Here is a 57671-nt window from a genome sequence, read left to right as displayed (position 1 = left end):
TGCGCGAGGGCTAGTCGCCCGCCGAGCGGCTGAGCGGGTGCGGCGCCATCCGTCACGCACGGAGGGGGCCGATGCCGGGCCGGGGAGCCGCGCAATCGCCTGCCCGCTTCCGGGACGCAGCAGTGCGGCACCGGCCTGGGGCCGCGCCCATGCACATTGACAGGCACGGCTATACTTGCGGGTTATGCATCAACGAGGGTCGGCTGACAGGCCGGCATCTGTTTGGATCGAGGAATGAGCAGGCTGTTTAGAGACGTCGAGGGCGGGACCCTGTTCCCGCACGGAAGCGTAGTCTGCATCGGCGCCTTCGATGGCCTGCACCTGGGGCATCGGACGTTGGTGCAGCACGCGGTCGCGCGCGCGCGCGCGCTGGGCGTGCCGGCGGTGGCGGTGAGTTTCGAGCCGCTGCCGCGCGAGTTTTTTGCCCCGGCCGCGCCGCCGCCGCGCCTGACCCTGGCCCGCGCCAAGGTCGAAGGGTTGCACCGTTTCGGTGCCGACAGCGTGGGCATGATCCGTTTCGATGGCCGCTTGTCGGCAATGAGCGCCGAAGACTTCGTACGGCTGGCGCTGGTCGGTCGGCTGTGCGCCAAAGAGGTGTGGATCGGCCCCGAGTTCCGTTTCGGCCATCGGCGTGGTGGCGATATCGCCTTGCTGCGTGCGTTGGGTGAGCAGCATGGATTTGTGGCTGGCGAAATCACCCCAGTGCACCTGCATGGCGAACGGATTTCTGCCACGCGCATCCGCGAGCTGCTGGGCATCGGCGAGTTCGTGCATGCCGGCGAACTGCTCGGCCGCCCGTATGCGATCGGCGGGCGGGTGGTGCGCGGCAAACAACTGGGGCGCACGCTGGGTTATCCGACTGCGAATCTGCGTTTTCCGCGCACGCCTGCGCTATCGGGCATCTACGCGACCTGGGTGCATGGCGTGGCCGAGCGGCCATGGCCGTCGGTGTCGAGCTTTGGCACCCGACCCACCGTGGCCGGCGTGGAGCCGTTGCTGGAAGCGCACCTGTTCGATTTCCAGGGCGATCTGTATGGCCGGCATATCGAAGTCGAATTCGTCGCCAAGCTGCGCGACGAAGAAAAGTTCGACGGGCTCGATGCGTTGACCGTGCAGATGCACCGCGACGCCGAGCAGGCGCGCGCCGTGCTCAAGGCGAGTCCCTCGCGATTGCCTGCCGATGCGGACGTTGCTCGCTCCGTCGGTGTTTCCAGCGAGGGACAACACGGCAGTGCTTCGCGCCGCTCGGCAGACCCGGACGCCGTCGATGCCACTCCCTCGCAACATCCCCGTACATCACCTCACGCAGCGCAACGGTAGAGACCTGTGACCCAAGACTACAAAGCCACGCTCCATCTGCCCGCGACGGAATTCCCGATGCGCGGCGACCTGCCCAAGCGCGAGCCGGCGATGCTGGACCGCTGGGAGCGCGAGGGGCTGTACGCGCAGCTGCGCGCCAACGCGGCAGGGCGCCCGCTGTTCGTGCTGCACGACGGCCCGCCGTATGCAAACGGCCAGATCCACCTGGGTCATGCGGTCAACAAGATCCTCAAGGACATCATCGTCAAGTCGAAGTATCTGGCTGGCTTCGATGCGCCGTACATCCCGGGCTGGGACTGCCACGGCCTGCCGATCGAGATTGCGATCGAAAAGAAGTACGGCAAGGTCGGGGTCAAGCTCGATGCCGCCGAGTTCCGCCAGAAGTGCCGCGAATACGCGACCGAGCAGATCGATCTGCAACGGCGCGACTTCAAGCGCCTGGGCGTGATCGGCGATTGGGACAATCCGTACAAGACGCTGGACTTCCGCTTCGAAGCCAACGAAATCCGCGCGCTGGCCAAGGTGGTGGACAACGGCCACCTGACCCGCGGCGTCAAGCCGGTGCATTGGTGCTTCGATTGCGGCTCGGCGCTGGCCGAGGCCGAGATCGAATACGCCGACAAGGTCTCGCCGACCGTGGATGTGGCCTATCCGGCGCGCGATCCGGGGGCCGTGGCTGCCGCGTTCGGCGCCAGTCTGCCGGCCGGCACCAGCGTGGCGGTGCCGATCTGGACCACCACGCCGTGGACGCTGCCGGCATCGCTGGCGGTGAGCCTGGGTGCGGAGCTCGATTACGTGCTGGTCGAAGGGCCGGCCGACCGTGGCCAGCCACGCTGGCTGGTGGTGGCCGAAGCCTTGGCGGCCAGGGTGCTGGCGCGCTACGGCGTGGATGGAGTGGTAGTGCATGGCCATGCCAAGGGCGCCGTGCTGGACCAGATGCTGCTCGATCACCCGTTCTATGCCGAGCGCGAGATCCCGCTGCTGCTGGGCGAACATGTCTCGGCCGAAGAAGGCACCGGTGCCGTGCATACCGCGCCCGGTCATGGCCAGGAGGACTACCAGGTCTCCAAGCAGTACGGCCTGTTGGAGCGCTACACCGCAGCGCAGATCAATCCGGTGGACGGGCGTGGCGTGTATCTGCCCTCCACGCCGCCGCTGGGCGACACCGTGCTGGCCGGGCTGCATATCTGGAAAGCCAACGACGTCATCATCGACGCGCTGCGCGATACCGGCGTGTTGCTGGCTGCCAGCAAGATGGAGCACAGCTACCCGCATTGCTGGCGCCACAAGACGCCGATCGCGTTCCGCGCCACGCCGCAGTGGTTCATCTCGATGGAGCAGGCCAACCTGCGCGCCGATGCGCTCAAGGCCATCGAGCAGGTGACCTGGTACCCGGCCTGGGGCCAGGCGCGCATCGCCGGCATGGTCGAGGGTCGCCCGGACTGGACCATCTCGCGCCAGCGCACCTGGGGCGTGCCGATCGCCTTGTTCGTGCATCGTGAAACCGGCGAGCCGCATCCGCGCAGCACCGAGTTGCTGCGCCAGGTGGCCGACCGGGTGGAACTGGGCGGTGTGGACGTGTGGTACACGCTGGATGCGGCCGAACTGCTGGGCGATGAGGCGGCCGATTACGACAAGATCACCGACATCCTGGATGTGTGGTTCGACTCCGGCGTGACGCACGAAACAGTGTTGGTGGACCGCGGCCTGCCCAAGCCGGCCGACCTGTACCTGGAAGGCTCCGACCAGCATCGCGGCTGGTTCCAGTCCTCGCTGCTGAGCGGCGTGGCGATGGACAAGGCGGCGCCGTACAAACAGTGCCTGACCCACGGCTTCACCGTGGACGAGCATGGCCGCAAGATGTCCAAGTCGTCCGGCAACGGCATCGAGCCGCAGGAGATCATGAAGACCCTCGGCGCGGACATCCTGCGCCTGTGGATCGCGTCGGCCGACTACAGCAACGAAATGTCGTTGTCGCAGGAGATTCTCAAGCGCAATGCCGATGCGTATCGCCGCCTGCGCAACACCGCGCGCTTCCTGCTCGGCAACCTGCATGGCTTCGACCCGCTGCAGCATCTGGTAGCGCTCGACGACATGGTGCTGCTGGACCGCTGGATCGTGCATCGCGCGCATGAGTTGCAGGAAAAGATCGTCGCCGCGTATGCGCGCTACGACTTCGCCGAGATCGTGCAGGCGCTGCTGAATTTCTGCAGCGTGGACCTGGGGTCGCTGTATCTGGACGTGACCAAGGACCGCCTGTACACGATGGCCGAGGATGCGCGCGGCCGCCGTTCGGCGCAGAGCGCGATGTATCACGTGGCCGAGGCGTTCGTACGCTGGATCGCGCCGGTGTTGAGCTTCACCGCCGAAGAACTTTGGGGGTATCTGCCGGGCAAGCACACCGACAACGTGCTGTTCGCCACTTGGTACGACTGCCTGGCGCCGTTGCCGGCCGATGCCGCGCTGACCAGCGCCGACTTCGACAAGCTGCTGGCCTTGCGCGAGCAGGTGGCCAAGGTGCTGGAGCCGATGCGTGCCAATGGCGCGATCGGCGCGGCGCTGGAAGCGGAAATCACCATCGCCGTCGATGCGCAGACCGCTGCGCGCTGGCAGCCGCTGGGAGAGGAATTGCGCTTCCTGTTCATCAGCGGCGATGTCACCGTGACCGCGGCCAGCACCGACGACATCTTCGTCAGCGCGCAGCCGACCACCAAGGCCAAGTGCGTGCGTTGCTGGCACCACCAGGCCAGCGTGGGCAGCGATCCGCGCCATCCGGAACTGTGCAGCCGCTGCGTCAGCAATCTCGAAGGCCCGGGCGAGCAGCGTCGCTGGTTCTGATGTGGGGTTATTGACCGCGCGTGGCGGGAAATGTCCGCCACGCGTTGCCGCTCCAGCGGTGTGAACCAGCTGCATGGCGTGGCGGGTTTTGCTGCCGCCGCCAGCAGCGCGCTGTCACGTTGCTGCGCTCGATGCTCAGCTGCGGACGCTCGCTTGCTGAAGCGTCCGCACGCGGCAGCAGCAGGGCCGCGGATGGATTCGTCGCCCATGCCATGCTTGTACGTCTCATCGCCACGTCTGCTCTGCCATCCAGGCATCTTCTCCTTCGCAGGAGAAGCCACCCCAACTGCGATCTTTCGACATGAGTCAACGCCCCAAACCCTCCGCCTTGATCTGGCTCGTGCTATCGGCCGTCGTGGTCGGGCTGGACCAGTGGAGCAAGGCCTGGGTGCTGTCCAGCCTGCCCGAATACACGCCGGTGCCGGTGATCGACGGCTTCTGGAACTGGTACCGCACCTACAACACCGGCGCAGCCTTCAGCTTCCTGAGCGATGCCGGCGGCTGGCAGCTGTGGTTCTTCACCGCACTGGCGGTGGGTATCAGCGGCCTGCTGGCGTTCTGGCTGTCGCGCACTGCGCGCGGCGAATGGCGCAGCGCGGTGCCATATGCGCTGGTGATCGGCGGGGCGATCGGCAACGTGATCGACCGCCTGATGCACGGCCACGTGGTCGATTTCATCCAGTGGTACATCGGCAGCCACACCTGGCCGTCGTTCAACATCGCCGACTCGGCGATCGTGGGCGGCGCCATCGGGATTGCCCTGTTCGGGTTGTTCGACAAGGGCGGCAAGCGGGAATCGGGCACTCGTCACTAGGAATCGACGCTGAAGCCTGGGTGCCGATACCCGCCGCCTGATCCGACCCCTCTTTCCCCATTCCCGTAGAATGCCTGTCATGGATGTCCTGCTCGCCAATCCCCGTGGTTTCTGTGCCGGTGTCGACCGCGCGATCGAGATCGTCAAGCGCGCGATCGAAACGCTGGGCGCGCCGATCTACGTGCGCCATGAAGTCGTGCACAACCGCTTCGTGGTCGATGACCTCAAGCAGCGCGGCGCGATCTTCGTCGAAGAACTGGACGAGGTGCCCGACAACGCTACGGTGATCTTCAGCGCACATGGCGTCTCGCAGGCGGTGCGTCAGGAAGCCGAGCGCCGTGGGCTCAAGGTGTTCGACGCCACCTGCCCGCTGGTGACCAAGGTGCATTTCGAGGTGGCGCGGCATTGCCGGGCCGGCCGCGACGTGGTGCTGATCGGCCATGCCGGACACCCGGAAGTGGAAGGCACGATGGGGCAGTGGAGCCGCGAGCGCGGCCCGGGCACGATCTATCTGGTCGAAGACATCGAGCAGGTCGCCACGCTGCAGATCCGTCAGCCCGACAACCTTGCCTACACCACCCAGACCACGCTGTCGGTGGACGACACCATGGGCATCATCGAGGCATTGCGGACGCGTTTCCCGGCGATGCAGGGGCCGCGCCACGACGATATCTGCTACGCCACCCAGAACCGCCAGGACGCGGTGCGCGATCTGGCGCGCCAGTGCGACCTGGTGTTGGTGGTCGGTTCGCCCAACAGCTCCAACTCCAACCGCCTCAGCGAGCTGGCCCGGCGCGACGGGGTGGAGTCCTATCTGATCGACAATGCCGGCGAGATCGATCCGGCCTGGATCGTCGGCAAGCAGCATATCGGCCTGACCGCCGGCGCCTCGGCGCCGCAGGTGCTGGTCGATGGCGTGCTGGCCCGGTTGCGCGAGTTGGGCGCACAGGGCGTGTCCGAACTGGAGGGCGAGCCGGAATCGATGGTGTTCGCACTGCCCAAGGAACTGCGGCTGCGGCTGGTTAGCTGAAGGCGCGCGCCGCTGGTTGAGGGGCATCGAGTCGGTGGGTACTTGGTGGTGGTGCATGGCTGCAGCTGACCAGGTTGGGTCGGTCGCAACCCAGCGCCTTGGCTTTCAATGCCCGCTCGTCGCTGCCGGCGATTGACCGGAAGCCGGCTGCGCTCCTACAATTCACGGCTCGCCGGAATAGCTCAGTTGGTAGAGCGGCGCATTCGTAATGCGTAGGTCGTAGGTTCGATTCCTATTTCCGGCACCATCGCTTCAACACTGGGTCGGCCATTGGTCGGCCCAGTTGCGTTTTGGGCGGATGCCCGCGCAGGCGGGGGATGCGCGCCCAATGCACTGCGTATTGCGCTGGTCGCAATCGACGCCTGCAGCGACGTATTTCCGGCGCCACGCTGCGCTGCGACAACATGTCGCATACTTTTGCGCGCATTAATTGCGGCAGATCAGTGTCGATGGGTTTCGTGCAGGTGCAGCAAAGTCTAAAATTAGGGAGCTAACCCGTGTCTTCGGTCTGCACGGCGCCTTCCCTCACGAAGCGCACCGGCGGACACGTCCCCCAACGGATACGACGAACGAGGCTGGCGTTCCTCCGCACTTGGATCGACCGATGATTCCGTTGAAACATCTCGGGCGTGTACTTCGTCCAGGCCTGATGCTGCCGTTCCTGCTGTTGGCAGGCTGCAACTCGGCCATCCTCAATCCGAAAGGCCAGATCGGCCACGACGAGAAGCAACTGCTGATCACCTCGGTGGTGCTGATGCTGATCGTGGTCATCCCGGTGATCGTGATGACGATTGCGTTCGCGTGGAAATACCGCGCGTCCAACACGAAAGCGCGCTACGAGCCGGATTGGTCGCACTCCACCGCCATCGAAGTGGTGGTGTGGTCGATCCCGTGCGTGATCATCCTGGTGCTGGCCGTGCTGACCTGGCGCTCCTCGCACGCGCTGGACCCGTACCGGCCGCTGGATTCGGACGTCAAGCCGATCACCATCGAAGCGGTGTCGCTCGACTGGAAGTGGATGTTCATCTACCCGGACCAGAACATTGCCACGGTCAACGAAATCGCCTTTCCGGTGCACACGCCGCTGAACTTCAAGATCACCTCCGACACGGTGATGAACTCGTTCTTCATTCCGCATCTGGGAACGATGATCTACGCGATGGCCGGCATGGAAACCAAGCTGCATCTGGTCGCCGACGAGCCCGGCGAATACTTCGGCCTGTCGACCAACTACAGCGGTCATGGGTTTTCGAAGATGAGCTTCAAGGCGCACGCCGTCGATCAGGCCGGCTTCGATGCATGGGTGGCCAAGGTCAAGGCATCGCCGACCGCGTTGAATGCCGCCGAGTACCAGGTGCTGGCCGCCAATCGCAACGACAAGGAACAGTATCCGGTCACCTACTACTCGTCGGTGCAGGACGGCATGTTCCGCTCGCTCGTCGACAAATACATGAATGGTCCGGGCCATAGCAAAGGCCATGGCGACCATCAGGCATCGGCTGCAGAGCCGGTCGCCATGTGCACTTCTGGAGACAAGTGATGCTAGGCAAACTTACGATCGAGGCGGTTCCGTACCACGAGCCGATCATCATGGTCGCTCTCGGTGGCGCCGGCCTGCTCGGCCTGCTCATCGCGGGCGCCATCACCAAGTACAAGCTGTGGGGCTACCTGTGGAACGAGTGGTTCACCTCGGTGGATCACAAGCGCATCGGTGTGATGTACATCATCGTGGCGCTGGTCATGCTGCTGCGCGGCTTTGCCGATGCGGCGATGATGCGCACCCAGCAGGCGCTGGCGGGTAACGGCGGCGAAGGTGTGCTGCCACCGCATCACTACGACCAGATCTTTACCGCGCACGGCGTGATCATGATCTTCTTCATGGCCATGCCGTTCATGACCGGGTTGTTGAACCTGATCGTGCCGCTGCAGATCGGCGCGCGCGACGTGGCGTTCCCGTTCCTGAACTCGCTGAGCTTCTGGCTGTTCGTGGCCGGTGCGGCGCTGATCAACATCTCGCTGGGTGTCGGTGAATTCGCGCAGACCGGCTGGCTGGCGTATCCGCCGTTGTCGGGGCTGGAATACAGTCCGGGGGTCGGCGTCGATTACTACATCTGGGCGTTGCAGGTCTCAGGCTTGGGTACGTTGCTGACCGGCATCAACTTCTTCGTGACGATCATGCGGATGCGCGCGCCGGGCATGACCCTGATGCGCATGCCGATCTTCACCTGGACCGCGTTGATCACCAACATCCTGATCATTGCCGCGTTCCCGATCCTGACCGTGGCGTTGGCGCTGCTGGGTGCCGACCGTTACCTGGGCACGCACTTCTTCACCAATGACGGTGGCGGCAACGCCATGATGTACGTCAACCTGATCTGGATCTGGGGCCACCCGGAAGTCTATATCCTGATCCTGCCGGCGTTCGGCATCTTCTCCGAGTTGATCGCCACCTACAGCCGCAAGCGGTTGTTCGGCTACACCTCGATGGTCTACGCCACTTCGTGCATCGGCGTGCTGTCGTTCGTGGTGTGGTTGCACCACTTCTTCACCATGGGCTCGGGTGCCAACGTCAATGCCTTCTTCGGCATCACGACGATGATCATCTCGATCCCGACCGGCGTGAAGATCTTCAACTGGCTGTTCACCATGTTCCGCGGTCGTGTGCACATGACCTCGCCGGTGCTGTGGACGATCGGCTTCATCATCACCTTCACCATCGGCGGCATGACCGGCGTGATGCTGGCGATCCCGGCCGTGGACTTCGTGCTGCACAACAGCCTGTTCCTGATCGCGCACTTCCATAACGTCATCATCGGCGGCGTGGTGTTCGGGTACCTGGCAGGTCTGACCTACTGGTTCCCGAAGGCGTTCGGCTTCAAGCTCAACGAGAAGATCGGCAAGGCCTCGTTCTGGTGCTGGATCATCGGCTTCTTCGTGGCCTTCATGCCGCTGTACGTGCTCGGCTTCATGGGCATGACCCGTCGCATGAACACCTACAACCACCCCGAGTGGGCGCCGTGGCTGTATGTCGCTGCGGTGGGTGCTGCGATCATCGGCATGGGCATCTTCCTGAATCTGGTGCAGATCGGTTACAGCGTGTGGAAGCGCAAGGAGCACATGGACTACACGGGCGATCCGTGGGATGGCCGTACGCTGGAGTGGGCAACCTCTTCGCCGCCGCCGTTCTACAACTTCGCCGTGCTGCCGCACATCGATGACCGCGATCAGTTCTGGGGCGACAAGCAGAACGGCAAGGGCTGGGTGCGTCCGTCCAAGTACGAAGCCATCCACATGCCGCGCAATACCGGCGCAGGTGTCTATATCGGTGCCTTCAGCGTGCTGTTGGGCTTCGGTCTGATCTGGCACATCTGGTGGCTGGCCATCATTGGCCTGGTCGGCATGATCGGCAGCTTCATCGCCCGCACCTTCGATGACGACATCGATTACTGGGTGCCGGCCGACGAAGTGGAGCGCATCGAAAACGCGCGCTTTGCCCTGCTCGAACAGCAACAGGCGGCGCAGGCCGCGAAGGTGGTATGACCATGTCTTCTTCGACCACGCTTGACCACGCCGCCCACGCGGGCGGCCACGACGACCACGAGCATCACGACGCCGGTGGCAACACCGTCTTCGGGTTCTGGGTCTACCTGATGAGCGACTGCCTGCTGTTCGCCGGTCTGTTCGCCACCTATGCGGTGCTCTCCGGCGCCACGGTGGACGGACCGACCGCCAAGGAGTTGTTCGACCTGAAGTTCGTGCTGGTGGAAACCTTCCTGCTGTTGTTCAGCAGCCTGAGCTTCGGCTTTGCGATGATCGCCGCGCACAAGCGCAAGATGGGTGGCCTGTACGGCTGGCTGGCGGTCACTGCACTGTTGGGTATCGGCTTCCTGTGCATGGAAGTCTACGAGTTCAACCACTTGATCCATGAAGGTGCCGGCCCGGGGCGCAGCGCGTTCCTGTCGGCCTTCTTCACCCTGGTGGGCACGCACGGCCTGCACGTCGCCTCCGGTCTGTTGTGGATGGCGGTGCTGGTGATCCAGATCTCCAAGAACGGCCTGACTGCGCGCAACAGCACGCGTCTGGCCTGCCTGAGCCTGTTCTGGCACTTCCTGGACATCATCTGGATCGGTGTGTTCACCGTCGTCTATCTGCTGGGAGCGCTGTAATGGCCAATCACCACGCGCATGAAACCGCCACCGACGCACATGCCGGCGGCTTGAAGTCCTATCTGATCGGCTTTGTGATGGCCGTGGTCCTCACCGTCATCCCGTTTGCGATGGTAATGAGCGGGGCGTTCTCCAAGGGCGTCACCGTCATCGTGATCTCGGTGATGGCCGCCGTGCAGATGCTGGTGCACATGGTGTACTTCCTGCACATGGATCGCTCGCCCGAGCAGCGCTCCAACGTACAGGTGGGCCTGTTCTCGCTGCTGATCATCGGCATCGTGATCGTCGGTTCGCTGTGGGTGCTGCACAACATGAACGTCAACATGATGCATTGACACCGCGCAGTGCCGGATCGCGGCACGTCGGATCGACGCATGCTGGGTTAAACAAGGCCGCCAAGTCATTGGCGGCTTTTTTTTGCGCATGAATTCGCCTGTGGCATGACCAATGGCATACGGGGAAGTGCTGGCGGGCGCTTAGCATCGGGGACTTGCCTGTTTCCAGGTCACCGCGGAGTTGCAATGAAGATCCCCACCGTCCTGTCCTTGTCGCTGCTGGCGGCGCTGTCGTTGCCTGCCGCCGCACAAACCGCACCACCGCAGGATGTGCCGTTCGACGGCACCGTGAAGATCGACGTCGACGCCACCGACCTGGCGCACCGCATCTTCAAGGTCAAGACCACCATGCCGGCCAAGCCGGGCCCGATGACGCTGCTGTATCCGCAGTGGATTCCCGGCAACCATTCGCCGACCGGGCCGATCGACAAGCTCGCCGGGCTGGTGATCAAGGTCGATGGCAAGGTGGTGCCGTGGAAGCGCGACCAGTTCGATGTGTACGCCTTCACCGTGGACGTGCCGCAGGGCGCCACCGAGCTGGTGGCCGAGTTCAAGTTTCTCTCGCCGCAGGCCCCCAACCAGGGCCGGGTGATGATGACCCCGGAGATGCTCAACCTGCAGTGGAACACCACCGCGCTGTATCCGGCCGGCGTGTTCGTACGCAACATCAAGGCGCAGGCCAGCGTCACGCTGCCGGCCGGCTGGAGCTATGCCACCGCGCTGGAAACCGACCGTCGCGTCGGCGACACGGTGACCTTCAAGCCGATCGATTTCGACGACCTGGTCGACTCGCCGATGTTCGCCGGCAAGTACTACAAGCGCGTGGAGTTGAGCGGCGGCAAGCAGCCGGTCTACCTCAACGTGTTCGCCGACGAGGCCAAGTCGCTGGAGGCCAAGCCCGAACAGATCAAGGCACATGCGTCGCTGGTGCAGCAGATGGACAAACTGTATGGCGCGCGCCATTTCGATCATTACGAATTCCTGCTGGCGCTGACCAAGAAGCTGGGCGGCATCGGCCTGGAGCATCACCGTTCCAGCGAGAATAGCGGCCCGCCGAACTACTTCACCGAGTGGGACAAGAGCTGGACCGGCCGCGACCTGCTCGCACACGAGTTCAACCATTCCTGGAACGGCAAGTACCGCCGCGGCGCGGATCTGGCGACGCCCAATTTCAATGTGCCGATGGGCGACAGCCTGCTGTGGTTGTACGAAGGCCAGACCCAGTTCTGGGGCGAAGTGATGGCCGCGCGTTCGGGCCTGTGGACGCAGGAGCAGGCGCGCGACATGCTGGCCGGCGTGGCGGCGACCTACGAGCGCGGGCGCCCCGGCATGGCCTGGCGCACCGTGCAGGACACCACCAACGACCCGACCATGTCGATGCGCCGGCCCAAGGCGTATCGCAGCTATCAGATGGCCGAAGACTATTACTCCGGCGGCCAGATGATGTGGCTGGAAGTGGACAGCAAGTTGCGCGCGCTGACCAACAACAAGCGCTCCATCGACGATTTCGGCAAGGCTTTCTTCGGCATGAAGAACGGCGATTGGGACGTCAATCCGTACACCTTCGACGACATCGTCGCCACGCTCAACGGCATCGCTGCCTACGACTGGGCGAGCCTGTTGCGCAGCCGGATGGACGGCCACGGCTCGTTGAACGGCGGTATCGAAGCCAATGGCTGGAAGCTGGTCTACAACGACGAGCCGAACCTGGCCACCAAGACCTACGAAAGCAACGAGAACGACGTCAGCCTCGGCCTGTCGCTGGGCGTGTCGCTGGAGAGCTCGGGTGAAATCAACGAAGTGCTGTGGGACAGCCCTGCATTCAACGCTGGCCTGATCGCCGGCAACACGATTGTGGCGGTCAACGGACGGGCCTTCAGTAGTGAGGTGATCAAGGACGCGGTCAAGGCGGCCAAGGGCACCACCGCACCGATCGAACTGCTGGTCAAGCGCCTGGATCGTTACGACACCGTGCGCATCGATTACCACGGCGGTCTGCTGTATCCACATCTTGAGCGCATTCCCGGCAAGCCGGATCGCTTGAGCGAGTTGTACAAGGCGCGTTGAGTCGCGGTTGCCCGCTTGCAGGTGTGCGAGCGGGCAGTGGCAACACCCGGAGCGGCATGACCGGTTGCGATCGATCATGCAGCTCCAGACGTTGGTTTTCGTCGGCACCGGTGCAGACGGATCGATCGAGATCCAATACGCGATCTAGGTGTTCGACGCCGGCGATATGTCCCACGCAGAACGCCGTGGTGGAATGTTGCAGTTGCATGCCATCCGTCAGTGCCGTCAGCCTGGCCGATTCCCGATTCCCGATTCCCGATTCCCAAGCCCGCGTCGCGCATCCTGAGACCGCCGGCGACTATGCTGTGGCTCCGGAAACAAGTGGCTAGATGACGATGGCGAAGGCGAAAACGGCCTATGTCTGCGGCGAGTGCGGCGCCGAGTACACCAAGTGGCAAGGGCAATGCACCGAATGCGGGGTGTGGAATACGCTCAGCGAAATCGTGCTGGAAAGCGCCACGCCCGGCGGCAAGGCTTCGCCGGCGGCATCGCGGCGTAGCGGCTGGGCCGGCAAGACCGAGGCACCCAAGATCACCGCGCTCAAGGACGTGCAGCAGTCCGAGCAGGCACGCGTGTCCACCGGCATCGGCGAGTTCGATCGGGTGCTGGGCGGTGGGCTGGTCGAAGGTGCGGTGGTGTTGATCGGCGGCGACCCCGGCATCGGCAAGTCGACGCTGTTGTTGCAGGCGCTGGCGAGCATGGCCAGCACGCTGCCGGTGTTGTACGTGACCGGCGAGGAATCGCTGGCGCAGGTGGCCGGGCGTGCGGTGCGGCTGGATCTGCCGTTGGACGGCTTGAATGCGCTGGCCGAAACCGGCATCGAAAACATCCTGCAGCACGCCAGCGTGGCGCGGCCGAAGCTGATCGTGGCCGACTCGGTACAGACGCTGTGGACCGAGTCGTTGACCGCAGCGCCGGGCTCGGTGAGCCAGGTGCGCGAGAGCGCCGCGCGGCTGGTGCGTTATGCCAAGGAAACCGGCACGGCGGTGTTTCTGGTCGGCCATGTGACCAAGGAAGGCGGCATCGCGGGGCCGCGCGTGCTGGAACACATGGTCGACGCGGTGCTGTATTTCGAAGGCGAGAGCGGTAGCCGGTTCCGGCTGTTGCGCGCGTTCAAGAACCGCTTCGGTGCGGTCAACGAGCTGGGCGTGTTCGCGATGGGCGAGAAGGGCCTCAAGGAGGTCTCCAACCCGTCGGCGATCTTCCTTTCTGGCGGGAGCACGCAGCAGCCCGGCAGTTGCGTGATGGTCACCCGCGAAGGCACCCGGCCGCTGATGGTGGAGGTGCAGGCGCTGGTGGATGCCTCGCCGCTGTCCAATCCGCGTCGTGTCGCGGTGGGCCTGGAACAGAACCGGTTGGCGATGTTGCTAGCGGTGCTGCATCGCCATGGCGGCATCGTGGTGGGCGATCAGGACGTGTTCGTCAACGTGGTCGGCGGCATCCGTGTGCAGGAAACCGCTGCCGATCTGCCGGTGCTGCTGGCGGTGCTGTCGTCGCTGCGCGACCGGCCATTGTCCGAGAAGACGATCGCGTTTGGCGAGGTCGGGTTGTCCGGCGAAATCCGTCCCGTTCCCAACGGCGAGGACCGATTGAAGGAAGCGGCCACGCATGGCTTCAAGCGTGCGATCGTGCCCAAGGCCAACGCACCCAAGACCACCAGCATCAAGGGCATGGAGATCGTCGCGGTGGAGCGTTTGAGCCAGGCCCTGGAGGCGGCGGCCGATTGAGCTTGGGATGGCGCGGGGTATGCGCGGGCAAGGGGCAGCCGGTCGTTGCCGTCGCGCCAGGTCTGGGTGCTGCGGGTGGGCCCGGCCCGCCCAGCTGCGGTGCTTGCTTGGGCTGACTGGTCGCAGGCCGTTTATCGGATAGCACCCGGCGATCTACGTTTTTCCCCGCAGAAAACGTTTTCACCGCGCTGCCGCTATGGCACCATGCGCGGCCCGTTGCGCTGTGCAGCGGATCACAGAGACCGCTCACGCCCCGTTTTCAGGAGAATCACAATGGAATGGATGTTGCTGCCGCTCAAGCGCTATGCCGACTTCACTGGTCGCTCGCGTCGCAAGGAATACTGGATGTTCGCGTTGTTGCAGGCGATCATTTTTCTGGTGCTGGGTGGCATTTTCGCCATCGCAGCGGCGTTGATGGGCGGCGACAATGGTCCGGGCGTGGTGGCGTGGCTGGTGCTTGCCGTCATGGTGATCGTTGGCCTGGCATTGATCGTGCCGGCCATTGCGGTGACCGTGCGTCGCTTCCATGACCAGGGTAAGTCTGGCTGGTTCTACCTGATCAACCTGGTGCCTTGCGTCGGCGCTTTGATCGTGCTGGTGTTCATGTGCATGGAAGGCACGCCAGGCCCGAACGAGTACGGCGAGAACCCCAAGCAGTAACGGTTCCGCACCAATCGATCGCACGACGGCGCAGGTCGATTCCTGCGCCGTTGTCGTTTATGCGGCATGGCTTTGCGAGCGAAGAGGTGGGCGACGGTCAGCGTTGAGGGATATCGCTCCTGATCGGAGCCGATTGCTGCCGTACCGCCAATTGACACCTCATCGATGTGCCGCAACGGGCACGCAGCCGTGCTGCGGTTCTCTCCAGGCGTTCTGCTCCGCGCTCGCTTGGTCAGCAGGCGGCGGCATGATGGACGATTGCCGGGTTTCCTGCCTTGCCAGGTGCCGATGTCTCCTTGTCCTGCAAGGCCAGCTCCAGTTTGTAGCCGTGCGAATAGATGGTTCGGATACGCACCGCACTGCTGTGACTGCTTAGCTGCAGTTTCTTGCGCAGCTTGTAGATGTGCTGTTCCATGGTGCGGTCGGTAAATTCGGTGTGGCTGCCCCATACCGCCTTGGCCAACTGGCAGCGACGAAAGCACACGCCAGGGCTGGAAAACAGCAGCCAGGCGATCGAAAATTCGCGCGCGGTCAAGGCAATCGGCTTGCCATGCAGGTAGACGGTGTTGTCCTCGCGGATCAATTGATAGGGGCCGACACTGAGTTGCCGGGATTCAGGGCATGCCTGGGCTGCAGGCGAAAGCGCCAGCGCTGCACGCACATGCAACTCGTGTGGATTGAACGGCAGGGCGAGCACATCGTGTGCGCCGGCGCGGTACCAGGCCAGGATGTCGTCGGCGCAATCGAAACGCCCCAGCACGATCAAGGGGGTGGGCTGGCCGCAGTGGCAGCGCTGCCAGGCCAGTAACGAGCTGTCATTGGAGGCGACACAGGTCGCATCGAACACCAGCAGCTCGCACGGCGAGTGCCGCAGCGAACGCAGAAGCTCCAGCTCGTCGGAAAACACCGCAAACATCGGCGCCAGCGATCCGAGGCTGGCATTGACCTGCGATGCCAGAAGCGCGTCCTGCGTCAACAGGAAAGCAGACCCTTGCTTGCCGGGAGGATTGCCGTGCATCAGCCGGCCTTCCCGCAGCAGCGCACGCCGCCCGTGGACGTTTGGTGTCTATCGCCGTCAGCGGTGGCCACAAGGAATTCTGCATATCTCGATGAGCGCATTGCCATACCGTTCTGCTACCAGGGGAATCCGACCCAGATCGGAGCAATGGTATGTACCATTGCAAAGCTGCAAAGTTTCACTGCTGCGGACTTTTCTTCGGGTTTGCGAGGGCTGGCTTTAGCGCGCGCTCATATAGTCCTAACAAAGTTCCGACATCGCCTGCACGCACCGGCTTCAAATAACGGGATTACGACATTTCGGGCTGCGTATGGCCTGGCTGAATTTGCGCACTTAATCGCGCAGATCGAGGTCGACCTATGACGATTGGTATATTGCAGGCGGTGCGGATGGAATATGTCGATCGTTTGTCGGTGCACTGCGGTGGCGTCGCAATCATTGCATCGCACCAACCGGAGCGACCACGCGGCCATCGCCGAGACATGCGATGGCACGCGCCAATGCCTTGGGCTGCCGGGCGTTCTGGGACATCGCACGGCTGCAAATAAGGCCGTGTTGCCTGCGGCGCTGTCTTGCGTGCGTCTTCGCCTGGCTTGCGATGTCCTGTCCACGACACCGTTGGCGGTATGCCAGAAGTGCTCTGCATATGCGGAATGCACCGCGCGGGCACTGCGGAACAGAGTGAGGTTTTTTGAATTTCTTGATGCCTGCGAGTAAGAAATTCCGTTGGATGCGCTGCATACAATCGTTTGCGCCAGCAGGTTCGGCGCATTTGTTGTTTTTTTAGCTCATCCCTACGAGAGAGCCCGGCATGATCCTTTCAACCTATTTTTCGGCGATCTCTGCGTTGTCGTACGCAGACCGTCTTCCTACCTACACAAGCAGGATGCTGGTTGGTGCCTGGCCGCAAGGTCTGCAACATCTTCAACAACGCCGGGACGGGCAGATAGCGCAGGATGCTGCCGAGGATGAAGTCAGCCTGCTCGGCGCCAGTGGCGATGCGCTGTTGATCCTCGAATATCAGGAAGATGCCGAAGATGCGTATCGCCAAGCCTTGAAGGCGATGCGGGGCCATCAGCGACAACTACGCCTGTTGTCGTGTCGCAACACCGCCTGGCTGATGCTGAGTCAGCGGCGCTTGAGTGCTGCGCTGAACTGCTTCGTGCAGCTGGCGATGGACCGGCAAACACCGGCCTGCCTGTGCGGCGAAAGCCTGCTCGGCATGGCGTTGACGCATTTCCATCTGGGCCAGAGCACGCTCGCGTTGCAAACCCTGGAGCGCGCGCATGAAGCGCTTGGCGAGCTGGATAGTGGTGCCACCGAATGGCTGCGCATCGCCACCGCACTGCGCCTGGACATGCTTGCGCAACTGCGTATCCGTCGCAGCGAGCGCATGAGCGATCACGTGTTCTGGCAGGCCACGCTGCGCCAGGAAGAGGCGGTGCATGCGTTCGAGCCCAACGAGCTGCGCGCCTGCATTGCCGATCTTGCCGAGAGCATGCCGGTGCTCGCGCAACGCATGCGGCATGTGCGCAACCTGCTGCGCATTGCCGGCGGCGACACCTTCGGTTTCGATGCGCAGATCGATGCGTTGCCGGCCGCAGCGACCGGTTGCCCGCCGTGCGCCCGGCAGGATGCGCAGGTGGAGTTGGCGCTGGCGGCGCTGGCGGTGGGGCGGGCCGATCTGGCCGAGCGTGCGCTGGCAGGCGCCGGCCGGCATCACGCGCCACGCTGGAATCTGGAGTTCGAATACTGCCAGGCCAAGATCAGCCAGGCGTTGGGCAAGACCGAGCAGGCGCTGTTGCTGTACAACCGCTACGCGTTGGGCGCAGTGCAATGCCTGCGTAGCGAGGTGCAGGCGCCGCGCTTGCTCGAAAGCGGCACGCCGTCGCATGTCAGCGACGATATCTCCGCGCGCCTGCCGGCCAAGTACCGGCGTGCCTACACCTACATGATCGCCAACGCGCATCGCTCGGATCTGTCGATCAACGAAGTGGCCGCACAGGTTGGCGTCACCGGACGCGCGTTGCAGCAGGCGTTCAAGTCCGCCACCGGTCTGTCGCCGACTCAGGTGCTGCGGCGGTACCGGATGCAGAGTATCCGCGACGAGCTGCTGGCCGAGGGTGGATGCGGCAGTGTGCTGCAGGCGGCGAGTCGCTGGGGCGTGGGTAGCCGTTCGGCGTTGGCCAAGGGCTATCGCCAGCATTTCAACGAAGCACCGATGCAAACCTTGCAGCGCTGAGCGCTGCGCTGCACGTCACGGCCCGGGGGGGACGGGGGCCGTGACGGGTTGTTTCCGATGCGCTGACATAGCAGTTTTGGGCTGTACGCAGTGCAAGCGCAGCGGTGGTGCAAGCGTGCGTGTGAGAGGCCTTGCGGCTATGCTCTCCGGCTCGCATTGCCACCCAGGAAGGCACGTCCGAGGACGGGCGTGGCCGCCAAGGAAACGACAAGATCATGCAAGATCACACCTTCGAGGCGACGGACGCCTCCCAGATCCGCCGCGCTGGCGTCGATCTCAACGGGCTGATGTCCGTGCTCAGCAAACACCTGTATTCCACCCCGGTGGTCGCGCTGCGCGAACTGGTGCAAAACGCACACGATTCGATCCTGCGTCGCCGGCTGGAACAGCCTGACTGGCAGGACCAGGCACGCATCGACGTGCATGCCGACCCCGCCCAGGGCACCGTGCGGATCGTCGATACCGGCGCCGGGCTGACCCAGCAGGAAATCCACGACTACCTGGCCACCGTGGGCGTGGGCTATACGCGCGGGCTGCGTCAGGGCGGGCATGAGGACAGCGGCCTGATCGGGATGTTCGGCCTGGGCTTTCTGTCGGCCTTCGTGCTGGCCCGCCGCGTCACCGTGCGCACTACTTCCTACCAGACGCCAACGCTGGGTCATTGCTACGTCTCCAGCAATGCCGAACAGTACACGGTGACCCCGATCGCCGCGCGCGCGCAGGTCGGCACCGAGGTGGTGCTGGAACTGCACAACGACTATCTGTCGCTGGCCCAGGAAGGGCGGCTGCGCGAGATCCTGTCGCGTTATTGCGCGTTGCTGCGCGAGCCGATCTGGATCGGCGCCGATACACAGCCCATCAATCCCGAGCCGCCGCCGTGGCGCGTCAACGATGCGGTGCCGTTGCATCCGGTGCAGGCCTGGCGCCGTCAACGCGAGTTCGCTGCGCGCTTCGAGCGCAACTTCGAACCGCTGTGCTGCATGCCGGTGCATGCGGGAGAGGACAGCGACGCGGTCGGCTTGCTCTGGGTACAGGATGGGGCGACCTACGGCACCAGCGACAACCGCAACCTGTCGGTGTTCCTGCGCGGCATGTTGCTGGACGACAACGCGCGCGAACTGCTGCCGCCGTGGGCAGGTTTCATCGGTGGCGTGATCGAATCCAATCGTTTGACGCCGACCGCAAGCCGCGAGGATCTGCAGCGCGATACGACCTACAGCTCGGTGCAGCACACGCTGTCCGAGGCCTTGGTGCAGGGTCTGGCCGATGTGGCGCGTCAGCAGCCCGAGGCGTGGCGCCGTATCCTGCTTCGCCACAACGAGGCATTGCTGGGCGCGGCGCTGTGCGACGAGCGCTTGTTCGCGTTGCTGATGGAGCATGTACGCGTACCGACCTCGCAGGGCGACCTGCCTGCGCAGCAGTTGCCGGCACGCGGCGCGGTCCACGTGATCCTGGATAGCGACGGTGGCTTCGAAGAGATGCTGTTCCGCGCGATGGGCGTGCCGGTGGCCTACGGAAACCGCTATGCGGTGGTGCCGTTCCTGCGTCGTTGGGCGCAGGCCAAGGGCGTGCGCCTGGTCGAACTGGGCACCGAGCAAGGCAACCGGCAGCTGTTCCAGCTGGACACGTTGCCGGCCGACGAGCTGGCCTGGCTGGAACAGCACCTGGGCGACGGCGAAGCGCTGGTGCCGGCGCGTTTCAGCCCGGAGGCGTTGCCGCTGGTGGTGGTGCCCGACCGCGAGGCCGAACTCAAACGGCGCCTGGAGCAGGACGAGAACGACAAGCGCGTGTCCACCGCTGCGTTGCGTCTGGCGCGGCAGTTCACCGCACGCATCGAGGCGCGCCAGACCCAGCAGCTGTATCTCAATCTGGATAACCCGGCGCTGCAGGCGTTGCTGGCCGCACAGCGCGCCGGCAATGCGCAGGCGGCGGTGGCGGCGCGCTTGCTGCGCTCGCTCAAGGTGATCGTGTCGGCGCAGGGGCGTACGCAACCGCAGCCCGGCGGCAGCGAATCCGGTGGCGGCGATCTCAACAAGGCCTTCGGCGATCTCGCCGAGGCCGTGACCCAACTGCTGGCGCGCTGAGCGCTGCATCGAAGGAACAACCGCATGGAAATCTGGAACTGGGTAGAAAAGCTGCAGGACGATCTCGGCCAGGCCGGCCAGCCGCAGAATGCGCAATTGCTGACGCGCCTGACCGACCATATCTGCGATCTGCAGATCGAACGCGCCGAAGCGTTGCTGCCGGAAGCGCGTGCGCTGGGCAAGACGCTGGCCAATCCGTGGCTGGAGGTGTTCGTCGGGCATTGGGAAATGCGCAACCGGGTCGGCAACCTGTGCGAAGGCGAGCGTGCGCTGGGCGATGCGGTGGCGTTGTTCGAACGCGCACACCGGGCCGATGCGGTGGAGTGCCCGCAATCGGTATGCGTCACCCAGGATCTGGCCGCGTGCTACGCCAATATCGACGGTCCCGGCTGGGTGCAGGAACGCATCGAGGTTTGCGAAGAAACGTTGGGCCGCATCGACCCGAGTTGGTCGTGCTTCCAGTGCCTGAGTTGCGAGAAGGCCGACGCACTGCTCGATGACGGGCGCGGCGAGGCGGCGCTGAGTTATCTGGACCAGCAGGCGCAGACCATCGTTGCGCACGGCGGCCAGATCTATGACGGTGTGCCGGACATGCGCATCTCGATCCTGCTGGCGCTCGGCCGCGCAGAAGAAGCGCTGGCGCTGGTGGAAGAGCGCGAACGCGAGGCCGCGCGCGAGGGTGCCGAGTGGGCCAACTGCAGTCAGCCGCGTCGCCTGCAAAAGGCGCGCGCATTGGCGCTGCTCCATCGCGACGAAGAAGCCCTGGAAGCCTTTCTGCCGTGGCGTGAGGTCGCGCCGCGTTATCGTATGCATTGGTTGCGTGCGGTGGTGGTGCTGGTATCGCATGCACCGGAGCGCAACAACTGGCTGCTGGGCAGCCGCTTGCAGGTGATGCTCGACCATTACGCGCAGGTTGGTGCCCACCGCATCCTGATCGACACCGCCGAGATGGCGATCGACCTTGCACTGCAGCGCGGCGCGGTCTGGACCGCGCGCCGGCATCTGGCGCTTGCGCGTGCGCATCTGCCCAAGTTGCAGCAGGACCGTGGTGCGACGCAGTTGCTGGAGCGCTTGGCCGTGCGCATCGACACCGCACCGGCCGGCGAGCCGGCACCGGTGCCGACCGCGCAATTGCTGGAATGGCTGGACGGGCAGGCCGACGACGTGGTGCGTGACCCGGAGCGTGAGGCGCAGTGGTTGCTGCACGCAGTGGCCGAGCAGCCGGACGATGCCGACCTGGTGGATGCGACCGCGTCGGCCCTGAGCGCCTGCGCTGCGGACGATGAAGCGATCACGCTGCTGTGGGCATTCGTGCAACGGCATGCCGATCGCGAAACCAGCCCGACCTTCCGGCTGATGAACCTGCTGCTGGGCAGCGGCGACGATGCCGGCATGCGGCGCCTGGCGCAGCTGTATCGTCCGTTGGTGCCGGTGGCGGCGCTGTGGTGCGATGCCCAGCTGGCGCAGCGCCTGGCCGATTGGCCGGCGTTGGAGCAGGCTTGCGTCGCGTTGCTGGAACTGTCGCCCGGCTCGCATGGCGCGCGTGGCCTGCTGGCGCGCATGTATCTCAACACCGGCCGGTTTGCCGAGGCCGCCGCCGTGCAGCAGCAGCTGATCGCGTCGATGGAGGAACCGCGCGCTGCGTACTGGGATCACATGACCGCCGCCAGTGCTGCGCAGGACTGGGATGCGGTGCGTGCGTCGGCGCAGGCGATCGGGATGGAGCTGAGCAGTACCAGCGGCGTGGTCGAGGAAAACTGGGGCTGGGTGATCGTACGTTGCGTGGACGACGGCGAGATGGCCGAATACTATGCCCGCCGCACCGGCCCGGTGACTGCGCGTATCGTCGAAAACGCCCCCGCCCATCGACGTCAGCATGTCCGCGATTGGGTCGTGTTCGATGCCGAATTGCTCTATCCGCCACCGGAGGATGAGGCCGAGCGCGAGCGCTTCGTGCCGACCTATGCGCAAGTGCATGTGCTGCAGCCCGGCGGCTACGGCAACAGCTGGCTGGTGGATGGCGTGCATCCCGGCGAGCAGGCGATCGATGCCTTGCGCGAAGACATCGAAGCGCGTGGCTGGACGCTGTGGCTGCATAGTCGTGACGACTACCGCGTGACCGACCCGCAACAGCCGGATGCGTTCGATGCCGAAGACGCGGGTTCGGGCCTGCCCGGCGTGTTGTTCACGGTGGCCTTGCCGGAAACGGTCGCTGCGCTGGAATTGCACCGCGCCTTGCTTGCCGCAACCGCGCAGTGGCCGCATCCGATGTGCTGGTTACGCCTGGCCGAAGCCTGCGATCAGGACACGCAGCCGCATCTGGACGCGGTGGAGCGATATCGGCTGTAAGGCGGCAATCGATGCCTGCGTGCAGCCGCTGTCGATGCGGTTGTCGCCGGGATCAGTGATTGGATATTCGGGATCGGCATGCATGGCCTGCATGCCAGACGCTCAGGCGGCGGTGGCGACCAGTGATGTGTTGCAAGGCCTGGTCTGCGCTGCAAGCACGTCGGCTCTCCCCACCCAGCCTGACAGAAATCCGAACAGACAAGGCTCGGCGGCGGCCTGCATGCCGGTACGTGGTCTCGCCCCCGGCTGTGCCGCCGCGCTCCCACTCTTGGCGGCTGCTGAGATAAGAAATGCCGCGTTGCCGGCGTTGACGCTGCGAGTTCACCGCCATGGCGGTGATGCCGCGATCTGAGAGCCGTACAACGGGGTGATCCGGTAGCTGGCAAGTGCGCGCCGCAGCAGCGCGGTGATCCGCAGCAACGCACACGCTGCACCCGAGCCCCCTGCGGTGGTCGGGCCCGCCGTGCGGATTCCCAGCCAGCGCGACATGCAATGACGCGCATCTGCCGAGGCGTGGACCGGCGCACGTTCGACGCGTGCGCGGCAATGTCACACTGCGCTGGGCGGCAGCCTCTGACTGCTACAGGTTTGGCCGCTGGTTGCTGAATCTGAATTGCTTTACTCTGCTTCGCATCGGCGTGGGGGCGCCGCGCCGATCAAGGGGCGCAGTTCGGCCCGCATGCCCAGCCTTCTCATTAATTTTATTTCGGCGGGTGATCTCATGGTGGCATTGCAGCAGCGCTCGATTGATGCGATTCGTGGCCAGGAAGGTGCGTTGTTGACTGCGTGGCTGGACGCCAGCCTGGGCAGCGACGCGCGTATTTCCCGGCAGGAAGTCGAAACCCAGAGTGCGCAATTTCTGAGTTTGCTGGCCGCCGCGTTGAAGGACGGCGGCAGCAGCCTGGACAGTGCCGACTGGAGCGAGGTCCGTCGCTTCCTGGAGAACCTGTCGCGCGACCGCGCCACCCGTGGCTTCGATTCGCAGGAAACCGCCAACTTCATCTTCTCGCTCAAGCGGGTGTTGTTCGCGCTGGTGCAGCGCGAATATGCCGATACGCCGGAGGACCTGGGCCAGCAGCTGTGGGCGCTGTCGGAGTTGCTGGACCGACTGGGCCTTTACACCGTCAAGGCATTCCAGAAGACCCGCGAAGAAATCATCGTGCGTCAGCAGGAAGAAATGCTGGAGCTGTCCACCCCGGTGGTGAAGCTGTGGGACGGGGTGCTGGCGCTGCCGATGATCGGCACGCTGGATTCGCAGCGCACCCAGGTGGTGATGGAGTCGCTGCTGCAGCGCATTGTCGATACCGGTTCGGAGATCGCCATCATCGACATCACCGGCGTGCCGACCGTGGACACGCTGGTCGCCCAGCACTTGCTCAAGACGGTCACCGCGATCCGCCTGATGGGCGCCGATGCCATCATCAGCGGCGTACGCCCGCAGATTGCGCAGACCATCGTGCATCTGGGGCTGGACCTGCAGGGCATCGTCACCAAGGCCAACCTGTCCGATGCGCTGGCGCTGGCACTCAAGCGCATTGGCGTGGCCGTGAGCAAGGCGAGCTGACATGGAGCGCATCCCGATTCTGCGGATGGGCGATCTGTTGCTGGTCACCATCCAGGTGGACATGCACGACCAGCTCGCGTTGACCCTGCAGGAAGACCTGTCGGAAAAGATCAGCGCCATCTCCGCGCGTGGCGTGCTGATCGATATTTCCGGGCTGGATATCGTCGACTCGTTTATCGGCCGCATGATCAGCACCATTTCCGGGCTGGCGGCGGTCATGGATGCGAAAACGGTGGTGGTGGGCATGCAGCCGGCGGTGGCGATCACCTTGGTCGAGTTGGGCCTGACCTTGCCGTCGGTGCGCACCGCACTCGATGTCGAGCGCGGCATGCGTCTGCTGCAGCAACCCGATCGCGCTCCATGACGACCGGCTCGCAACCGGTACGCACCGAACAGGATGTGGTGCTGGCCCGGCAGGTGGTGCGCAAGCTGGTGGTGCAGTGCGGCCTGCGTCTGGTCGATCAGACCAAACTGGTGACCGCCGCCAGCGAACTGGCGCGGAACACCGTGATCTACGGCGGTGGCGGCGACATGGATTGGGCAATGGTGGAAAGCGGCATCCGCAAGGGCGTGCAGCTGACCTTCCGCGACGAAGGTCCAGGCATCCCCAATCTGGATCTGGCACTCACCGATGGCTGGACCTCCGGCAGTGGACTGGGGTTGGGCCTGTCCGGCAGCCGTCGGTTGGTGGATGACTTCGTCCTGGACACTGCAGCCGGCAAGGGCACGCGCATCACCATCACCAAATGGAAGTGAACGTCGCTGGCGAGGTCACACGTGCGTTTCGTGTCGACGAAACCAGCCAGGTCGGCCAGGCACGTCGCGAGGCGGTCGCGTTGGCGCAGATCCTGACCTTCGATGAATCCGCCTGCGGCCGCGTCGCGCTGGTGGCCACCGAGCTTGCCACCAACCTGGTCAAGCATGGCGGTGGCGGCTGCCTGCAGCTGTCGGCGGTGGCCACGCGCGAGGGCATGGGGGTAGAGATCTGCGCCATCGACAACGGTCCGGGGTTCGCACTCGAGAACGGTCTGCGCGATGGCTATTCCACCGCCGGCACGCCAGGCACCGGGCTGGGCGCGATCAAGCGCCAGGCGCAGGTGCTGGACGCCTATTCCGATGCCAAGGGTGCGATCGTGATGGCGCGACTGTTCGCCCAGCAACGCGCGGAACTGGACCTGCCGTATGGCGCCCTGCGCGTGCCGATGCACAACGAAGTGGTATGTGGAGATGCCTGGCATCTGGCGATCGGCGAGCAGCGGACCAGCGTGACCGTGATCGACGGCCTGGGCCATGGGCCCGGTGCGGCCGAGGCTGCCGATGCCGGCACCCGCGCCGCAGCCAAGGCCGGCGGCGAGCCCGGCGAGCGCATCGCCCAGCTGCATGCCGGTATGTCCGGCACACGGGGCGGTGCGGCGGCAGTGATGCAGTTCGACAGCAGCACCGGGCAGGTACGGTTTGCCGGTGTCGGCAATATCGTCGCCTCGTTGTGCGATGGCGATGGCGTGCGCGGCATGCCCTCGCACCCAGGCATTGTCGGCGTGCAGTTCCGCAAGGCGCAGCCGTTCGATTTCCCGCAGGCGGCCGGTAAACTGCTGGTGATGCATAGCGACGGCCTGCAGTCGCGCTGGAATCTGCGCGATCATCCGGGCCTGCTGTCGCGCCATGCACGTCTCGTGGCGGCGGTGCTGTTGCGCGATTACGCGCGCGGCCGCGACGATTGCGGTGTGTTTGTGATGCGCTTGGGAGGCGTGCAATGAAGACGTCCGGCGACGCACCTGCCATCAATCCGATGGCCGAACTGGATGCACTGCGTCAACAGAATCAGGCCCTGCGCGAAGAGTTGGAAGAAACCAACCAGGGCGTGCTGGCGCTGTATGCCGAGCTCGACCAGCAGGCCGAGCAGCTGCGCGATGTGTCCGAGCTCAAGAGCCGGTTTCTGTCGTACATGAGCCACGAGTTCCGCACCCCGCTCAGTTCGATCCTGAGCATCACCCGGCTGCTCGAAGACGGTATGGACGGGCCGCTCACTGCGGAGCAATCCAAGCAGGTGCGCTTTGTCAGCGCCTCGGCGCGCGAACTCACCGAGATGGTCGACGACCTGCTGGATCTGGCCAAGATCGAGGCTGGCCGCATCACCATCTCGCCGGGTTGGTTCGATCTGATGGACCTGTTTGCGGCGTTGCGCGGCATGTTTCGTCCGCTCACCGATACCGGCAGCACCAGCTTGATCTTCGAAGATCCACCCGTTCTGCCGATGCTCTACACCGACGACAAGAAGCTGGCGCAGATCCTGCGCAACTTCATCTCCAACGCGCTCAAGTTCACCCCGCAAGGCCATGTGCGCGTGTTCGCGCAGCTGGAAGGCGTCGACCAGGTGCGCTTCAGCGTGCAGGACACCGGCATCGGCATTCCGGCCGAGCTTCACGAGGCCTTGTTCGAGGATTTCGTACAGGTGGACTCGCCGCTGCAGAAACGCCTCACCGGTACCGGCCTGGGGCTGTCGATCTGCAAGCGGTTCGCCGAATTGCTCGGCGGGCGGGTGGGGATCGAAAGCGTGGTCGGGCAGGGATCGGAATTTTTCGTGGTGCTGCCGGTGAAACTGGCGCCGGAGGACGCACGTGGGCAGTAGTCATCGCATTCTGGTGGTCGACGACAACGCGGTGACACGGTATTCGGTGCGGCGCGTGCTCGAACATCACCAGTTCGAGGTCGAAGAAGCCGGCACCGGCACCGACGGGCTGGCCAAACTGGCCACGCAGGCGTTTTCCGCAGTGGTGCTGGACGTCAACCTGCCAGACATGAGCGGCTTCGACATCGTGCGCACGCTGCGTGACGCGCCGCGTACCGCGTTGCTGCCGGTGGTGCATGTGTCGGCCGCATCGATCGCCACTGGTGACATGATCACCGGCCTGGAGGCCGGCGCCGATGCCTACCTGATTCATCCGGTCGATCCCAGCGTGCTGGTCGCCACGCTGCGCACCCTGTTGCGCGCGCGCCAGGCCGAAGAGGCCTTGCGCATCAGCGAGGCACGCTTCCGCGAGATCTTCGAGCACATCAGTGCGCCGATCGCGGTGGTGGATGCCAGCCTGCATACGCATCAAGCCAATGCGGCGTTCCAGCGCCTGATCGGCACCGCGACGCCGGGCGAAGCGATCGCCGTGCCTGGGGTGGACCAGGCCGCCACCGTGCTCGCGCTGACCAACGCGCTGGCGCAACGCGCGCGCTGGAGCGGTGCGTTGTCGATCCTGCGCGATGGCAAGGTGTGCGAAACCGAGTGGCGCGTGTCGCCGTATCGCGAGCCGGACCTGGGCTTGCTGCTGGTGGAGGACGTTACCGAGCAGCGCCTGCGCGAGCGCGAGCAGCGCCAGGAACTGGACACCGCCACCAGCGAGCTGGCCCACCAGATCGCCGAGCGCCAGCGCACCGAAATCCAGTTGCTGCAGGCGCAGAAGATGGAGGCGCTGGGCAAGCTCACCGGCGGTATCGCGCACGACTTCAACAACTTGCTGACCAGCATCATTTCCGGGCTTGACATGATCCAGCTGGCGGTGGAATCCAACCGCATCGAGCGGGTGCCGCGGCTGGCGGAAATCGCCACCGGCTCGGCGCATCGCGCCGCCGCGTTGACCCAGCGCATGCTCGCGTTTGCGCGTAAGCAATCGCTGGATGCGCAGCCTTTCGACGTCAATCAGCGTGTGCGCTCGCTGGAAGACATGCTGCACCGCTCGATCGGCGAAAACATCGTGCTGGAACTCGACCTGGCAGACACGCCGTTGGTCGCGGTGGCCGATGCCAACCAGCTCGAAAACGTGGTGCTCAATCTGGTGATCAATGCGCGCGATGCATTGAAGGGGCAGGGCACCATCCGCATCCAGAGCGCGGCCTATACCGCGCTCGACGATTCGGAGCTGGACGATGGCGACTACGTGGCAGTGAACGTGATCGACAACGGTAGCGGCATCGAGGCGGCGATCCTCAATCAGGTATTCGAGCCGTTTTTCACTACCAAGCCGATCGGCGAAGGCACCGGCCTGGGTTTGTCGATGACCTACGGGTTCGCGCGCCAGTCCGGCGGCACCGCACGCATCGCCAGCACCGTGGGGCGCGGCACGACGGTGACCTTGCTGTTGCCGCGGGGGCTGGCTGCAAGCGAGTTGCCGCTGGCGCCGGCACCAAGCGCGCAGCGCCCGCGCAACGAGCGCATCCTGCTGGTGGACGACACTGATGTGGTGCGCATCATGGTGAGCGAGGTGCTCAGCGATGCCGGCTACCACGTGATCGAAGCCGAAGATGCCAATGGCGCGCTGAATCAATTGCGTGCCGGCGTGGAGGTGGACCTGGTGGTGTCGGACGTCGGCCTGCCTGGCATGAACGGGCGCGACATGGCCGATGTGGCGCGCGCGCTGCGGCCGGGCCTGCCGATCCTGTTCATCACCGGCTACGCCGAAAACGCCGCCACCCGCCAGGAATTCCTGGCCGAAGGCATGGCGCTGTTGCCCAAGCCCTTCAGTCTCAACGATCTGCTCAACATGGTCGGGCAGATGCTCGATAGCAGCGTGTTGGCCACCCGCGCGTAGGGCGCGTCGATGGCCATGCACGCCGGCGGCGACTGCCGCCGTATCGTGCGATCACGATGTCCTTGCGATCCCCGGTCGTGTTGAAGACAGCCAAGCGCATTTACGTGCGCGCGCTTTCCCTCCCGTCACAAGCCGGTTTGCGCGCGAAGGTGCGTGGCCTGCTGTTCGATACCGATGCAGCGCACAGTGTGTACGCGTTTGCTCGCGCTCGGCGCGAATACGCGTACGGGCCGAACGTAGCGCCCGGAAAACCACCGGCCGTGTCGGTGACGCGCATGCTGGCATCGCAGCGAACACTCCTCGGGTGAGTGCATCGTTGCCGTAGTCGATCTGGCCTGGATGATTGGTCGCGGTGCCGATCTGGTCGCAATGCACCAGATCGCTGCTCTTGAACACCGGCAAGCGGGGAAGTAACCGAACGTGGAATTGACCAGGTCGAAGTCATTGCCCACGCGGATCGCGGACGGGTTCGGATAGAAACCTGCCAGCACCCGGTTGCGGTACTGCGCGGCAGTCGGCACCGGGCCGCCGTCATCGCGCTGGTAGTCGATTAGGCGATCACCGCGCTGCCGGCATGCGCCAGCGGACAGCTCGCTGCAGCCAGCAGGGCGGTCATCCACGCAAGTCGTTTCAAGGCATGTTTCTCTACGGTGAGTGCTTCCACACGGCGCCAGCATGGCAGCACTCGGCCAGCCCGGGCATGCCGTCTCGCCATGTCTGGTGTACGCAACGGCATGGCTGTGCATGTACGCGGCGACACGCGTGCCATGGCGCTGCAACATTGCTGACATATCGTGCGCGCGGCGCCACCTTGCGCCTTCGTCCGGCATGCCTGTGCCGATGGACGACACCTCGCGCTACCTACCCAAGGATCACCTCGCATGTCGTTGTACTTGTCTGTCTTCGCGTCCCTGACGTCCGCCGCTACGCACGCACCTGCACGCCGTCGCGCCGCCTTGCAGCGCACGCCGCTTGCGCGCGCCTGCGCCGGCCTGTTGCTTGCTTCGATGGCCGCCACCGCGTCGGCGCAGCAAGCGCCGACGACCCAGGGCGAGGGCAGCCCGACCGCGCTGGATACCGTCACCGTCACCGCCGAGCACCGCGAGCAGAACCTGCAGGAGGTGCCGGTGTCGGTGGGCGTGGTGCAGGGCGCAGCGATGCGCGAGTACACCGCCGGCGGCGACGACACGCTGCTGGCGCTGTCCGGCCGCGTGCCGGGCTTCTATGCCGAGACCACTACCGGGCGCATCTTCCCGCGCTTCTATATCCGAGGCCTGGGCAATATCGATTTCTATCTCGGCGCATCGCAGCCGGTGTCCATCATCCAGGACGACGTGGTGCTCGAGCACGTGGTGCTCAAGTCCAATCCCGTCTATGACGTGGACCAGGTCGAAGTGCTGCGCGGCCCGCAGGGCACCTTGTTCGGTCGCAACACCACCGCCGGCATCGTCAAGTTCGACACGGTCAAGCCCAGCGACACCTATACCGGCCGCGTCAACGCCAGCTACGGCAGCTACAACACGGTGTCGCTGGATGGCGGCTTCGGCGGCCCGATCAACGACGTGCTGTCCTTCCGCGTCTCGGCCTTGTACCAGCACCGCGACGATTGGGTGGACAACACCTTTGCCGGTACCAGCGCCGATGGCACGCGCACGCCGCGCAAGGACGCGATGGGCGGCTACAACGACCGCAATGCGCGCCTGCAGGTACTGCTCAAGCCCAACGATGCGTTCTCGCTGCTGGGCTCGGTGCACACCCGCGATTACGACGGCACCTCCACGCTGTTCTTGCGCAATGCGGTGACGCGCGGTAGCGACAAGGTGGATGTGCCGCGCGACCGCGTGGCCTATGACGAGGCGCACGACAACCCGCAGGCGTATCAGACCGACGGCGGCTCGATCAAGGCGATCTACGATTTCGGCGGCGTGTCGCTGACGTCCATCACCGCCTACGAAACCACCTCCGGCTATAGCCGTGGCGACACCGATGGCGGCGCGGCGGCCGACTACCCGGTCAACGGCGTGCCGAACGGCTTCGGCCAGTCGATGGGGCAGATCCGCGACCTGGATCAGTACACCCAGGAGCTGCGCCTGGCCAGCGAGGGCGACGACGCACTGCAATGGCAGGTGGGCGCGTTCTACTTCGATGGCCGCGACACCACCGATTTTTATCAGCGTGCATATTTCCTGCGCACTGCCGCGCGCAATCCCAACAATTGGGTGCGCCTGCGCAACACCAATACCTCGTGGGCCGGCTTCGGCCAGCTCAGCTACAAGGCCACCGATGCGCTGACGCTGACCGCCGGCATCCGCCAGACCAAGGACAGCAAGGAAACCCGTCTGCTCAAGACCGCAGATACTGCCGCTGGCGTGGCGACGTATCGCGGCCGACGCGACGTGCGCATGTCCGACACCCAGCCCAGCTGGGATGTGAGCGCGATGTACGAACTCAACCCGGAGCTGAGCGTGTATGCGCGTGTGGCACGCGGTTTCCGTGGCCCCACCATCCAGGGCCGCAGCGCGGTGTTCAATTCGGACTTCACCACCGCCGATTCGGAAACCATCCTGTCGTGGGAAGCCGGCATCAAGAGCAGCCTGTTCGACAATCGCCTGCGTCTGAATGTCGGCGGCTTCACCTATACCGTCGACGACATCCAGCTCAACGGCAACGATTCCGATGGCAATGGCGTGCTGTTCAATGCCGACAAGGCCAAGGCCTACGGTCTGGAAGCGGACCTGGATTGGCGTCCGATCTCCAACCTGTCGCTGACCGCCGGCATGAGCCTGCTGCATAGCGAAATTCAGGACAAGCGTGTGTTTGCGCAGGCCTGCGCGCTCAACGGCGTGGTGGTGTGCACGGTCAACGACCCGACCATTCGCGTCGGCGCCAATACCTTCGCGCAGATCGACGGCAACCCGCTGCCCAACGCGCCCAAGTACAACCTCAACCTGGCGGTGCGTTACGACATTCCCGTCGGCAACGAGGGTGCGTTCTTCGTCTCCACCGACTGGAACAAGCAGGGCCAGACCAGCTTCGTGCTGTACGACTCCACCGAGTTCCGCGCCGACGGCAACTTCGAAGGCGGCCTCAAGCTGGGCTACACCGGTGGTTACGGTGCGTGGGAAGTGGCGGCATTTGCGCGCAACATCACCAACGAAAAGAACGTCAAGGGTGTGATCGAAAACTACATGGCGGCGGTCTATAACGAGCCGCGCATCGTGGGCGTCTCGGTCAACGTCAACTGGCAGTGAGTTAGAGCACTACCGAAGGCATCGTTGCGGCGCGCGCGTCGCAGTGAGCCGATGGAATCGTGAGCCGGCTGCGTTTGCGCGCAGCCGGCCGGTTGTCGTTTCAACGATTGCGCAATACCGAGCCGACCCAACTGACGATCTGTGTGCTGCTCACCGCGCCGGAATGACGTCCAATCTCGTTGCCACCACGGATGACCAGCAGGGTGGGAATGCTGCGGATGCCGAAGCGCGTGCCCAGCGCCGGGTGCAGGTCGGTATCCACCTTTGCCAGCCGCACCTGCGGTTCGAGCAGCGGGGCGGCTGCCGCGAACTGCGGCGCCATGGTCAGGCACGGCCCACACCACGGCGCCCAGAAATCCACCACCAACGGCAGCTCGCTGCGCACCGCATGCTTGTCGAAATCGGCCGTGGACAGCGCCACCGGCGCACCCAGAAACAATGGCCGATGGCAGCTGCCGCAGTTGGGCGCATCGCGCAGGCGCGCGCGCGCGATGCGATTCATCGCAGTGCAGCTCGGGCAGGCCACCAGCAGCGGCGCAATGGTCATCGGTGATCTCCGCAGGCAAGAGAGACGGTGCATCGCAGGTTGCGCCGGTGGCGATCCGCGCGTGCGTGGGCGGTTGTCAGTGTAGCCAGGGTGACGCAAGGCCTGCGTGCGGAGGCGATGATTGCGGGGCTGCACGCCTGGTGGCAGGTGTGTTCATTCCTGCCTCCAGGCGATGCACCGATCAGGCCGACCGGCCCAGGTCCAGCACAGGTACGAAGCCGCCGAAGATCATGCGCTTGCCGTCGTAAGGCATCGGATTGACCGCCGGGTCCATGCGCGGGTCGTCCATCATCTTCTGCATGCCGGCATCGCGCGTGGCCTTGTCCGGCCATTCGATCCAGGAGAACAGCACGGTTTCGTCCGCGGCTGCCTCGACCGCGCGATAAAAGTCGGTCTGCTGCCCGTGCGGTACGTCATCGCCCCAGCACTCCACCACGCGCAATGCGCCGTATTCCATGATCATGCTGTCGCCCATGCGGGCGTGTTCCAGGAACTTGTCCTTGTTGGCAGTGGGCACCGCAAGGACGAAACCATCGATGTACGACATGAACCACCTCCGCTGGCATGACGCACGGCGTGCGCCTTGTAGAAACGACGAACAGGCGGGGCCGGGAGCGATACGCAGATCGGCGCGTGGCGCGGTCTGCGTGAAAGCCTGCGTGCACGGATGGGCTCGTTCGTCGCCACCGCCATGGCTCGGACGATCCGTGTGCGCAACTGCCCGACGTGCTATGTCCCCGCACCTGAGAGTGCCGACCCAGCATAGCGGGCCGACGTCCTCATGGCCGTTATGACGCAGCCAGGTGACGCCGTTGCAACGTCGCTTCGAACACCACCGCGTCGGCTTCGTTGCGCGCCTGCAGCGTGCCGCCATGCGCCTTGACGAACTGGTCGGCGATGAACAGCCCCAATCCCAGCCCCTGGCTGGTGTGAAAGCTGGCCTTGAACGGCTCGAACAGACGCGGCATCAGACTGTCCGGGATATGCCCGCTGTTGCGCACCGACAGACGCAGGGTGTCGCGCTCGCTGCCGTCCAGATGCACCTGCACCGGATGACGGCCGCCATGCAGCACCGCATTGCCGACCAGGTTGGACACCACCTGGGCCAGGCGGTCGCCATCGCCATCGCCGTCGAGATCGCCTTCGGTGCGCAGGTCGATGATGGTGTGCGGATTGGCCTGCGCCACTTCGCCCACCACGCTGTGGGCCACCTCACCAAGGTTGCAGGGGCCGAACTGCATCGACAGGCCGTCGCTGCGCAGACGCGAAAAATCCAGCAATTGCTCGACCATCCGGGCCATACGCCGTGCGCTGTTTTCCAGGTGGTCCAAGGTGCGCGCGGCCGGGCCGTCCTGCGGGACATCCAGGCCGAGCTTGTCGGCGCACAGCAGGATCACCGACAGCGGCGTGCGCAGGTCGTGGGTGAGCACCGCCATCATGGTTTCGTTGAGCGTGAGCGCCCGTTCCAGCGAGGCATTGCGCGTCTTGAGCAGGCGCCGCTGCTGATACAACTCGATGAACACGTTGACCTTGCTCAGGATCACGTGGGGCTCGATCGGCTTGTGCAGAAAATCCACCGCGCCGGTTTCATAGCCCTGGAACGCACGCATCGGATCGCTGGGCGATGCGGTCAAGAAAATGATCGGCACATGCCGGGTGCGCTGCGAGCCGCGCATCAGTTCGGCCAGCGAAAACCCGTCCATTTCCGGCATGTGCACGTCCAGCAGCGCCAGCGCCACGTCGTGTTCGAGCAGCAGTTCCAGCGCCTGCGCACCGGAAGAGGCACACAGCACACGGATGCCCTCGCGCTGCAGCAGTGCTTCCATCGCCACCAGGTTTTGCGGCACGTCATCGACGATCAGCAGCTTGGCCGGCTCGTCGTCGTTGCGGGTTGCAGCCAGGCCGGTCGCGGTGAGGTTCATGGGTGAAAGGCTTCCAGTCGGCTGCAGATCGCCTGCAGGGTGAGGACCGCGTCGGCGCCGGCATGGGCAAGCGCGGAGGCGGGCATCAGGGGAGAGGCGGCATCGTCGGGACGCTGGATCCAGGCATTGCCGCCGGCCGCGCGCACCGCCGCCACACCGGCGCTGCCATCGGTGCTGGCACCGGTGAGCAGGATCGCCAGCAGGTGCGGCCCGAACACGTCAGCAGCCGACTCGAACAACGGATCGATCGCCGGGCGCGAGAACAGCACCGGCGCATCCATCGACAACGCCAGGCTGTCGCGGGTTTCCACCAGCAGGTGATAGTCGGGCGGGGCGATGGTCACGCTGCCGGCCAGCAGCGGCTGCTTGTCTTCGGCCTCGCGCACCGGCAAGGCGCAACGCGCATCCATCAGCTCGGCAAGATGGCTGGTGCGGTCGCGGGGCAGGTGCAATACCACCAGCACCGGCATCGGCAGCCCCGCAGGCAGGCTGGACATCAGCGTCTGCAAGGCGGCCACGCCACCAGCGGAGGCACCGATCACGATCGCCTCGACGTGTTGCGCAGGGTTGTGCAGGACGTTCATGCCGCCGCCTTGCGGAACAGGCGCTGCTCGCGCGCCACCGACTCGAACGCCTGCGCATGCGCGCCGAACTGCAGCGATTCCTTGCTGCCCAGGCCCAGAAAACCGCGATGCACCAACGCATCGTGGAACAACCCAACCGCGCGATCCTGCAGGCTGCGGTTGAAATAGATCAGCACGTTACGGCACGACACCAGATGCACTTCGGAGAACACCGTGTCGGTGGCCAGGCTGTGATCGGCGAACACGATATTGCGCTTCAACCGGCGATCCAGCACCGCGCCGTCGTAAGCGGTGGTGTAGTAGTCCGACAGCGAACCGCGGCCGCCGGCCTCCAGATAATTGCGGCTGAACTGTGCGATCCGGTCGATGCCGTAAGCGCCGGCTTCGGCCATGTTCAGCGCTTCGGGATTGATGTCGGTAGCGTAGATCACCGCCTTTTCCAGCAGGCCTTCTTCGTGCAGCAGGATCGCCAGCGACCAGACCTCTTCACCGGTACTGCAACCGGCCACCCACAGCTTGATCGACGGATAGGTGCGCAACACCGGTACCGCATGCTCGCGCAACACGCGGAAGTACGCCGGGTCGCGGAACATCTCCGACACCTGCACGGTGAAGAACTGCATGGCCTGCGCGAAGCTGTCCGGTTCGTGCAGCAGGCGATGCTGCAGGTCGGCCACGCGCGTGCATTCGAAGCGCGCCATCGCGTGGCGCATGCGCCGGCGCAACGAGCACACCGCGTAATCGCGGAAGTCGTAGTGATAGCGCTGGTAGACCGCTTCCAGCAGCACGCGCAGCTCCAGGTCGAACAATTCCACTGCGTTCATTGCCGCGAGCACCACACCCGGCACAGCGACACCAGCTTGTCCACGTCGATGGGCTTGGCGATGTAGTCGTTGGCGCCGGCGTCCAGACAATGTTCGCGATCGTCGGCCATCGCCTTGGCGGTCAGTGCGATGATCGGCAGATCCTGCCACTGCCGGTTGGCGCGGATCTGGCGCATCGCGGTGATGCCGTCCATCTCCGGCATCATGATGTCCATCAGCACCAGATCCACCTCGCGCTCGGCCAGGCGCTCTAGCGCTTCGCGGCCATTGCGCGCGATTTCCAGCGTCACGCCGAGCGGCTCGAGCACGCTGGAGAGCGCGAAGATGTTGCGCACATCGTCTTCGGCCAGCAGCACGGTGGCGCCATCGAGCACGGCGTCGCGGCGGCGCGCTTCACGCAACAGGCGTTGCTGGTCGGTCGGCAGCGAGGCTTCCACGCTGTGCAGGAACAGCGTCACTTCGTCGAGCAGGCGCTCCGGCGACCGCGCGCCCTTGATGATGATGCTCTTGGAATAACGCCGCAGACGCTGTTCTTCATCGCGCGTGAGTGCACGCCCGGTGTAGACGATCACCGGCGGGAACGCCACCGCATCGTTGCCGGCCATGCGTTCGAGCAGGTCGTAACCGCTGCCGTCCGGCAATGCCAGATCGGTGACCATGCAGTCGAAGGTGGAGCCGGCCAGTTGCTGCATCGCGTCGGCAATGCTGCCCACCGCAACGATCTCCAGTTGATCGCGCGCCAGCAGCAGTTCGAGATTGGCACGCAGCGCGCTGTCGTCTTCGACGATCAGCAGGCGGCGCACGGCGCGGGCATTGGTGTCTTCCAGCTGGCGGATCGCGCCTGCCAGCAGCTCGCGCGTGGCCGGCTTGATCAGATAACCCACTGCACCCAGTTCCAGCGCGATCTGGCTGCGCTCCAGTGCCGACACCACATGCACCGGAATGTGGCGGGTGGCTGGGTCGCGCTTGAGACGCTCCAACACGCTCAGGCCGGATGCATCCGGCAAGCCGATGTCCAGCAGGATGCCACTGGGGCGCAGCTCGGCGGCCAGAAGCAGCGCCTGTTCTGCCGTCGGGGCCACCACGCAATCGAAGTCCAGTTCATGCGCCAGGTCCACCAGCGCCTGCGCAAAGCGGGTGTCGTCTTCCACCGCCAGAATCAGCCGGCCGGGACGGCTGCGTTGATCGCGGTCGTCGTCGGCGGACTGGATCGGCACCGCGCTGCGGGCCACCACGGGCGGGGGCGGTACGTCGAGCGCAGCGGCAGCGGGCTCGCCGAAGCGCGTGGTGGTGACGCCGCGCTGCTGCGCCGGTGCGGGCGTTGCCGGGTGCGCGCTGGTCGGCTCTGCGGGTGCGCCATCGGTCGGCAATTCCAACGTGAAGCAACTGCCACGGCCAGGCTCGCTGTCCACGCGGATGCTGCCGCCCATGCGTTGTGCCAGGTCGCGCGAAATCGACAGGCCCAATCCGGTGCCGCCATAGCGCCGCCGCGTGCTGCCATCGGCCTGGCGGAACGCTTCGAAGATCACGTCGCATTGTTCGCGCGCGATGCCGATGCCGGTGTCGTTGACCTTGAACACCACCCGGCCCGGTGCATGCGCCTGGATCGACAGACTCACCTCGCCGTGCTCGGTGAACTTGATTGCGTTGGCCAGCAGGTTCTTGAGGATCTGCTGCAGACGCTGGCCGTCGACCACCAGTTGCGTTGGCGCCTCGGCATCGGCGGCGATGGCCAGCGCCAGACCTTTCTGTCGCGCCATCGGCTCGAAGGTTTCGCGCAGCCGTTGCATCACCGTGCCGGTGGCCACGGTTTCGTCGGCCAGTTCCACATGCCCGGCCTCGATCCGGGACAGATCCAGGATGTCGTTGATCAATGTCAGCAGGTCGTTGTTGGACGACAGGATCGCCTGCGCGTATTTGACCTGCTCCGCACTGAGCGTGCCGTCCTTGTTGTCTGCCAGCAGTTTGGCCAGGATCAGCGCGCTGTTGAGCGGCGTGCGCAACTCGTGCGACATGTTGGCCAGGAATTCGGACTTGTAGCGCGAAGCGGTGGACAACGCGTTGCTGTTGCGCACCAGCTGCGATTGCGCAACCAGCAAGGCCTGTTTCTGCGCCTCCAGCGCCTGGGTGCGTTCTTCCAGTTGCACATTGGTCTGTTCCAGCTCGGCCTGTTGCTGCTCCAGATCGCTCTGCGATTGCTGCAGGCTGCGGCTCTGTTCTTCCAGCTCTTCGTTGGCCACGCGCAGCTCTTCCTGCTGGGTCTGCAGTTCCTCGCTTTGGCGTTGGGTCTGTTCCAGCAAGGCCACCAGCTGCGCGCGCAGCAGCGCAGTGCGCAAGGCCAGGCCGATGTTTTCGCCGCAACGGGCGAGCAATTCTTCCTCGCGCGCGCCGCTCGTGCGCGGGTCTGCCACCCGGCCCAGTTCCACACTGCCGATCACCCGGCCATCGGCAGTGACTGGCGCCAGCAACAGTTCCAGGCAGCCGCTCTGGCCCAGGCCCGAGGCGACCTGCAGATGGCCGGCATCCACGCCACGTACGCGGCGCACCGTGCCACGTTGCAGGACTTCGCCCAACTGGCCGGCAGTGGTGGATAGTTTCCGGGGCAGGTCCGCCGGTAGCGCTGCGCCGCCGATCAGGCGCAAGTCCTGGCCGTCGATGCGATACAGCGCGCCGACCTGCGCGTTCAACGTGTCGCAAAGCGCACGCACTGCGGCATCGGCCAGCGCTTCGGGGCGTTGATCGCCGCGCAGACTGGCTTCGACGGTGTTTTCGGCCCGCTGTAGCCATAGCGCGAATTCGGCCTGGCGACGGGCGCGGATGGCCTGCATCACCACCAGCGCCATCGCCAGAAACGACACCCCGCCGATGCTGCGATTGATCGAAGAAAAACTCGAACTGGTACTGGTCGGCGCCCAATGGAAACCCAGTGCCAACAGCCCGCACGACAGCACGGCCACGATCAACGGGACCTGCGGCCGATTCTGAAACACCGTCACCCCGACCGCGACGAAGTAGGTCAGCCATACGGCGTAGCCGAGCGGAGTGACCAATTCTGCGCCAAGCGTTCCGGCCATCAACGCCCCCGCGATGACCCAGACCCAGCGGTCGCGTGTGGTCGAGATGTTCTGCATAGGCGCGCGAACCAAACTTGGAGGGCGGCCATGGTAGCCGATAAGTTTCAGGCGCAAATCGCCGGTATTTTGGCGCTTTGCAGTCGGGTTGGCTTGCACGTCACCTTCACGCGGCGCTGCCTATGGTCGCGCGTTTTTCCGGGGAAGCGCGCGTCATGGATGCGGAAACGGCCGTCGACAATGCGGGGCCGCTTTCTCACGACAGCCGGCAATGTCAGCTGTTGGTGCAAAGCGTGTCCGATTACGCCATGTATATGCTCGATACCGGTGGCCACGTGCGTAGCTGGAACCCCGGCGGCGAGCGTATCAAGGGCTATACGGCGGACGAAGTCCTGGGTGCGCATTTTTCGCGTTTCTACCTGCCCGAAGACGCGCAGCGTGGTGAGCCGGCGCACAATTTGGACATCGCAAGACGCGAAGGCCGCTTTGCTGCCGAAGGGTGGCGTGTGCGCAAGGATGGCAGCCGGTTCTGGGCCAGCGTGGTGATCGAACCGGTGCTGGAATTCGGCGTGCTGGTCGGCTTTGCCAAGATCACCCGCGATGTCACCGACCGGCATGAAGCACAGCGCTTGTTGCAGCAGGCGCAGCACGCGTTGATGCAATCGCAGAAAGGCGATGCACTGGGCCGGTTGACGCTGGGCATCGCGCACGATTTCAACAATCTGCTGACGGTGATGGTGACCAGCCTGGAGTTGATCGCGCTGCGCGCCGGCGATGACGCACGCACCCGCATGCTGTTGGAAACCGCGCAGACTGCGGTGGATCGCGGCACCCTGCTGACACGCCAGTTGCTCAGCTTTGCGCGTGGACAACGTCTGGTCCCGGAACGGCTCCCGGCCAACGACGTGGTGGGGCGTGCGCTGGAATTGTTGCGGCGCTCCTGCCCGGCAGGGGTTGCACTGTCGTTCGACTTTGCGCAGGCCTTGCCTGACGTGCAAGTGGACCCCAGTCAACTGGAAGCGGCCTTGCTCAATCTTGTCTTCAACAGCTGCGATGCCATGCCCGCTGGCGGCAGCATCGTGGTGGCGACGGCATCGCAACAGCGGCTCGCGCCGTCGGATCCGTGCGGCCTGCCCCAACGGTACGTGAGTATCTCGGTGCGCGACGATGGCGCGGGCATGTCCGAGCACGTGGCGCAGCATGCCAACGAACCGTTTTTCACAACCAAGGATGTCGGCAAGGGCTCCGGCCTTGGCTTGAGCCAGGTATACGGCTTTGCTTCCCAGTCCGGCGGCTTTGTCGAGCTTGAAACTGCACCCGCCTGTGGCACCACCGTGACCCTGTTTCTCCCGGCCATCGAGGAGGCCGAGCATGACTGATTCCCTGCGCCTGCTGATGGTGGAAGATCAACAAGAACTGCGTGACTTGATCGGCGAAGCCCTGCGCGATGCCGGCATCAGCGTCGATACCGCCGACGACGGCCACAGTGCCTTGCGCATGCTGCGCGAGCAGGGTCCGTATGATGTGGTGTTCAGCGATATCCGCATGCCCAATGGCATGTCGGGAATCGAGTTGAGCGAGCAGGTAGCGCAATTGCTGCCGCAGGCGCGCGTGATCCTGGCCTCGGGTTTTGCCAAGGCGCAGTTGCCGCCGTTGCCGGCACAGGTGGACTTCTTGCCCAAGCCCTACCGCCTGCGTCAGCTCATCGACATGTTGAAAGGCGCATCAGCCAGCGTGTAAGCGCTGGCTGCTTCAACGCCAGGCACTCATCAGCGACTTTGGTAGTACACCTTGTCGATGGCGATCTCCACCGGTGCGGCCGGCGGATCGGCCACCAGCATGAAGGCCTGTTTGACCGCCTGCAGATCCAGGTCGTAGAACGCACCGAGTGGAATGCTCACCTCGTGCCAGGCGCCATCGCGCACCAGGCCGTAATGATTGCCGCCAGCGACAAAGTCCACCCAGCTGTCGCCAAAACTGGTGTTGATGCCGATCTTGAAGTTCGAAGGCGTGCTGGTTTTCATGTGCAGCTTCAACGTGCCGCCCGCATACGCAGACAAATCGCGATAATCGGTCTGGATGCCCAATCCGTACCACGCGCCGGCGTTGGCGCGGTACGCCATCACGCTGCCTCCTTCGAACGGCGACTGCGCTATCGGTGTGAGGTTGTTCCACAGATACAGCTCGGCATCCTGACCGAAGGTCAGCCGCGCGCTGGTGTCGGTTTGTTCGGTGAACACACCAAAGCGCCCGGCGGGTGCGGCATGTTGCGCGCCCACGTATAACGCCGAGCCGGGATTCTGGTACAGGCGGATGTAATCGACCTCCATCTTGCCTGGCAATGGCGCGGTGACCGCAGCGGGTGAGCTGATGCCGGTGAACGTGCCACCGACGGCCAGATTGAGCAATAGATACTGCTGCTGATGGAATTCGTGCAGCGATGCGCCATCGATATTGGAGATCGCAAATTCGAAATATTGCTGGCCGTCGATCGACACGCGGATGAACTGCGGGTCCCAGGTCATGCGGTACACGTGGAAATCGGTATGCAGATCCACCGGGTGGGTGTAGCTGGTGTCGTAGTCGGCCTGCGCGCCGTTGTAATCCCAATGCACCGCCGCGCCGATGCGGCGGTTGACGGTGCCATTGGCGATCGCTGCGGCCATGCCGGCTTCCATCAGGTCGATCTCGCCACGCCCGGGCCAGACGCCGATGGTGCCCAGCATCCAGTACGCCGGCCACAGCCCGTTGCCGACCACCGGTGTCTTGATGCGTGCTTCCAGCGTGCCGTATTTGAAATGCATGCGGCCTTCGGTCTTGAGCCGCGCGGAGGTGAACGGCATGCCCTGAAACGTTTCGCGTCGCGCTTCGATCACCAAGCGCCCATTTTCGATGCGCGCGTTTTCCGGACGGCTGGTGTAGTACTGCAATTCGCCGTTTCCCCAGCCGCACAGGCCGATCTGGCAGCCGTTGCCGACGTCGTAAATCCATTTGTTGCCATCGATACTCGGGCCGTTGAAGTTGTCTTCCCACACCAGGGTCTGTGCGTGCGCGCCGGGTGCCAGCCCCACGCCAAGCAACACAGCGAACTGCACAGCAACACTGCGTAAGGTGTTCATTGCACGCCTCTCCAGGTGCGGACCTGAGTCCTTGGAGAAGCGACGCTGCGTAGCTGGCCCCGCACAGTCAACGCAATTTCCTGGTGTGTTTCAGTTTCGTGGTGTTCATTCCGAAATGAGTGCGTCGCGATATGACGCCGGTCGCAAACGTCGTCGGTTGCATGCTGCGTGGCAGCAGCGGCTTACCGCCGACGGCACGGCCCAATCAAGAGCGGCCAACAAAAACGACTGCGCAGGCGCCAGGCGGGCGCGGCCGTTGTTCGGGATCGGCATGTTGCTGTTCGTACGCTGCGCGTTCTCCGCGCCGTCCACGCCAGCGGAAGGGCTGCTCGCTAGGGTCTAACCGATGCAAGGCGAGTAGACGGAGGATTCAATACCTGTGGTGCGGTCGAGCAGGTAAGCAAGCCATTGCCCGGTCGTCCGCCAGATGCGCGGGCTGCCTATCGTTGGCATGCAGTGACGCCTGCGCCAACGCACGTATCAGTGCAGTGTTCGCTGCCTGCCGACCAACCTGCGGTGACGCGCTGGCGCGGACAACCGGTAGCGCAGGCTATGCGTGAGAGCCGGAGCGAACGAGCGATGGTGAGCTGGATGACGGCTGCTCCTGCCGGGTGATCGGTCAGCGGCCCGGGTGTCTCTCAGTGGCCTGCGTGCACGGTCCATGCCACCAGCCGAATCACCAACGGCCGCACCACCAGCACGCAGCAGAACGCAGTGGGCATCGCGATGCGATAGGCATCCAGTACGCGCCACAGATAACCGGGCGCCAGGCCGGTGTTGGCGCCGGTGATCACCAGGCACATCAGCAGCGCCATGATCGTGGCCATGTAGAACGCGAAAACAAAGGGGGTGGCGCGGACGCCCGGCTTCCAGCGCGGACGCACCTTGGTCGAAGAGGGTGGCGATGACGACATGGGAGGTGCCCGGAATGCCGCAACACAGCGGCGTGGGCGGCACTGTAGAAGCGCCGCCGACATCGGGGTAGATCGCGTAGCCTTGCGGCTTACATAAGCAAATCTTACGAATCGTTCGGTAATGCTGTGCCTCATCCATGAATATTCTTCAGTCCATCCGTAGTTTTGTCGGCACGGTCGATGCCGGCAGCATTGCCGCAGGTGCCAAGTTGCTGGGGGTGAGCGCGGCGGCGGTCAGCCAGAACATCGCGCGCCTGGAACAGCACCTTGGCGTGCGTCTGCTGCACCGGACCACGCGTAGCCTGGCCCTGACCGAGCGCGGAGCGCTCTACTACGAGCAGGTGCGCCAGCTGGAGCGCGATCTGGAGCGCGCGCGGCAATCGGTTGCCGGGCCGCAACAGGCGCCGGCCGGACGCCTGCGCGTTGCCAGCACCGCCGGGTTCGCGCGCCATGTGCTGGCGCCGATGTTGCCCGCATTGCGCCAGCGCTACCCGCAACTGGACATCGAATTGCAATGCACCGACCGCGTGGTGCAGCACGCCAGGGAAAGCGTGGACGTCAGCTTGCGGATCGAGGCGCAGCTGGAGGATGGCCTGGTGGCGCGCTGCATCGCGCAGGTCCCGTTCGTGGTCTGCGCTGCGCCGGAGTATCTGGTCCGTCGCGGCAGGCCGCAGACTGCGGACGAATTGAAGTACCACGACTGCCTGTTGCTGCGGTATCCGGTGGACGGACGGTTCCTGCGCTGGACCTTCGTGCGCGACGGCGTGCGCTTCCAGCCGGAGTTAGGCCAGGCGATGGTCAGCGACGATGTCGATGCGCTCGCCACCATGGCCGCTGCCGGTGGCGGCATCACGCGACTGGCCGCCTTTGTCGTCGAACCTTATATGCAGCGCGGTCAGCTGCAGCCGCTGTTCGTCCCCGATGCGGGCAGGGCGGCCCAGGCCTTGCCCGAGCCATTGCGGATCTACCTGTGCGTTGCCGACCGCCGCGACTTCACCCCGAAGGTGCGCGCCTTCATGGACCACGTGCTCGAACGCCTGCCGGCGCAGTGGCGCTTCACCGAGCCGGCGTTGCTGGCCGCACCTGCGGAAGCGGTGACCGGTGTGTAGCCGACATGTTCAAGCCGTTTGCTGCGCACTGGCAACAACGCGCACGCCGGTGTGATACGCCTGCGTGCAACCGGGTGTCGAACTGCCTGGTTGCCAAGCGGCTCCAGAACACGAAGTGCCCGACGTCGTCGTCTTCGATGCATGACACCATCGATCACTACCCACGCCGCAGCACCCTGGCGCTCACTCCAGCTTGAGCATCACGATCGAGTGCGCCGGCAGCGCCACGGTCAGTGCCTTGCCCTGTACGCGTGCACCGTTGAATGGCTTGGGCGCCACGTTACGCGGCTGTGCAAACGTGTTGTGTGCGGTGATTGCCGGAGCGGTCAGGATCTGTCCGGCCACGCCGCGCAGCGGCAGGCCGTCCACCTGCACGGCGACGGTTGCCGCTGCGGTGGCATCCAGATTGGTCAATGCCACATAGACGTGGCCGTCCTTGGCCTTGACGGCCGAACCGTGCACCGCAGGTACATGCGCATCGCCGTGGCGGTACTGCGGCGTCTGCAGTTGCAGCGGCAGGTGGGTGGCGTCCTGATACGGCTTGTACAGCGCGAACACATGGTAGGTGGGCGTCAGCACCATCTTGTCGCCGTCGGTGAGGATCATCGCCTGCAGCACGTTGACCATCTGCGCGATGTTGGCCATGCGCACGCGCTCGGCATGCGCGCTGAAGATGTCGATGTTCAACGACGCCACCAGCGCATCGCGCAGACTGTTCTGCTGATGCAGAAAACCGGGGTTGGCATCGGGCAGGCCGGCGTACCAGGTGCCCCATTCGTCCACGACCAAGGCCACTTTCTTGCCCGGGTCATAGCGGTCCATGATCGCGCTGTGTTTGCTGATCAGCTCATCCATCACCAACGTGCGCGCCAGCGTATCGATCCACGCAGCCTCATCGAAATCGGTCGATGACGCGCGCGGCGGCCAGCCACCGGGCACGGTGTAGTAGTGCAGGCTCAGGCCGTCCATCAGCTTGCCGGCCTCGCGCATCATCACCTCGGTCCAGTGGTAATCGTCGTTGTTGGGGCCGGGCGCGATCTTGAGGATCTTCTGGTTGGCCGGTGCCTTGACGAAGGTCTGGTAGCGCCGATACACGTCGGCCGCGTATTCCACGCGCATGTTGCCGCCGCAGCCCCACAGCTCGTTGCCCACGCCGAAGTAGGGCACCTGCCACGGCGCATCGCGGCCATTGGCGCGGCGCTCGTTGGCCAACGTCGACCGGCTCGGCGCGGTCATGTATTCGGCCCATTGCGCGATTTCGTCCGGCGCCGCATTGCCCACGTTGCCGGCGACATAGGCCTGGGTGCCGAGCAGCTCGGTGAAGTCCATGAATTCGTGCGTGCCGAAGTGGTTGGATTCTTCCACGCCGCCCCAGTGCGTGTTGACGCTGATCGGGCGCTTGGCCTGCGCGCCGACGCCATCGCGCCAATGGTATTCGTCGGCAAAGCAACCGCCCGGCCAGCGAATGTTCGGTACCGCAATGGCCTTCAACGCCGCCACCACATCGTTGCGATAGCCGCGTGTATTGGGGATGGGCGAGTCCTCGCCAACCCACACCCCGCCATAGATGCCGGTCCCCAGGTGCTCGGCAAACTGCCCGAACAGCTGCCGCGATACCTGCGCACCGGGCTGGTCCGCCTGCAGCGTGCCGGTCACCTTGACCTCGGTAGCGGAGCCGGCGAGCGCGCTGGTGGCCAGTGCGACTGCCACGATCGACCGCAACAGCTGGCTGAGTGATAGCCGCAACGCGAGGGGAATGCACTGCATCGGGTGGGTGCTCCTGTGCTGGTCGGTGGAGGTGGTCACGCACAGCCAGTGGGCAAGCGTGGCCCTAGCGTAGTGCGTGCACTGCCTGCCTGTATTGCTGCATTGCGACCAAGGCGAACACCGCCGCATGCAGACAGCGCGCGGTTGGAGCAATCGACATGCGTTGCGCCACGAGATGCGCAGCAGCATGGCAGGCAGCCACGTCGGGCGGCTATGCTCGCCAGCTTCCAGTATCGGCGGGACGATCATGCAGCGAGTGTTCGGGCGGTTGCCAGACGGGGTCGAGATCCATGCGCTGACGCTGCGCAGCGATGCCGGGCTGGAGGCGGAGATCCTCACCTACGGCGGCATCCTGCATGCGCTGCGGCTGACCACTGCGCAGGGCGTGGTGCCGCTGGTGTTGGCGTTGCCGGATCTGCCCGCGTACGCCGCCGATGGCGACAGCCTCAATATCCTGGTCGGGCGTTTTGGCAATCGCATCGGCGGTGCGCGTTACACGCTCGATGGCGTGACCCACACGCTGGTGGCCAACGAAGGGCGTAACCAGTTGCATGGCGGTCTGCACGGTTTCGGGCGGCGTGTGTGGAGCGTGCTGGAGCACGCGCCCGATCAGGTGTTGCTCGGCTACGACTCGCCCGATGGCGAAGAAGGCTACCCCGGCAATCTGCAGGTGCGCGCGCGGCTGCAACTGCGAGGGCTCGACCTGCAGTTGGACTTCGAGGCGCAGTGCGATGCCGCTACCCCGTTGAACCTCACCCATCACCCATATTTCAACCTGTCCGGCGACCCGCATCAGCGCGCCGCCGCGCAGGTGCTGCGTGTGCCGGCCGATCGTTATCTGCCGGTGGATGCCGAATCGATCCCGACCGGCGAGATCGCCCCGGTCGCCGGCACACCGTTCGATTTCCGCAACGCTGCCGCCTTGGCCGACAACCGCGATGCTGCGCATCCGCAGGTGATCCTTGGCAAAGGCTACGACCGGTGCCTGGTGCTGGCGGCAGACGCCGATTGCGTGGCCGAGCTGTACTCGCCGCACAGTGGCGTGGCGCTACGCATCACCAGCGATGCACCGGCAGTGCAACTGTACGAAGGCCAGCATCTGGACGACCACCATCCCGGCCTGGGACGCGGGGTGTGCCTGGAGCCGCAGGACTACCCGGATGCACCGAATCATCCGCATTTCCCGTCGACGATCCTGCGTCCCGGCCAGACCTATCGCCGCCATATCGCCTATCGCTTCGCCAGCCCGGGACCGGATCGGCCGTGGGCGGAGGTCAGCGCTGCGCTGGATGCCTAGCTGCGGCGATCGCAACGGCCATGCGGTCGTCGGGCGGGCAGGGCAGCGTTGCCGCCGTGCCGGCGACGGCTGGGCGCGGTGGTCGTCTACTTTGAGCTGAGCAGGGGCAGCGACGGCGCTAGCCCTGCGCGCACCGGCGCCTGGCGCATACCGGGTGCATGGACGCACGCGCAGCCAGCGCGATCAGCGCGGCCCCAGCACCAGCTCGATCACGAACTTGCTGCCGAAGAACGACAACACCAGCAGCGCCATCGCGGTCAGCGTCCAGTGCACCGCCTTGGTGCCGCGCCAGCCATTACGCCAGCGGCCGATCAGCAGCGCACCGAACACGATCCACGACAGGATGCTGAGCACGGTCTTGTGCAGTAGCCGCTGCGCCAGGAAGTCCTGCACGAACAGCAGGCCGGTGAGCAGGGTCAGGCTCAGCAACACAAAGCCCACCGTGATCGTGCGGAACAGCAGCGTCTCCAGCTCGGTCAATGGTGGCAGCGCACGCAGCCAGGTATGGAAATCGCGCCTGCGCAATGCGCGCTCCTGCAGCCACAGCATGATCGCCAGCAGCGCGGCAATGCCCAGCGTGGCATAGGCCAACAGCGCCATCCATGCGTGCAGCTCCAGCCGCCAGCCCAGATCCGCGCTCGGCTCATGGCCGTAGGCGTGGTAGCAGACCAGCAGCAAGGCCGACAGCGGGAACACCACCACGCCCACTGCTGCCATGCGCCCGCGGGCGCCGAACACCGCCGTCAGCGCCGCCATGCCCAGCCCGCACAGCGACAGCGCGGCGAAGAAGTGCATGTCCGGCCCGCCAGCGGTACGGAACGCAACCATCGCGTGATAGCCGGCGTGCAGCGCCACCGCCGCCAATGCTGGCGCCAGCCAACGCGCGGGTGCCTGGTTGCCATCGCGCACTACCGCTCGGGTGAGCAGTGCCGTGGCCAGCAGATACAAGGCGGACGCGATGAGAATGAGTGTCATCGTGGAAGTTTCGCATATTGGTGGGGCAGGGATTCGGGATTCGGGAATCGGTGAAGCAGGAGCTGTGGGTCGCGAGAGTTGAGGGGACTGGCAGCGAGCAGTCGTGGGGCCGGGCATCGACCTGGCGCTTCGTTGGGCTGGCGGCGGCGGCGCGGCCGGCTTGGGCGAGCTGACCCTGTCGGGCGGGACAGGGCCGCGGGTGCCGGGCAGCGGCGCTGGCCGGGGCAGGCCGTCAGCCGGTGCCGCTATAATCGGTGCCCGTTTCCCTTTGCGGTCCCTTGCGCATGTTCGAGTCCCTTACCCAACGTCTCTCCGGCACCATGGAGCGCCTGCGCGGCCGCGGCCGCCTGACCGAGGAGAACATCCGCGAAGCCACCCGTGAAGTGCGCATCGCGCTGCTCGAAGCCGACGTCGCCCTGCCGGTGGTGCAGGCGCTGATCGAGCGCATCAAGGTGCGCGCGGTCGGCCAGGAGGTGCTCAAGTCGCTGACCCCGGGCCAGGCGCTGATCAAGATCGTCCGCGACGAACTGACCGCTGTCATGGGCGCGGCCGCCACCGACCTCAACCTCAACGTGCCGGCCCCGGCGATCATCCTGATGGCCGGCCTGCAGGGCGCGGGCAAGACCACCACGGTCGGCAAGCTCGCCAAGCACCTGAAGGAAAAGCGCAAGAAAAAGGTCATGGTGGTCTCGGCCGACGTCTATCGCCCGGCCGCGATCGAGCAGCTCAAGACCCTGGCCGAGCAGGTCGGCGTGCTGTTCTTCGCCTCCGACGCCTCGCAGAAGCCGGTCGATATCGTGCGTGCCGCCATCAGCGACGCGCGCAAGTCCTTCGTCGACGTGCTGCTGGTCGATACCGCCGGCCGCCTGGCGATCGATGCGGCGATGATGGACGAGATCAAGGCGCTGCACGCGGCGGTCAACCCGACCGAAACCCTGTTCGTGGTCGATGCGATGACCGGCCAGGACGCGGCCAACACCGCCAAGGCCTTCGGCGAGGCATTGCCGCTGACCGGGGTGGTGCTGACCAAGACCGACGGCGACGCCCGTGGCGGTGCGGCGCTGAGCGTGCGCTACATCACCGGCAAGCCGATCAAGTTCGTCGGTACCGGCGAAAAGACCGACGGCCTGGACGTGTTCCATCCCGACCGCGTCGCCAGCCGCATCCTGGACATGGGCGATGTGCTGTCGCTGGTGGAGCAGGTCGAGCACAGCGTCGACCAGGAAAAAGCCGCCAAGCTCGCCGCCAAGGTCGCCAAGGGCAAGAAGTTCGACCTCAACGACATGAAGGAGCAGCTCGAGCAGATGCAGAACATGGGCGGCATCCATGGGCTGATGGACAAGCTGCCGGGCATGGGCCAGATCCCGGACAACGTCAAGCAGCAGGTCACTGGCAAGGAAGTGCCGCGCATGATCGCCATCATCAATTCGATGACCAAGAAAGAGCGCCGCAACCCGACATTGCTCAACGGTTCGCGCCGCGCCCGCATCGCACGCGGCTCGGGCATGCAGCCGGCCGACGTCAACAAGCTGATGAAGCAGTACCAGCAGATGGAAAAGATGATGGGCAAGCTGGCCGGCGGCGGCATGAAGGGCCTGATGCGCAACATGAAGGGCATGATGGGCGCCATGGGCGGCCGTGGCGGCATGCCGTTCCGTTGAGTTTCAAGCGGCAACGCGTGCCTCGACAGGCACGCGTTGCGTCGCACGCGCTGGCAATCATGCGGGCGCTGCAGTCGACCACTGGCTGGATCGTGCTGCTGCCGGCAGTGTCGGTGGCGTGGCTGGTGATGATGCGGATGGTCGGATCGATCAGCGTGCCGACGCACGCGCAAGCGTCGTCGATCAACACGCTGTCGATCAAGCTATGTCGCGTCCTGCCGTTGCCACTGCGGTAACTGACGGACGTTGGTCGATCGCCATGCTGCGCGCGCGCCGGATGCACCGGCGGTTACCATGACGTCTCATCATTCCAGGCCGCGCACGATGGGTTCGTTTTCGCATATCGACGCCTTCCAGCAGCGGTTTGGTTTAGGCCTGCCGATCCTGCTCAGCCCCATGGCCGGCGCCTGCCCGGTGCCGTTGTCGGTCGCTGTCGCCAACGCTGGCGGCATGGGCGCCATGGGCGCGGTGCTGTCGCAGCCGCAGGACATCGTGGCGTGGATGGCGGCGTTTCGTGACGCGAGTGCGGGGCCTGCACAGATCAATCTGTGGATTCCCGATCCGGCACCTGTACGCGATGCCGATGCCGAGGCGCGCGTGCGCGAGTTTCTATCGCAGTGGGGGCCGCCGGTTCCCGAGGCGGCGGGCGATGCAACACCGGCCGACTTCGATGCCCAGTTCGAGGCCTTGCTCGCCGCTCGTCCTGCGGTCGCATCGTCGATCATGGGCGTCTTTCGGCCCGATCAGGTGACACGCCTGAAGCGCGCCGGCATCGCCTGGTTCGCTTGCGCGACGACGCTGGACGAAGCGCGTGCGGCTCAGGCGGCCGGTGCCGATGCGGTGGTCGCGCAGGGCGCCGAAGCCGGCGGGCATCGCGGTGCGTTCGACGCCGGTCGTGCCGAGCGGCAGATGACCGGGCTGTTTGCCTTGTTGCCGCGATTGGTCGATCACCTGGATATCCCGGTGATCGCCGCAGGCGGCATCGCCGATGCGCGCGGCATTGCCGCAGCGCTGATGCTGGGCGCAAGCGCCGTACAGATCGGCACCGGCTTGCTGCGCACCCCCGAGGCGGCGCTGCCGAGCGCCTGGGCCGACGCCCTGGCCCAGGCCGAACCGGAACAGACCCAGACGACCCGCGCATTTTCCGGCCGGCTGGGGCGTGCGCTCGCCACCCCGTATGTGCGTGCTGCCGCTGCTGCGGATTCGCCGCCACCAGCCCCGTATCCGGTACAGCGCGCAGTGACCGCGCCGATGCGTCAGGCCGCGATGCGCGACAACCGCCTGGACGCCATGCAGGCCTGGGCCGGGCAATCGGCCTGGATGGCGCCTGCACAGCCGGCCGCGCAATTGGTCGCCCAGTGGTGGGCGGAAGCACAGGTGCTGTCATGTCGCTGATCTTCTGCAACGGCGCTCCGGCGACAGCGCAGCAATTGGGCGCTGCCGCGCTGATCAACTACGGCCACTTCACCACGCTGCAGGTGCGCGACGGTGCCACGCTGGGGCTGCACCTGCATCTGCATCGCCTGCAGGAAGATAGCCGCGCGCTGTTCGGCCAGGAACTGGAAACGGACCAGCTGCGGGTGCAGTTGCACGCCGCGCTGCTGGCATCGGCCATGGCCGATGCCAGCCTGCGCGTCACCGTGTTCGCGCCCGACTACGATTTCCGCGACCCATTGCGCGAGGTCGCACTGGATGTGCTGGTCGCCATCTCGCCGCCGGCGGAGATGCCCGACACCGGGCTGCGCGTGCAGGTGACCGATTACGTACGCGAGCGGCCGGAACTCAAGCATGTCGGCACGTTTCCGCTGCTGCATCTGCGCCGCCTGGCCATGCAGGCCGACCATGACGATGTGGTGCTGCAGGACCGGCAGGGCAGGCTGCTGGAGGGGGCGTTCTGGAATCTGGGACTGTGGGAGCGCGGCGGGGTGGTCTGGCCGCAAGGGCCGGCACTGCTGGGCACCCGGCAGCAGTTGCTGCAGTCCGGGCTGAAGACGCTGGGCATCGCCCAGATCAGCCGCCCGGTGGAGCTGAGCGAACTGGACCGTTTCGATGGCGCATTCGCCTGCAATGCGCGCGGGCAGCAGGCCATCGTGGCGCTGGGGCCGGCACGTTGGGGGCCGCATGCCGCGCAGTTGCCGCTGCTGGAGCGGGCCCTGCAAACCCATGCCTGGCAAGCGATCTGAGTGATCTGGCGTGCCGGCGCCGGGTGACTTGGCTTCGCTGCCGCAGCCCGCTATAATCGCCGGCTTACCGCGCCACTCTGGCGACTGGGCAACTCAGGAAAACGACACCATGGTCAAGATTCGACTGACCCGCGGCGGCGCCAAGAAGCGTCCGTTCTACCACATCATCGTGACCGACGTGCGCAGCGCGCGCGACGGCCGCAACATCGAGCGTCTGGGTTACTACAACCCGGTTGCCCAGGGCGCAGAACCGCGCGTCGTGCTGGACCTTGCGCGCGTCGACCATTGGGTCGGCCAGGGCGCACAGCTGACCGACAAGGTGCGTAACCTGTATCGCGAAGCATCCAAGTCCCAGGCTGCTGCGGCCTGATCCGGGAGGGCCGGGCATGTATCGCCCGGCCTAGTTGACGCAGATGAAACCGACCGAGCGCCGTATCCTGCTGGGCAGGGTTGTCGGCGCTTTTGGTGTCAAGGGCGAGCTCAAGCTCGAATCCTGGACCGAGCCGCGTAGCGCCATCTTCCGGTACCAACCGTGGATCGTGCGGACGCCCTCGGGGCAGGAGTCGGTCGTCAGTGGCGTACGTGGACGCGATCAGGGCAAGAATCTGATTGCGGTGTTCCCCGACGTCAGTGACCGTGACACCGTCGAAGCCATGCACGGAACCGAGATTTACGTCTCGCGCAGCGTGCTGCCGCCGCCCAAGCCCGATGAATATTATTGGGTGGATCTGGAAGAGCTGCAGGTGGAAACCGTCGAGGGCGTCAAGCTCGGTACGGTCTCGCATCTGTTCTCCACCGGCTCCAACGACGTGATGGTGGTGCGCGGCGATCGCGAGCGGCTGGTGCCGTTCGTGCTGCCGGATTTCGTCAAGTCGGTCGACTTCGACGCCAACTTGATCGTGGTGGATTGGGACCCGGACTTCTGATCAAAGCGGTGCCCCGGCTCCGCTCTTGCTCTACCCATTCCCCAATCCCGATTCCCGATTCTCCAGTGCGCATCGACGTCATCAGCCTGTTCCCCGAGTTCATCGCGCAATGCGCGGCGTTCGGCGTGGTCGGGCGGGCGCAGGAGCGTGGCTTGCTGGACTTGCAGGGCTGGAATCCGCGCGATCATGCGCAGGGCAATTACCGCCGGGTGGACGATCGTCCGTTCGGTGGCGGGCCCGGCATGGTGATGTTGATCGAGCCGCTGCGGGCCTGTCTGGACGCGGTGCAGGCGGCAGACGCGCGTCCGGCGCCGGTGATCTATCTCAGCCCGCAGGGGCGGCCGTTGACCCAGCCGCTCGCTCGCGAGCTGGCGCAGTTGCCACGCATGGTGTTGCTGTGCGGGCGCTACGAAGGCGTGGACGAGCGGTTTCTGGCGCAGGCGGTGGATATGGAAATCTCCATCGGCGACTACGTGTTGTCCGGCGGCGAATTGGGCGCAGCGGTGCTGGTGGATGTGGTGACGCGGTTGCAGGAGGGGGTGTTGAACGACGCCGAATCCGCAGCCCAGGACAGTTTCGAAGGCCCGCAAGGGCTGCTCGACTGCCCGCACTACAGCCATCCGTCGACCCACGACTGGGGCGATGTGCCGGACGTGCTGCGCTCGGGCAACCACGGCGCGATTGCGCGCTGGCGCCGGCAGCAGTCGCTGGGCCGGACCTGGCTGCGTCGCCCGGACCTGCTCGATGAGGCCGGGTTGGACAAGAACGATCGCCGTCTGCTGGACGAGTTTCGCCGCGAACTCGCCCCGGACGACGAGAAATAAGGGCTCACCCCTAGCTCTTGCAAGATTGATTGGGGTACAATATGCGGCTTGCTGGCCAGCCCTGCGCTTGGCCCTCCTACGAACCTCGAGCAATCGCCGTGCGGCGACTGCCGGTCCAATATCACCAGACACGCGGTGCCCACCATGAGCAAACTCAACAAGACCATCCTGGCTGACTTCGAAGCCGCCCAGATCCAGCGCCAGCTGCCGGAGTTCAACCAGGGCGACACCGTCGTGGTGAACGTCAAGGTGAAGGAAGGCAACCGCGAGCGCGTGCAGGCCTATGAGGGCGTGGTGATCGGTACCAAGAATGCCGGCCTGAACTCCGCATTCACCGTGCGCAAGATTTCGCACGGCTTTGGCGTCGAGCGCGTGTTCCAGACCCACAGCGCCATCATCGACTCGGTCGAAGTGAAGCGTCGCGGTAAGGTGCGCGCGGGCAAGCTGTACTACCTGCGTGGTCTGGAAGGCAAGGCTGCCCGCATCAAGGAAGATCTGGCCGCCGCTGCACAGGCCAAGGCCGCTCGCCAGGCTGCTGCCAAGGCTGAGTAAGTCACTGGCAGGCTTGTCCTGCCATTGCCAAACGGCCGCCTTCGGGCGGCCGTTTGCGTTGTGGGAATCGGGATTAGGGAATCGAGATTGGGGATTGGGGATTTGACGGTGGTGCGTGCGTGAGGTGCGCGGGGTAGGCGAGCGCGTGGTTGTTGCTAGTGGGAAAGACCTCCTGGCAGCTGCCCGCTAGCGGTTACCTGGGTCTGGCAGGTCGTCGATGAATCACCAAGCGCCTGTACGCTGCATCGATCATCTCAACAGGGCATCCTCCTGCTGCTTTCGACCTGGCGTGATGTCAGCCGTTGTGGCAGTACGCCGCCCGGTGCTGCCAGCCGACGTCAGCGCTGGCGGGGCTGCGGCACATCCGTGATTGGCGCCGTATCTGCAATCGGTGACGCCGGATGCGCCGGCACTTCGGCGGCGGCAGCCAGTGCCGAAGGATCTGCAGGCGTGGCCAGCATGCGTGCCTTGCGCCAGCCGCCCCAGCGGTAATACGCCAGCGACAGCAGCATCGAGCACACCGAGCTGATCGGAAGGCTCCACCAGATGCCATCGGCTCCCAGATGCGGAATCAAGACGTTCGCCAGCGGTACGCGCACTCCCCACAGGCCGAACGCCAGAATCAGCAGTGGCGGGATCACCGCACCGGTGGCGCGCACCACGCCGGAAATCACAAAGCTCACGCCGAACAGCAGGAACGACCAGATACCGATGTGATTGAGATGCCGCGCGACCTCCAGCGTCGGGCTGTCGGCGGGCAGGAATAGCGCCAGCGTCCAGCGGTCGAACAGGATCAACAGTCCGATCAGCACGCCGGTCATCAGGACGTTGGCGACGATACCGGTACGCGCGGTCGCATCGACACGGTTCCAGAGACCGGCGCCCACGTTCTGCGCGGCCATCGTCGAGCACGCAGCGCCCAGCGCCATCGCCGGCATCTGCACATAGGTCCATAGCTGCAGCGCCGCGCCGTAGGCGGCTGCGGTGTCGGTACCGAAGCCATTGACCAGCGTCATCATCGCGATCATGGCCAAGGAAATCAGCACCATCTGCAGGCCCATCGGCACGCCTTTGACGATGAGCGCGCGCAGGATCGTCGGCGCGAGGCGGAACAGGCGCAGATCGCCGCGCCCCAGCCACAGGACATGACGTTTGCTGCGCAGATACAGCAGCAAACCGCCCAGCGCCACCGCCTGCGCCAGCAACGTGGCCCAGGCCGCACCGGCGATGCCCAGCGCCGGAAACGGGCCCAGGCCGAAGATCAGCAGCGGGTTGAATACGATGTCCAGCACCACCGACACCAACAAAAAGCGGAACGGCGTGCGGGCATCGCCGGTGCCGCGCAGCGCCGCCGACAGGAACGCGAACACATAGATCAGCGGCATGGCCAGGAAGATCACCCGCAGGTACGCCTCGGCCAGCGTTTGCGATGCCGCCGGCGTGCCCATCGCGGTCAACAGATGCGGCGCCAGAAACCAGCCGAGCACCGCGATCACTGCCGACAGCCCGCCGAAGAAACTGGCGCTGGTGCCCATGACCTTGCGCGCCTGGGCGATGTCGCGCGCGCCCATCGCCTGGCCGATCAGGATGGTCGAGGCCATGCCGATACCGAACACCGAGCCGATCAGGAAGAACATGATGCTGTTGGCATTGGCGGCCGCAGTCAGCGCCGCCTCGCCGAGGTAGCGGCCCACCCAGATCGCATTGATCGAACCGTTGAGCGATTGGGCGATGTTTCCCGCCAGGATCGGCATCGCGAACAGCAGCAGATTCTTGCCGATCGGGCCTTCGGTAAGGACAGCGGATTTGGGCATCGCAGACGCGCCGTGGTGCGGAAGCTGCGAACACTAGCATTGGCATGTGCGAGGTGTGCGGTCGCCTTGCGAATCTCAACAGCCATGGAAGAGCGAGCTCGCTAGGCCGATGCCACGGGCACCACACGCGCTATGCAGCTCTGCCTGTATCGGTCAGCCAGTGTGTGGCAGGCAGGCTTGGTCTGGCTGGCGGTGGCGCTTGAGTTTCGACGAGGTTGCCCAAATATTTTTCGCTCAGTGCAGCCCGTTATGACGCGCCGATGCAGCGGCGATGACCACACCGGCCTGCAGCCCATTGAACCCACGGCAAGCACAACCCGATGACTCAACTGGTGGAACAAGCGACGACGGTCAGGCTGGATGTCTGGCTGTGGGCGGCACGCTTCTTCAAGACGCGCAGCCTGGCCAAGACGGCGGTGGACAACGGCAAGGTGGATGTCGCCGGCCAGCGACCCAAGCCCTCGCGTACGTTGCGCAGCGGCGAGCAATTGCGCATCGACCGTGGCGGCGAGATCTTCGAGATCACCGTCGCGGCGTTGAGCGATGTGCGCGGCCCGGCACCGGTCGCACAGGCGCTGTACGTGGAAAGCGATGCCTCCCGAGAAGCCCGCTCGCAATGGCGGCTGCAGCGCGCCGCCGAACGCACCGGCTATCGCGCACCCGAGGGCAAGCCGGACAAGCGTGCCCGCCGGCTGATCAACGCGCTGGGCGATATCGACGCGTTGTGAAAAAGATAGGAGTTGAGATGGATGATGTTCCGAAGTCAATAGTTAGGCTGAGTCTTGGATTTATTGCTGAAGGCGGAAATGCTGAGCCCTCGCCCGAAATCTATTCTGTAGTGACCGGCGAGAAAAGATTCTTTTCTGATTTCATGGCTTACTTGATTAGCTTGCTTGGTGTTGTGATGTGCTTGGAGGCGGCGCGGTCCGGCAGTTCGAGTGCTTATCGGTCTGATGACTCAATATCTATCAGTAGTCGTCTCTCGCCTGCACGGTGGATATGGAAGCCTAGTTCTGCAATTTCTGATCTTGGGTTTAACTTTGTGCCTTTCGAATTGCAATTGGAAAGACAATCCTATGTTGCTGATGAGGATGCCCCCGGGGAACTGCCTCTCGGCTCAATTGCATCGATGCTTTATTGCTATGGTCAAGCACTAGGCACGAATTACTTCGAGCGAAATAAGGTTTTTGTTCAAAAGAAATATGGGGTGGAGCAGAAGTATTGGCCGGAAGTCTGGCAGTTTGCTGCCGTGGTCCGCAATGCAATGGCTCATGGAGGAGAAGTTCACTTCCTCAATCCGAAAGCTATGCCGGTGGAATGGAAGGGTGTCAGATATTCGCCGATTGACAACGGAAGAAAACTTCTTCATCACGATCTCTGGCCAGGTGATCTAATGGATCTAATTTCTGAAATGGATTTGATTATTTAGTATTTATTTGAGTACTCGACATCCCCCCGCCCTGAGTAGCGGCTTGGTTTAGAGTCCGGGGGTAATGATATCGGTGTTGGCCAGATGTTGGGCATAAGCAGCCGGGGTCAT

General features: G+C 64.8%; 49 protein-coding genes, 1 tRNA gene and 1 pseudogene (1 of these 51 running past the window's edge). 38 read left to right on the top strand and 13 right to left on the bottom strand.

Annotation, left to right across the window (positions count from 1 at the left end; translation table 11 throughout):
• The 13 genes from murJ to GGR62_RS15285 all read left to right on the top strand — a co-directional run.
• On the top strand, positions 1 to 14 hold the 3' end of the coding sequence (gene murJ, locus GGR62_RS15345) for a murein biosynthesis integral membrane protein MurJ (RefSeq protein ID WP_184408720.1). 1591 nt of this gene lie to the left of the window's left edge; 14 of the gene's 1605 nt are visible here — the last part of the coding sequence; the start codon falls outside the window, past its left edge; the stop codon is at positions 12 to 14.
• 220 nt (positions 15 to 234) lie between these two features.
• Positions 235 to 1320, top strand: coding sequence for a bifunctional riboflavin kinase/FAD synthetase (locus tag GGR62_RS15340; RefSeq protein WP_184408719.1), 1086 nt, complete (start codon positions 235 to 237; stop codon positions 1318 to 1320).
• Positions 1321 to 1326: 6 nt separating this feature from the next.
• Positions 1327 to 4158, top strand: coding sequence for an isoleucine--tRNA ligase (gene ileS, locus GGR62_RS15335; RefSeq protein ID WP_184408718.1), 2832 nt, complete (start codon positions 1327 to 1329; stop codon positions 4156 to 4158).
• Between the two features lie 301 nt (positions 4159 to 4459).
• On the top strand, positions 4460 to 4972 hold the full coding sequence (gene lspA, locus GGR62_RS15330; RefSeq protein WP_184408717.1) for a signal peptidase II: 513 nt from the start codon (positions 4460 to 4462) through the stop codon (positions 4970 to 4972).
• 79 nt (positions 4973 to 5051) lie between these two features.
• Positions 5052 to 6002 carry a 4-hydroxy-3-methylbut-2-enyl diphosphate reductase gene (gene ispH / locus GGR62_RS15325; protein ID WP_184408716.1) on the top strand — a complete coding sequence of 317 codons (951 nt, stop codon included), beginning with the start codon at positions 5052 to 5054 and terminating at the stop codon, positions 6000 to 6002.
• A 171-nt stretch (positions 6003 to 6173) separates the two neighbouring features.
• Positions 6174 to 6249 (top strand) — tRNA-Thr (locus GGR62_RS15320).
• 357 nt (positions 6250 to 6606) lie between these two features.
• Positions 6607 to 7542: a ubiquinol oxidase subunit II gene (gene cyoA / locus GGR62_RS15315; protein ID WP_184408715.1), complete on the top strand. Its 936-nt coding sequence runs from the start codon at positions 6607 to 6609 to the stop codon at positions 7540 to 7542.
• Complete coding sequence (gene cyoB / locus GGR62_RS15310) at positions 7542 to 9542, top strand: cytochrome o ubiquinol oxidase subunit I (RefSeq protein WP_184408714.1); 2001 nt, start codon at positions 7542 to 7544, stop codon at positions 9540 to 9542. The genes cyoA and cyoB overlap by 1 nt, the downstream gene beginning before the upstream one ends.
• Positions 9539 to 10168: a cytochrome o ubiquinol oxidase subunit III gene (gene cyoC / locus GGR62_RS15305; RefSeq protein WP_184408713.1), complete on the top strand. Its 630-nt coding sequence runs from the start codon at positions 9539 to 9541 to the stop codon at positions 10166 to 10168. Before cyoB ends, cyoC begins: the two co-directional genes overlap by 4 nt.
• The gene (gene cyoD / locus GGR62_RS15300) at positions 10168 to 10503 is read left to right on the top strand and encodes a cytochrome o ubiquinol oxidase subunit IV (RefSeq protein ID WP_184408712.1); all 336 of its coding nucleotides are present in this window, start codon (positions 10168 to 10170) and stop codon (positions 10501 to 10503) included. Before cyoC ends, cyoD begins: the two co-directional genes overlap by 1 nt.
• 186 nt (positions 10504 to 10689) lie before the next feature.
• The gene (locus GGR62_RS15295; RefSeq protein ID WP_184408711.1) at positions 10690 to 12570 is read left to right on the top strand and encodes a tetratricopeptide repeat protein; all 1881 of its coding nucleotides are present in this window, start codon (positions 10690 to 10692) and stop codon (positions 12568 to 12570) included.
• 335 nt (positions 12571 to 12905) lie between these two features.
• A complete protein-coding gene (radA, locus tag GGR62_RS15290) occupies positions 12906 to 14297 on the top strand; it encodes a DNA repair protein RadA (RefSeq protein WP_184408762.1) in 1392 nt (463 codons plus the stop codon).
• 273 nt (positions 14298 to 14570) lie between these two features.
• Positions 14571 to 14957 (top strand): DUF805 domain-containing protein, encoded by a 387-nt coding sequence (locus GGR62_RS15285; RefSeq protein WP_184408710.1) that lies wholly within the window; start codon positions 14571 to 14573, stop codon positions 14955 to 14957.
• A gap of 232 nt (positions 14958 to 15189) precedes the next feature.
• Here the strand turns inward: GGR62_RS15285 and GGR62_RS15280 are convergent, their stop codons facing one another.
• Positions 15190 to 15975 (bottom strand): response regulator transcription factor, encoded by a 786-nt coding sequence (locus tag GGR62_RS15280; RefSeq protein WP_184408709.1) that lies wholly within the window; start codon positions 15973 to 15975, stop codon positions 15190 to 15192.
• Between the two features lie 886 nt (positions 15976 to 16861).
• On the opposite strand from GGR62_RS15280, the gene GGR62_RS15275 reads away from it, so the two are divergent.
• The 10 genes from GGR62_RS15275 to GGR62_RS20955 all read left to right on the top strand — a co-directional run bounded on the left by GGR62_RS15275 (position 16862) and on the right by GGR62_RS20955 (position 29099).
• Complete coding sequence (locus tag GGR62_RS15275) at positions 16862 to 18217, top strand: helix-turn-helix transcriptional regulator (RefSeq protein ID WP_184408761.1); 1356 nt, start codon at positions 16862 to 16864, stop codon at positions 18215 to 18217.
• Positions 18218 to 18432: 215 nt separating this feature from the next.
• A complete protein-coding gene (locus GGR62_RS15270) occupies positions 18433 to 20301 on the top strand; it encodes an ATP-binding protein (RefSeq protein ID WP_184408708.1) in 1869 nt (622 codons plus the stop codon).
• A 24-nt stretch (positions 20302 to 20325) separates the two neighbouring features.
• A complete protein-coding gene (locus tag GGR62_RS15265) occupies positions 20326 to 22650 on the top strand; it encodes a hypothetical protein (RefSeq protein ID WP_184408707.1) in 2325 nt (774 codons plus the stop codon).
• Positions 22651 to 23371: 721 nt separating this feature from the next.
• Positions 23372 to 24214, top strand: coding sequence for an STAS domain-containing protein (locus tag GGR62_RS15260; protein WP_184408706.1), 843 nt, complete (start codon positions 23372 to 23374; stop codon positions 24212 to 24214).
• Between the two features lies 1 nt (position 24215).
• Positions 24216 to 24578, top strand: coding sequence for an STAS domain-containing protein (locus GGR62_RS15255; RefSeq protein WP_184408705.1), 363 nt, complete (start codon positions 24216 to 24218; stop codon positions 24576 to 24578).
• On the top strand, positions 24575 to 24970 hold the full coding sequence (locus GGR62_RS15250) for an ATP-binding protein (protein ID WP_184408704.1): 396 nt from the start codon (positions 24575 to 24577) through the stop codon (positions 24968 to 24970). The genes GGR62_RS15255 and GGR62_RS15250 overlap by 4 nt, the downstream gene beginning before the upstream one ends.
• Positions 24961 to 25971, top strand: a complete 1011-nt coding sequence (locus GGR62_RS15245; protein WP_184408703.1) for an ATP-binding protein — start codon at positions 24961 to 24963, stop codon at positions 25969 to 25971. Before GGR62_RS15250 ends, GGR62_RS15245 begins: the two co-directional genes overlap by 10 nt.
• On the top strand, positions 25968 to 26843 hold the full coding sequence (locus tag GGR62_RS15240; protein WP_184408702.1) for an ATP-binding protein: 876 nt from the start codon (positions 25968 to 25970) through the stop codon (positions 26841 to 26843). Before GGR62_RS15245 ends, GGR62_RS15240 begins: the two co-directional genes overlap by 4 nt.
• Positions 26833 to 28791, top strand: a complete 1959-nt coding sequence (locus tag GGR62_RS15235; RefSeq protein ID WP_184408701.1) for a response regulator — start codon at positions 26833 to 26835, stop codon at positions 28789 to 28791. The genes GGR62_RS15240 and GGR62_RS15235 overlap by 11 nt, the downstream gene beginning before the upstream one ends.
• A gap of 56 nt (positions 28792 to 28847) precedes the next feature.
• The gene (locus tag GGR62_RS20955; RefSeq protein WP_221229263.1) at positions 28848 to 29099 is read left to right on the top strand and encodes a hypothetical protein; all 252 of its coding nucleotides are present in this window, start codon (positions 28848 to 28850) and stop codon (positions 29097 to 29099) included.
• Here the strand turns inward: GGR62_RS20955 and GGR62_RS15230 are convergent.
• A pseudogene (locus GGR62_RS15230) lies at positions 29077 to 29407 on the bottom strand (family 43 glycosylhydrolase); the annotation flags it as partial. The gene GGR62_RS20955 and the pseudogene GGR62_RS15230 overlap by 23 nt on opposite strands.
• Positions 29408 to 29672: 265 nt before the next feature.
• On the opposite strand from GGR62_RS15230, the gene GGR62_RS15225 reads away from it, so the two are divergent.
• Positions 29673 to 32042, top strand: a complete 2370-nt coding sequence (locus GGR62_RS15225; RefSeq protein WP_184408700.1) for a TonB-dependent receptor — start codon at positions 29673 to 29675, stop codon at positions 32040 to 32042.
• 100 nt (positions 32043 to 32142) lie between these two features.
• On the opposite strand, the gene trxC is transcribed toward GGR62_RS15225, so the two are convergent.
• From trxC to GGR62_RS15195, 6 genes are all read right to left on the bottom strand, one after another.
• Positions 32143 to 32589, bottom strand: coding sequence for a thioredoxin TrxC (trxC, locus tag GGR62_RS15220; protein ID WP_184408699.1), 447 nt, complete (start codon positions 32587 to 32589; stop codon positions 32143 to 32145).
• A gap of 181 nt (positions 32590 to 32770) precedes the next feature.
• A complete protein-coding gene (locus GGR62_RS15215) occupies positions 32771 to 33136 on the bottom strand; it encodes a DUF1428 domain-containing protein (RefSeq protein ID WP_176340687.1) in 366 nt (121 codons plus the stop codon).
• A 241-nt stretch (positions 33137 to 33377) separates the two neighbouring features.
• Entirely contained in the window at positions 33378 to 34511 is a 1134-nt protein-coding gene (locus tag GGR62_RS15210) for a hybrid sensor histidine kinase/response regulator (RefSeq protein ID WP_184408698.1), read from the bottom strand.
• Positions 34508 to 35095 carry a chemotaxis protein CheB gene (locus GGR62_RS15205; protein WP_184408697.1) on the bottom strand — a complete coding sequence of 196 codons (588 nt, stop codon included), beginning with the start codon at positions 35093 to 35095 and terminating at the stop codon, positions 34508 to 34510. Before GGR62_RS15205 ends, GGR62_RS15210 begins: the two co-directional genes overlap by 4 nt.
• Positions 35092 to 35943: a CheR family methyltransferase gene (locus GGR62_RS15200; protein ID WP_184408696.1), complete on the bottom strand. Its 852-nt coding sequence runs from the start codon at positions 35941 to 35943 to the stop codon at positions 35092 to 35094. Before GGR62_RS15200 ends, GGR62_RS15205 begins: the two co-directional genes overlap by 4 nt.
• A complete protein-coding gene (locus GGR62_RS15195; RefSeq protein ID WP_184408695.1) occupies positions 35916 to 39050 on the bottom strand; it encodes a response regulator in 3135 nt (1044 codons plus the stop codon). Before GGR62_RS15195 ends, GGR62_RS15200 begins: the two co-directional genes overlap by 28 nt.
• A gap of 155 nt (positions 39051 to 39205) precedes the next feature.
• Here GGR62_RS15195 and GGR62_RS15190 point away from each other — a divergent pair, with 155 nt between their 5' ends.
• Entirely contained in the window at positions 39206 to 40369 is a 1164-nt protein-coding gene (locus GGR62_RS15190; RefSeq protein WP_184408694.1) for a PAS domain-containing sensor histidine kinase, read from the top strand.
• Positions 40362 to 40730 (top strand): response regulator, encoded by a 369-nt coding sequence (locus tag GGR62_RS15185; protein WP_184408693.1) that lies wholly within the window; start codon positions 40362 to 40364, stop codon positions 40728 to 40730. The genes GGR62_RS15190 and GGR62_RS15185 overlap by 8 nt, the downstream gene beginning before the upstream one ends.
• Positions 40731 to 40759: 29 nt before the next feature.
• Here the strand turns inward: GGR62_RS15185 and GGR62_RS15180 are convergent, their stop codons facing one another.
• Together GGR62_RS15180 and GGR62_RS15175 are read right to left on the bottom strand one after the other, a co-directional pair.
• A complete protein-coding gene (locus tag GGR62_RS15180) occupies positions 40760 to 42109 on the bottom strand; it encodes a glycoside hydrolase family 16 protein (RefSeq protein ID WP_184408692.1) in 1350 nt (449 codons plus the stop codon).
• A gap of 638 nt (positions 42110 to 42747) precedes the next feature.
• The gene (locus GGR62_RS15175) at positions 42748 to 43023 is read right to left on the bottom strand and encodes a DUF2798 domain-containing protein (RefSeq protein ID WP_184408691.1); all 276 of its coding nucleotides are present in this window, start codon (positions 43021 to 43023) and stop codon (positions 42748 to 42750) included.
• A 137-nt stretch (positions 43024 to 43160) separates the two neighbouring features.
• On the opposite strand from GGR62_RS15175, the gene GGR62_RS15170 reads away from it, so the two are divergent.
• On the top strand, positions 43161 to 44132 hold the full coding sequence (locus tag GGR62_RS15170) for a LysR family transcriptional regulator (RefSeq protein WP_184408690.1): 972 nt from the start codon (positions 43161 to 43163) through the stop codon (positions 44130 to 44132).
• A 183-nt stretch (positions 44133 to 44315) separates the two neighbouring features.
• Here the strand turns inward: GGR62_RS15170 and GGR62_RS15165 are convergent, their stop codons facing one another.
• Positions 44316 to 45899, bottom strand: a complete 1584-nt coding sequence (locus tag GGR62_RS15165; protein WP_184408689.1) for an alpha-L-arabinofuranosidase C-terminal domain-containing protein — start codon at positions 45897 to 45899, stop codon at positions 44316 to 44318.
• 247 nt (positions 45900 to 46146) lie between these two features.
• Here GGR62_RS15165 and GGR62_RS15160 point away from each other — a divergent pair, with 247 nt between their 5' ends.
• On the top strand, positions 46147 to 47196 hold the full coding sequence (locus GGR62_RS15160) for an aldose epimerase family protein (RefSeq protein ID WP_184408688.1): 1050 nt from the start codon (positions 46147 to 46149) through the stop codon (positions 47194 to 47196).
• 183 nt (positions 47197 to 47379) lie between these two features.
• On the opposite strand, the gene ccsA is transcribed toward GGR62_RS15160, so the two are convergent.
• Positions 47380 to 48171, bottom strand: coding sequence for a cytochrome c biogenesis protein CcsA (gene ccsA, locus GGR62_RS15155; RefSeq protein ID WP_184408687.1), 792 nt, complete (start codon positions 48169 to 48171; stop codon positions 47380 to 47382).
• A gap of 284 nt (positions 48172 to 48455) precedes the next feature.
• On the opposite strand from ccsA, the gene ffh reads away from it, so the two are divergent.
• From ffh to rplS, 8 genes are all read left to right on the top strand, one after another.
• The gene (gene ffh, locus GGR62_RS15150; protein WP_184408686.1) at positions 48456 to 49832 is read left to right on the top strand and encodes a signal recognition particle protein; all 1377 of its coding nucleotides are present in this window, start codon (positions 48456 to 48458) and stop codon (positions 49830 to 49832) included.
• A gap of 59 nt (positions 49833 to 49891) precedes the next feature.
• Positions 49892 to 50068: a hypothetical protein gene (locus GGR62_RS15145; protein WP_184408685.1), complete on the top strand. Its 177-nt coding sequence runs from the start codon at positions 49892 to 49894 to the stop codon at positions 50066 to 50068.
• 88 nt (positions 50069 to 50156) lie between these two features.
• Positions 50157 to 51227, top strand: a complete 1071-nt coding sequence (locus tag GGR62_RS15140) for a nitronate monooxygenase (RefSeq protein ID WP_184408759.1) — start codon at positions 50157 to 50159, stop codon at positions 51225 to 51227.
• Positions 51218 to 52015, top strand: a complete 798-nt coding sequence (locus tag GGR62_RS15135) for an aminotransferase class IV family protein (protein ID WP_184408684.1) — start codon at positions 51218 to 51220, stop codon at positions 52013 to 52015. The genes GGR62_RS15140 and GGR62_RS15135 overlap by 10 nt, the downstream gene beginning before the upstream one ends.
• Before the next feature lie 109 nt (positions 52016 to 52124).
• A complete protein-coding gene (gene rpsP, locus GGR62_RS15130; protein WP_184408683.1) occupies positions 52125 to 52385 on the top strand; it encodes a 30S ribosomal protein S16 in 261 nt (86 codons plus the stop codon).
• Positions 52386 to 52428: 43 nt separating this feature from the next.
• The gene (rimM, locus tag GGR62_RS15125) at positions 52429 to 52941 is read left to right on the top strand and encodes a ribosome maturation factor RimM (protein ID WP_184408682.1); all 513 of its coding nucleotides are present in this window, start codon (positions 52429 to 52431) and stop codon (positions 52939 to 52941) included.
• Positions 52942 to 53006: 65 nt separating this feature from the next.
• A complete protein-coding gene (gene trmD, locus GGR62_RS15120; RefSeq protein ID WP_184408681.1) occupies positions 53007 to 53765 on the top strand; it encodes a tRNA (guanosine(37)-N1)-methyltransferase TrmD in 759 nt (252 codons plus the stop codon).
• A 144-nt stretch (positions 53766 to 53909) separates the two neighbouring features.
• Positions 53910 to 54317: a 50S ribosomal protein L19 gene (gene rplS / locus GGR62_RS15115; RefSeq protein WP_011036399.1), complete on the top strand. Its 408-nt coding sequence runs from the start codon at positions 53910 to 53912 to the stop codon at positions 54315 to 54317.
• A gap of 338 nt (positions 54318 to 54655) precedes the next feature.
• Here the strand turns inward: rplS and GGR62_RS15110 are convergent, their stop codons facing one another.
• A complete protein-coding gene (locus GGR62_RS15110; protein WP_184408680.1) occupies positions 54656 to 56131 on the bottom strand; it encodes an MATE family efflux transporter in 1476 nt (491 codons plus the stop codon).
• A gap of 320 nt (positions 56132 to 56451) precedes the next feature.
• On the opposite strand from GGR62_RS15110, the gene GGR62_RS15105 reads away from it, so the two are divergent.
• Complete coding sequence (locus tag GGR62_RS15105) at positions 56452 to 56859, top strand: RNA-binding S4 domain-containing protein (protein ID WP_184408679.1); 408 nt, start codon at positions 56452 to 56454, stop codon at positions 56857 to 56859.
• A 17-nt stretch (positions 56860 to 56876) separates the two neighbouring features.
• Positions 56877 to 57560: a hypothetical protein gene (locus GGR62_RS15100; protein ID WP_184408678.1), complete on the top strand. Its 684-nt coding sequence runs from the start codon at positions 56877 to 56879 to the stop codon at positions 57558 to 57560.
• The last annotated feature ends 111 nt before the right edge of the window (positions 57561 to 57671 follow it).

The sequence above is a fragment of the Xanthomonas sp. 3075 genome (assembly GCF_014197275.1).
GTDB classification, from domain to species: Bacteria; Pseudomonadota; Gammaproteobacteria; order Xanthomonadales; family Xanthomonadaceae; genus Xanthomonas; species Xanthomonas campestris_B.
The sequence above is the reverse complement of the archived record's forward strand: the minus strand, read 5'-3'. Positions and strand labels throughout refer to the sequence as shown.

Bases quoted from the DNA above. Each gene is read 5' to 3' on its own strand.
- GGR62_RS15255 (WP_184408705.1), top strand. From the start codon at position 24,216: ATGGAGCGCATCCCGATTCTGCGGATGGGCGATCTGTTGCTGGTCACC.
- trxC (WP_184408699.1), bottom strand. From the start codon at position 32,589: ATGACCATTGCGCCGCTGCTGGTGGCCTGCCCGAGCTGCACTGCGATG.
- GGR62_RS15265 (WP_184408707.1), top strand. From the start codon at position 20,326: ATGGAAATCTGGAACTGGGTAGAAAAGCTGCAGGACGATCTCGGCCAG.
- cyoD (WP_184408712.1), top strand. From the start codon at position 10,168: ATGGCCAATCACCACGCGCATGAAACCGCCACCGACGCACATGCCGGC.
- GGR62_RS15110 (WP_184408680.1), bottom strand. From the start codon at position 56,131: ATGCCCAAATCCGCTGTCCTTACCGAAGGCCCGATCGGCAAGAATCTG.
- GGR62_RS15275 (WP_184408761.1), top strand. From the start codon at position 16,862: ATGCTGGTTGGTGCCTGGCCGCAAGGTCTGCAACATCTTCAACAACGC.
- GGR62_RS15140 (WP_184408759.1), top strand. From the start codon at position 50,157: ATGGGTTCGTTTTCGCATATCGACGCCTTCCAGCAGCGGTTTGGTTTA.
- lspA (WP_184408717.1), top strand. From the start codon at position 4,460: ATGAGTCAACGCCCCAAACCCTCCGCCTTGATCTGGCTCGTGCTATCG.
- cyoC (WP_184408713.1), top strand. From the start codon at position 9,539: ATGACCATGTCTTCTTCGACCACGCTTGACCACGCCGCCCACGCGGGC.
- GGR62_RS15195 (WP_184408695.1), bottom strand. From the start codon at position 39,050: ATGCAGAACATCTCGACCACACGCGACCGCTGGGTCTGGGTCATCGCG.
- GGR62_RS15100 (WP_184408678.1), top strand. From the start codon at position 56,877: ATGGATGATGTTCCGAAGTCAATAGTTAGGCTGAGTCTTGGATTTATT.
- GGR62_RS15135 (WP_184408684.1), top strand. From the start codon at position 51,218: ATGTCGCTGATCTTCTGCAACGGCGCTCCGGCGACAGCGCAGCAATTG.
- ispH (WP_184408716.1), top strand. From the start codon at position 5,052: ATGGATGTCCTGCTCGCCAATCCCCGTGGTTTCTGTGCCGGTGTCGAC.
- GGR62_RS15180 (WP_184408692.1), bottom strand. From the start codon at position 42,109: ATGAACACCTTACGCAGTGTTGCTGTGCAGTTCGCTGTGTTGCTTGGC.
- cyoA (WP_184408715.1), top strand. From the start codon at position 6,607: ATGATTCCGTTGAAACATCTCGGGCGTGTACTTCGTCCAGGCCTGATG.
- GGR62_RS15340 (WP_184408719.1), top strand. From the start codon at position 235: ATGAGCAGGCTGTTTAGAGACGTCGAGGGCGGGACCCTGTTCCCGCAC.
- GGR62_RS15160 (WP_184408688.1), top strand. From the start codon at position 46,147: ATGCAGCGAGTGTTCGGGCGGTTGCCAGACGGGGTCGAGATCCATGCG.
- rpsP (WP_184408683.1), top strand. From the start codon at position 52,125: ATGGTCAAGATTCGACTGACCCGCGGCGGCGCCAAGAAGCGTCCGTTC.
- GGR62_RS15215 (WP_176340687.1), bottom strand. From the start codon at position 33,136: ATGTCGTACATCGATGGTTTCGTCCTTGCGGTGCCCACTGCCAACAAG.
- GGR62_RS15295 (WP_184408711.1), top strand. From the start codon at position 10,690: ATGAAGATCCCCACCGTCCTGTCCTTGTCGCTGCTGGCGGCGCTGTCG.
- GGR62_RS15225 (WP_184408700.1), top strand. From the start codon at position 29,673: ATGTCGTTGTACTTGTCTGTCTTCGCGTCCCTGACGTCCGCCGCTACG.
- rimM (WP_184408682.1), top strand. From the start codon at position 52,429: ATGAAACCGACCGAGCGCCGTATCCTGCTGGGCAGGGTTGTCGGCGCT.
- GGR62_RS15165 (WP_184408689.1), bottom strand. From the start codon at position 45,899: ATGCAGTGCATTCCCCTCGCGTTGCGGCTATCACTCAGCCAGCTGTTG.
- GGR62_RS15285 (WP_184408710.1), top strand. From the start codon at position 14,571: ATGGAATGGATGTTGCTGCCGCTCAAGCGCTATGCCGACTTCACTGGT.
- cyoB (WP_184408714.1), top strand. From the start codon at position 7,542: ATGCTAGGCAAACTTACGATCGAGGCGGTTCCGTACCACGAGCCGATC.
- ffh (WP_184408686.1), top strand. From the start codon at position 48,456: ATGTTCGAGTCCCTTACCCAACGTCTCTCCGGCACCATGGAGCGCCTG.
- GGR62_RS15145 (WP_184408685.1), top strand. From the start codon at position 49,892: ATGCGGGCGCTGCAGTCGACCACTGGCTGGATCGTGCTGCTGCCGGCA.
- GGR62_RS15210 (WP_184408698.1), bottom strand. From the start codon at position 34,511: ATGAACCTCACCGCGACCGGCCTGGCTGCAACCCGCAACGACGACGAG.
- GGR62_RS15185 (WP_184408693.1), top strand. From the start codon at position 40,362: ATGACTGATTCCCTGCGCCTGCTGATGGTGGAAGATCAACAAGAACTG.
- rplS (WP_011036399.1), top strand. From the start codon at position 53,910: ATGAGCAAACTCAACAAGACCATCCTGGCTGACTTCGAAGCCGCCCAG.
- GGR62_RS20955 (WP_221229263.1), top strand. From the start codon at position 28,848: ATGTCCTTGCGATCCCCGGTCGTGTTGAAGACAGCCAAGCGCATTTAC.
- GGR62_RS15240 (WP_184408702.1), top strand. From the start codon at position 25,968: ATGAAGACGTCCGGCGACGCACCTGCCATCAATCCGATGGCCGAACTG.
- GGR62_RS15260 (WP_184408706.1), top strand. From the start codon at position 23,372: ATGGTGGCATTGCAGCAGCGCTCGATTGATGCGATTCGTGGCCAGGAA.
- radA (WP_184408762.1), top strand. From the start codon at position 12,906: ATGGCGAAGGCGAAAACGGCCTATGTCTGCGGCGAGTGCGGCGCCGAG.
- GGR62_RS15205 (WP_184408697.1), bottom strand. From the start codon at position 35,095: ATGAACGTCCTGCACAACCCTGCGCAACACGTCGAGGCGATCGTGATC.
- GGR62_RS15245 (WP_184408703.1), top strand. From the start codon at position 24,961: ATGGAAGTGAACGTCGCTGGCGAGGTCACACGTGCGTTTCGTGTCGAC.
- GGR62_RS15270 (WP_184408708.1), top strand. From the start codon at position 18,433: ATGCAAGATCACACCTTCGAGGCGACGGACGCCTCCCAGATCCGCCGC.
- GGR62_RS15190 (WP_184408694.1), top strand. From the start codon at position 39,206: ATGGATGCGGAAACGGCCGTCGACAATGCGGGGCCGCTTTCTCACGAC.
- GGR62_RS15170 (WP_184408690.1), top strand. From the start codon at position 43,161: ATGAATATTCTTCAGTCCATCCGTAGTTTTGTCGGCACGGTCGATGCC.
- GGR62_RS15250 (WP_184408704.1), top strand. From the start codon at position 24,575: ATGACGACCGGCTCGCAACCGGTACGCACCGAACAGGATGTGGTGCTG.
- ccsA (WP_184408687.1), bottom strand. From the start codon at position 48,171: ATGACACTCATTCTCATCGCGTCCGCCTTGTATCTGCTGGCCACGGCA.
- GGR62_RS15280 (WP_184408709.1), bottom strand. From the start codon at position 15,975: ATGCACGGCAATCCTCCCGGCAAGCAAGGGTCTGCTTTCCTGTTGACG.
- GGR62_RS15105 (WP_184408679.1), top strand. From the start codon at position 56,452: ATGACTCAACTGGTGGAACAAGCGACGACGGTCAGGCTGGATGTCTGG.
- GGR62_RS15175 (WP_184408691.1), bottom strand. From the start codon at position 43,023: ATGTCGTCATCGCCACCCTCTTCGACCAAGGTGCGTCCGCGCTGGAAG.